This is a genomic window from Empedobacter sp. UBA1574 (genome assembly GCF_002322895.1).
Classification (GTDB): Bacteria; Bacteroidota; Bacteroidia; order Flavobacteriales; family Weeksellaceae; genus Empedobacter; species Empedobacter falsenii_B.
In genome coordinates, this window is the sequence record NZ_DCOI01000022.1 from 5,877 (window position 1) to 63,547 (window position 57,671).

Consider the following 57,671-nt stretch of genomic DNA (forward strand, 5'->3'; position numbering starts at 1 on the left):
TCATGATAACGTTCTAAATACAATTTAATTCGCCAAGTCCCTAATTTATGTTCTTTTCGAAGTTCTAATACTTTATTTACAATTTCTTGCTTGATTTGATTGGGAAATGTACGAGTTATTGTTTTCTTTCTAAGTAAACCTTCTTCTCCGTATTCATCATATGCCTATTTCCATTTATAACTACATTTTGTTATCTGATCAAATAATCGAGAATTAAAAATTCGAGTAAGTATTATTAATTTATTTTACTACTTTTTCTCAAAATCAAGTAGCCTAATACTCCAGCAATTAAAGATGTTAATAAAACGGCTAATTTAGCTTCATCAATTAATATTTCACTATTAAATGATAAATTAGATATAAATATAGACATCGTAAAACCGATACCAGCTAATAATCCTACACCTAAAATATGGTTTAAATTACTCCCTTCTGGTAACTGACCAATGCCAAATCTTGAGCAAATAATGGAACTTAATACAATACCTATTGGTTTACCAACTAATAAACCTAATAAAATACCTAATCCTAAAGGAGAGCTTAATCCTTCAAGCATCTCGTTATAAATAGTTATATTAGTATTAGCAAATGCAAAAATTGGAATAATAATAAAGTTTACAGGCTTTACTAAGGCATGTTCTAATCGTTCTAATGGCGATTCTTGATCAGTATTATTTGTTGGTAAAGTCATTGCTACTAATACACCTGCTATTGTAGCATGTATACCCGAATGATGTACAAAATACCATATAAATATTCCTGGAATCAAATATAAATAAGGATTCTCAACGTTTAATCTATTCATTAACACTAATACTCCTAGGCCTACACCCGCATACATTAAATACACTAAGTCTATACCTGATGAATAAAATAAAGCTATCACTAAAATAGCTATCAGATCATCCACTATAGCTAATGCAGCCAAAAAAATCTTTAAACTTATCGGAATCCTTTTGTCTAACAATGATATAACTGCTAATGCAAATGCAATATCTGTAGCCATAGGAATTCCCCATCCACCTGAAGTATCCAAACCTATATTAAAATATATATATATTAACGCAGGCACTATCGCACCACCCATTGCTGCTAAAATAGGAAGAATAGCTTTTTTAGGTGATGATAGTTCACCTTCTACAATTTCTCTTTTTATTTCTAGACCTACAAGTAAGAAAAAAATAGCCATTAATCCATCATTAATCCACATGCTTGTACTATACTTTAAATGAATCCAACTATTTTCGACTCCAAATTCATAAGATAATACACTTTTTAATGTGTCACTTAAAGATGAATTAGCTATAATTAAAGAAATCAGTACGCATAAAAAAAGGAGGAAACCTCCAAAATTACTCGACTTAATAAATTCTTTGAATATTTTTAAATTGATAGAACTAGCCATAATTTAACTTTTATTATTTTAGAGCAAGATAATAAAAAATATGCAACTTCATAAATTGGCTTTCATTGGGTAAAATATCGTCATCTCATACTAACATTTCTGGCAATAAAAAAGTTATATTCTAAAAACAACTAAACCTTAACATAATTTCTAAAGCAATTCATCAATAAATCCCCATTTTGAGTGGAATTCTAAAAGAATTTTGTATCGAGAAAAAGGTTTTCAAATAATCTGGTTAAAATAAGACTACCTTATATAGAACAATTCTAAAACTCATCAAAAATGAGAGGTTTTTCAAAAAAATGAGTTCTATTTTTAAAAAATGAGTAGAATTAACAAAAATTGGTCTGTTTTTTCTAAAAATAGGTATTGACTTGCTCAATAACTTCTCTGAACTTTGTATAGCATTAACCGTTAACCCTTTACCGTTAACCGTAAAACACAAAAACATGAGAAAATTAATACCTATTATACAAACACTCATCTGCTACCTTTTTATTGTTTTATTTGTCTATGCAGCAGTCAGTAAGCTTATCGATTTTGAGACTTTTCAAACGCAATTGGGACAATCACCCTTATTAGCTAGTTATGCGATTCCTATTTCGTATGGAATTATTGCTATAGAACTTGTAACAGCAATCTTTTTGATGTTTGAACGGTTCCGAGCATTCGCTTTACAGATTTCACTTTTCTTAATGGTGATGTTCACGACCTATATTATCATTATTCTACATTTCACGGCATTTACTCCTTGTTCTTGTGGTGGTGTTTTAGAAAAATTGGGATGGACAGAACATCTCATTTTTAATGGTGTATTTGTAGGATTGGCTTTAATTGGCGTTAGAATAACAAACATCTCTCAAACATGGAGAGGTTATGTAATTCAACAATTCTTTCTTATTTTAATTGGAATTGTTAGTGTAACCATTTTATATGGTTTATCAGAAAAGAAATCTCAGTATAACAATGCGTTTACGCGTAAATACATTCCGCATTTAGCAGAAAAACAAACTACTCTCGATTTAGAATCAACAGGTTATTATATAGCAGGTATTGATAGTTGTTATCTCTATTTAGCCAATACAGAAACACCTTTATTTCTTAAAAGGTATGATTATCTCGCTAATCAAATAAAGGATATAAAACTAGAAATTGATCAATATAAACTGCCTTACAAAAGAGTGATTGCTTATGTACATACACCTTATTTTTATTTAGGAGACGGTTCAGTTGGTATTTTACTTCGGGGTAGAATTGACGATTGGAAAGCAAAAACCATTTCTAAAGGAGATGTATATTATAATCAATTTGTGGTCGCAGATTCTTCTAAGTTTGGGATAGCAACTTATAGTACCAAAGTAAAAGCAAATGTATTGGGATTGTTATCAGCGCATCATCTTCAACTTAACTATGGTAGTCTAGAAAAACAACTTGATGGTACATTTGAGTCGGACGGCACATTACTATGGAATTCCCAATTGAAAAAGTTTATTTACGTCTATTACTACAAAAATCAGTACCTCGAATTTGATGCTGCGTTAGCTGAAATGAAAACAGGGTATACCATTGATACTATTTCTAAAGTTCAGATTGATGTAGCCTATTATAAAAAAACACAACAATATAAACTAGGTCCGCAAACCTTACTTGTAAATAAATTAGCCTCTACTTATGGTAACCAACTCTATATATCGACTGATCGATTAGGTAATTTCGAACAAAAAATAGAAGGAGCAAGCATTATAGATCAATATGATTTGGTGAACAAAAGCTATACTCATAGCTTTTACCTCTACCATTCACCCAAAAAGCAACTTAGAAATTTTAGCATTTACAAAAACAAAATATTTGCGATTGTAGATCATGAACTTTATATCTATAATAAAAGAAAATAAATCGTTGCGCAACGCAGGGGAAGACTGAAAACCTGTACAATAGAGTAAGTCACCACATTAAAATTATATAAAATGAAAACAAATTTTCTAAAAAAAGCGCTACCAATTGGGGTAGGAATGATGGCTGTTGCTTTTGCATTTGCCACTGAAAGTAAAACTTCTCAAAACAATGAAGAAGAAGTATTAATGACAGGATATATTTACAATTCTGCTACAAATCATTGTGATGAAGTAAAGGTTGATTGTAATTTAACGGGGAGCATACCATGTACTATTGGTGAAATTGGAAATGAACAAGATGTTTTTGAGTTGAGAGATTCTTCAGAAACATCTTGTACGATTCCTTTATATCGTCAATAAATATTTAAGTTTAATTTAAATAGGAACGGAGCATCATGCTCCGTTCTTTTATTTTAAATACGTATCAAACCAATTTAAAATTGAGTTAGATAGAAAAAGTTGATTTTGTTTTTTTGTTAAAGTATGTTCTTCATCATCAAACAATAACATTTCTCCTTCTTTTCCTAATCGATTCATAGCCATAAATAAATAAGTACTTTGATTAGCATTAATATTGGTGTCTTTTTTTCCTGTCCAAAGTAATAAAGGTATTTTTAGTTTTTCGATATGATACAGAGGCGAGTTTTTGAAATATTGATCTTTTATCTTGTAAAAACTATCTCCCATACGGAACTGAAAACTTTCTAATCGCCACAATTGATTAGTGGAAAATGAAACACTAATATCATGGTAAAAACTAACTAAATCAGTCACAGCAGCCCCAGCAACGGCGGTTCTAAACAATTTTGACTGTGTAGCAATAAAGGCTGTTTCATATCCACCAAATGAATGTCCAATTAAACCAATTCTTTTTTGATCAATTGTCGACAGTTCTACTGCTTTTTTTACGGCATTTTCTACACTTACCAAAGCAGAACTACCTGGGTTACCAATTTCATACTCTATATCGGGTAACAAAACAAAGTACCCTTTTGTAATGTAATTAAGAATATTAAATCCATCTTTAGCGTATAATGTTGGAATAGTAAACTCATTTACTTTTTTCGATGTGTTTTCGTAAATGTACACAACCATAGGATATGCTTTAGTAGAATCGTACTGAGAAGGGTATAAAAGAGCCCCATTCATCACGTTTCCATTTATAGATGTATAGTTTATATTTTTAGAAAAACCTAAGTCGTATTCGCTTAGCTTAGAGTTACTTTTGTAAACAAGACGCGTTGTATGATTAGTGGAAAGTTCATGAATTGAAGGTGATTCATTGTATTTTGCTTTTCTATAATACAATTTATTTTTGTTGCTATCACTGTAAATTTGATTGATTTCGGCATCCGTACTAAAAGAATGTATCACTTTTCCCTTTTTTAAAATCGCTATTCCATGTGACTGATCATCTTTATGGTGTTTAATAATCAGTGGTTTATTCATGTCAATACTACGATTTGATGAGTTCGTTAAATTAATAGATGCCAAACGATTATACTCTTCTTTTTGTTCTCCAAAGGTGATTTGCTTTACTTCATTTTTATCTATACTAAACTGCCACAAATCATAGGTTGACGTTAGTAGAATAGATTTTCCATCCTCTGACCAATAGGGCTGATCAAAAGGCGGTTTGTCAGAGTCTGCTTTAGTTCTATCATAAAAAAATTGAGAAAGGCTTGTTGTTAGTTTCTTATGCGTTTGTTTTTTTACATCATACAAATTCCAGTTATTATTTTTAAAATAAGCAATGTATTTTCCGTTTGGAGAAACGGAAATAAAATTAGGATTAGTATACAGACTATCAATTATTTTATATGATTTTTTTGATTGATAATCATTTAAATAAACATCTGCAATCTCAAAATATCTATACTGTGGTTCATACTGTTTTCTATCAAATGTCAAAGCAAAAGGGACATGATTTTCAAGAGAAAATTGTTTTCCTTTTATTTCCATAACAGTATTGTGCTCATCTACAGACCAAATTAATCGTTTATACGCATCCTGTATTTTTATTCTTTTATCTTTGAGGTAATCCCACGTATCATTGGTAGACCACTTTTCAATTCCTTTTAAAGAATCTTCGGTACTTTTTTCATTTAGTTGAAATTCAATATACTTTCCATCCGCTAATACACGAACAGATTCATCAAAAAAGTAATGAGAAGGATTTATTTTCAACCAATCTTCTAAATTGATGAAATTCAGCCTTTTTGTTTGGAATGCATAACGAACTATTTTTCTCTTTTCATTTTCATTTTCAAGAAATGAAAAATAATACCCATTTTTACTCCAATTATTTAGAGGAGATCGATCATTAAAAATGAATGTACCTGTATCACTTGATAGCTGATCAATAGCCTCTAATTTTGAGCTATAAAAACCAACTGTTTTTTCATCCTTAGAAAGAATTGCTAATGTAGATGAAGCAGGGCTCCAACTAAAGTTGGAAACATCATGCTTTGTAACAAATTTTTCCGTCTTGGTATCGAATAACGTTAAAATATCATCAGCTGATAAGTAAGCAAGCTGTTGACTGATTGCGTCAAATTCTACTTTTCGAATTGGTTTATTCAATACAAGAACGCTTTTCGAATTTCTTAAATCGATTATTTCAAGTTTGCTTTCACTTAAAAGGATTGCAAAATGTTCGTTATTAGAAAATAAACTCTTTTTTGTATTTTCTCTTTCTATTACATTTGAGGTTGAAGGATGAAATAATCGGACGATATTCTTACCTGAGAAGAACTCAGAGGTTTCAATCCAATTTCCGTTAGCACTAATATTACGAATTGTTGTATTAGTAGACCATATACTGTCTAAATCGTGTGTATATGTTTTCTTATTTATCACTTGACCAAAGACGTTGTAGGTCGAGAGAACAAATCCCAATAGGATGAGGAATATTATTTTACTTATTTTTTCCATTGGTACTAATTCTGTTGTTTGTATGAATGCCTTTTTATGATGTTGTATTTGTAGTACAAACTCTTAATAGCCTTGGTTTTGTGGTAATAGATTTGGATTAATTAAAAGTTCAGCTTCTGGTATAGGTAATAATACATCTGTTGCTTTCCAATTGGGTTTTATGGGACTTAAGACTTGATCTGCCAATTTCCATCGTTTCAAATCAAACCAACGATGGCCATGTTCTGTAAACAATTCATGTTGACGTTCCGTTACAATTGCTTCAAAAATATCTTGAGAAGATGAAGTTGTGATAGGTGTTAATCCAGCTCTTTTTCGAATACTATTTATATCCTCTTTTGCTCCATTCAAATTGCCTAATCTCAATCGTGCTTCAGCTCGAATTAAAACCTGTTCAGCAAGTCTAAAAACAATGGTATATTCTTTACTTGTTGTTGTCGCATACTTTTCTTTGTATTTGAAGGGCATTACCCAATTTTTCCCATTAGTAGTAATTTGTTTTGTCCATTGTTGTTTTCTCAAATCAGTTGGCTCAAAAGATTCAAATAGTTGAGGGGATAAAGATGCATTAGGAGGAGGACCAGCCTCAAAAATGTATATACCACCTTCATTAGAATTTCCACCTTCAGCTTTAGCTTTTAATTGGAATAGTGTAGAACGACTTTCTTTCAAAAACTCTTTATTTAACTCATTCTCTAATTGAAATTTACCTGAATTAATAAGTTCAGACGACTCAATTTCAGCTTTTTCCCATTGCTCTTGGTAGATGTATAGACGTGCTAATAATGCAGTAATGATATATTTGTTCGCCCTAAGATTGCTTGTAACCGATGTAAGCTCACCTAATTGTTGTTTAGATTCAATAAGATCTTCTTCAATTTTAAGAAGTACATTTTGATGACTTGTTTTTGAACTTTTCTGATTAATGGTATAATCTGTTGTGGTAATAAATGGAATATCTCCAAATAAGTTAGTTAAATAAAAGGATGCTAACGAACGGATAAATAGTGCCTCAGCTTTGTATTGTTTCTTTTGCTCTTTTGTCAATCCATTTGATTTTTCTACACCTTCTATTACCGCATTGCATTCGTATATTACTTTATAAGAATTTGTCCAAATCCCTTTTACACCGTCATTTGTTGGGATAATTTGATGTCTGTAAAATAAGTCCGTACCGCTATTAGCAGTAGCATAACTATCCAACTCGTCTGAGTAAATTCCCATGTAAAAACCAGCACTAGATAAATTTCCAGCTATTAAGCTGTTATCACGTAATAATGCATATAAAGTAGTTACAGCGGCTTGTGCCGTTTGGTTTGTTTCAAATACATCTGTTTGGTTCAATTGCCCTTTTGGAGAATCTAATTCCACAAAATTCTCACAACTTATTATCGTATTTCCCATTAGGAAAACGAATAAAGAATAGCTTACTATGTTTTGATATTTTTTCATAATTGTGTCATTAAAAATTAGCTTTAAATCCTATCGAAATTCTTCTCAAAGAAGGTAGATACCCAGTATTTTGTTCCGGATCACCATATTTATACTTACTCCATGTCCATAGGTTTTGACCTTGAGCATAAATCACATATTGATTGGACTGATTTTTACTTAGAGGAAGTTTATAAGACAATGAAACATTTTTCAATCGAATAAAAGACGTATCGGTTACCATTGCATCGCTACTATTGTAATTAGAATAGGCAATACTAGCTGCTTGATTTGCTCCGCTCGAGTAATTTTGTAAATTCCCATTTACCACAGAAAAAGGCTGATTACTCATTGTACCTGGCATAGCATAGCTATAGAATTCATTAAATCCTTTTTTCTTAACGAATTGGAAAAAGAGCTCGACATTAAAGTTTTCATACGAAACAGAATTAGAGAATCCACCATAAAAAGAAGGATCTAATGATACAACTTGTTGTTTATCTTCTATGGCGGTTATCTTACCATCTCCATTATAATCAGTAAACTCATACAAACCAGTAGTTGGATTAATCCCTTGCAGATGATACATTTTCTTAGTGTTCAATGATTTTCCAATCACATACATATTTGCATAGGAGGTGTTTTCTAAACCTTCAAATGCCACCAATCTATTTTTAGGAATAGTAAGATTAAAAGAAGTAGACCAGTTGAATTTAGCAGATTTTATAGGAACAACCTGCAAATCCATTTCCCAACCTTTATTTTCTACAACCGCATTCAAATTCGCTTGTATAGAGGTAAACCCCGTTATAGTGGGCAAGCTATAGCCAACTAATTGGTTACTTGATCGGTTTTGATAATAATTCAGCGTTAGATTAATTCTATTTTTTAGGAATGCTGTTTCTAAGGCAAATTCTAACTTTTTATTTTTCTCCCACGAAAAATCAGGATTATACAAACGTGCTGTTGTCAATAGTATATTTCCATCATATCCATTTTGACTGATGTTATAGGTATTTAGGTATTGATAATCTCCAATTTGATCATTTCCTGTTACCCCATAGCTTCCTCTCAATTTCCCAAAACTTAACCATGATACGTCACGTAGAAAACTTTCTTTCGAAAAAAGCCAAGCAGCACCAACTGCACCAAAATTTGCAAAACGATGATTAGGACCAAATCGGCTCGATCCATCTCGTCGTCCTGTCAAGTTAACGAAGTATTTTTCGTGTAGATTATAATTTACTCTTCCATACAGAGCAGCATATTTATATTGCTCTTCAGTATCCTTGTATATCGTCACGTTTTTAGCCGCGCTTAATACATTCATTAACTGGTTGTCTGTAAAACCATTTGCCATAATCACCAACTTAGTTGTTGTTTGGCTATTTAAAGTCCCACCAACTAATACGCTTAGTTTACTCGAAGCAGTTAAATTAAATTTAGCATCCAATTGGGGTTCTATTAACCACCCTTCATGATGACCAGAATTTTTTGTCATGTTAGATTGTTGACTTGTAGCACCAAAAGAAGGATTGCGAATGGTATGTGGATTAAGTTGACTATCATCTAAATCTGATCGATTGTATCCGACATTAGATCGTAAAACAATATTATCCATCAACAGATAACTTGTATTTAGATTTGTGTTTAGATTACGTGTATTATTGCGGTAACTAGCATTGAGTGCCGCAAGTGGATTTGTCCAAGTATTGTTTTCCCAGTTTAAGCTACCATCTTCATTAAACAACCGCGGAGCATTTGGAACAAGCGTTCTTGCAATTCTTGTCAAATCTTGTGTAGGTAAATAGTTTTTATCCTGTCCATAATTAGTTGTCCATTGCAATTTTAGTTTGTTATTCGCTGTTTTATGGTTTAGTGTCGAAAAAAAGCTGAATTTATTGTAGGCATAATTACCATAGAAAACAGAAGACTCTTTCATTACATTGGCACCTATCATAAAATTAGTTTGCTCATTTCCACCATTTATAGACGTACGAATGTTGTGATTGAAAGCTGTATTCCCAATAAGTAGTTTTTGCCAATCCGTATACCTGGTCTGATCCCATGTTCCATTTATGTCGTAGGCTGTGGTAGGGTATGTCGTTACACCATCGTTTGCAAAGGCTTTTTTCCTTATTTCTAGATATTGTTCTGTATTAAGTAGTTTAGGAAACTTAGTAGGGTTAATAACCGTGGTAGAAGCATCTATAGAAATACTTGTTTTAGTCGCTTTTCCCTTCTTTGTAGTAATCAATAGTACACCATTGGCTCCCCGTGATCCATAAATAGCCGTAGCATCCGCATCTTTCAAAACTTCGATAGATTCGATAGATTGTGGATCGATATAATTTAAAGGATTTATAGACGAATACATGAGTATTCCTCCACTTGTTGCATTATCTCCCATCGAATTGGTATCAAATGGAACACCATCTACTATAAATAGAGGATTATTCCCCGCAGCAATACTATTTTGGCCTCTTACCCGAATTGTATAGCCACCACCAGGCGTTCCAGAAGTTGGTGTAATCTCTAAACCGGGAACACGACCTTGTAAAGCATCTAAAACAGAATTCACGGGTTGATTCTCGATTTCTTTTGCGGTAACACGTGCAATAGACCCCGTACGTTCTTTGTCTTTTACATTGTAGTACCCTGCATTTATCACCACATCTTTTAGCTGAATCCCGTCATCTTCTTTTGTGAAACTTACATTTATCACACTTCTATTCAATACCTCTTCTTCTCGAATAGGGAAATCCAATTGCTCAAAAATTAGTTTAGCATTATCCTGTTGTAAGGTCAACGAGTAATTTCCATTTGCATCGGTAAAAGTGGAATTATCGGTTCCCTCCTCTTTTACCATTACGCCCACTAGCGGGACTTGTAGTTCTTTTACCGTTCCAGTCACGGTTTTTCCTGTTTGTGCCAACAATGGTGTTGCACAAAACAATCCCAATAGCACACTTATTGTATGCCTATTGAGTTTAAAGTAAAATATTTTCATAATTTTACAATAGTTTTTTAAAATTCAACATTAGTTTTAAAAGCCACTCCTTTTCCTGTACATCGCGCCAACTTTGTTTTAGGGAAAGGGGTTTGTTTTTTGCGTTTGACGTGATACGCTTAACGTTTTACATTTTTTTTCTTATTAATATTCAAATCCTTTTTTAACAACGAATTTATAAACCGTCATTGCTGAAAAGTCGAGTGTCAATTCGGCGTAAGGAGCGTTAAAAATGATTTACTGTTCGCATTTCAAATGCGAATGATTTAAAGCATTTAGCGAGTAGCCATTATTGACCGACTTGTAAGCACAGACTTGATTTTTTGATTACTTTTTGATCAAGCAAAAAGTAATATACCGAAGCTTATAAAGCTTCTCCTCTTAATCTCAAATGTTTTTTCATCAAGGTTCCCCGAAGGGTATATGAATTCATTCGAAAACAATAATAACTCATGAATAAAAAATGAATAAATACTGTTTTACACTACTTTTTAAGTTACACCCAAAATTCCCCCTCCAACAAGTTTTAAAAATTACATTAATAAATGAAAAAAATTAACACTAATCATTTTATGAAGATCATTTATACTCTTTGTGGTGTCTTCGGGGGATAGAGTGTGAATCTGTTTACTCTTTCATAATTTTACATAAGTTTTTTAATTCAACATTAGTTTTAAAATCCACTCCTTTCCAGTACATCGCGCCAACTTTGTTTTGGGGAAAGGGGTTTTTGTTTTTACGTTATGCGTTATGCAAAACTATTTTTTCAATACCTAATTCGTTTTCAAGAACGAATGTTAGAGTCGACATACGATTTGCAGACGAGTTTCAATCCATTGAAACAAGCGTAAAAAAGATTAGTGAGCGTATGCGAATCATTTAATCTTTTTAGTGCGTGAGATGGTAATTGAACGTCGAAAATCGCGGTCTTGTAATGCTTTGCATTCATGAATACCTTAAAAATAATAATAAATCATATGAATAACTTTTGATTACTTTTTGATCAAGACTTCCCCAAAGGGTACATGAATTCATATGAAAACAATAATAACCCATGAATAAAAAATGAACATATAATTATTAATCAACTTGTAACAATTTATACCTAAGCTCCACTGGAGCTTCTCCTTTTAATTTCAAATGTTTTTGTGTCAAGACTTCCCCGAAGGGCATATGAATTCATTTAAAAACAATTAAAAAAGTAATGAATAAAAATGAATGTAAAATCCTTTTTATCACATGAGTATTAATCAAAGCTTATCATTTAGCTGTCATTCTGAGCCTGTCTCAGAATCGCATCCAATATATCATTTCGAGATATCGAGAAATCTTTTGTCACTTTTTTTCGTCAAAAAAACTAACGAAAAAAGACTTGTCTTTGATTTTCGACGGTCAAAATAAGTTTCAGCCATTCAATATTTTAAATCATTTGCTACGCAAACAGTAAAATATTTTAACCATTCTCTTCAACTTTTTGACACTCGCCTCCAAATCATATGACATTTTATGATCCTTTTTCAAATACATAATACATTGTACTTTTTACATTTTACTTAATACTTTATACATCACAACTACTACATTTTACACTTCTAAAATCTCAATACTAATATCTAACATCTACTATGTACATCTTACAATTCTAACTGAATCGAATAACCGTCTGTGCATTTCTATTATAAGAAATACATATTTAGAGAGCGTACTTTACTTGATTTGTAGAGGAATAAAACCAAGCATATTATATGAAGTTCGATGCGATTGTGATGGAAGAAAACGACCAAAAACAAGAAAGGCATGGAACTCTTCTTAAAGCTTTTGAGGTACTGGTATACCGAGCAACAATAAGAGAGCCCACGCCTAGGTCGTGAGCAAATTTACTTATTTTCTCGTTGCTACAAAAATTACCAGTTTTCAAAAGCGAGATAAAAGTATTTTTACTTTATATTTTAACTATCTGATAACAAATATAATAATAATATTTTAATTGCGCACTATCGACCGCGTTTTTTTTATTTACTACTATTAATTTGCTATCATGGATAGTTCTAATAGACGTATATGTAAATTCATATATAATAACTGGATAACAAAATCTGAATCACAAAGAAAGTTTGCTGACGAACATAATATTGAAGAAAGCGTTGTCAGAAAAATTAAAAAAGCTTCTCAAGATGATAATTATATTGAATATAATATGCCAATATCAACACTTGAAAGAATTTGTGAGGCACGAGAAATTAAGTTATATGAATTTTTTAAATTAGTCAACATATAAAAGGCTCCTAATGGAGCCCTATCTATTTTATACGTTTATATCTTTTATTTTAATAATTCTTCCTGGATTTCCTACAACTGTGGCTCCATTTGGAACATCTTTTATAATCACTGCTCCTGCACCAATGGTACACCATTTACCAATTTTTATACCTTGAATAATAGAAGCTCCAATACCAATATGTGTCCCTTCTCCAACTATTACATTGCCTGCTAAAGCAACATTGGGTGAAATATGTACAAAATCACCTAACTTACAATCGTGATCTATAGAAGCATTTGTATTTACGATACAGTGTTTACCAATTACAACTTCACTATTAATTGTTGCTCCCATCATCACAACTGTACCCTCCTCAATAACCACTCTTTGGCTAATATTCGCTTTAGGCGATAGTAAAGAAATAAACTGAAGATGATTTTCTTTAATTGCAATTTGTTTTCTTATTTTATTACTCCCAATACTTATCACTGCATTACCGTTTAGATTAGTAGCTGAAATAGCAATTACAGTATAATCTAATACTGAAGTGATACTAGTGTTTGCATCAATAAACCCCGTTATATTAATAGCTAAATCTTCAGCAATTTCAGCAATTACTTTTCCATGTCCGCTTGCTCCGTATAAATACATGTCTTAATTATTTCCGTTAAAAGGTTCTATTGTTACATGCCCATCGGCTGAAATTCCTTCTGATTTGAACACTTTTTTGAACGTTGAAAAGAATACCTTTACATCCATCAAGAAAGATAAATTATCCACATAGTCCACATCTAATTCAAATTTTCTTTTCCATGTAATGGCATTTCTACCATTGACCTGTGCCCAACCTGTAATACCCGGACGCACATTGTGACGACGTTTTTGCGTTTCACTATATAATGGCAAATATTGTGGCAACAATGGTCGAGGACCTATAATCGCCATATCTCCTTTCAAGACATTGATTAACTGCGGGATTTCGTCTAAACTTGTTTTACGAACAAATGCACCAATTGGAGTTAAACGTTCTGCATCAGACAAAAGATTCCCATTAGCATCTTTCTTATCGTTCATCGTTTTGAACTTAATAATCCTAAAGATTCTCTCATTCTTACCAGGTCTAGCCTGAAAGAAAAACGGTTTTCCTTGATTGGCAAAACATAGAGCTATAGCAACTATCAAAAAAATAGGAGATATCATTGTAAATCCTATCAAAGCAATTAGGAAATCAAAAAAACGTTTGAAAAAGTGTTTGTACATTCTAAAATTTCAATAAATTTAACACTGCAAATATCATAAACTTTCTATTATCTCTCATTAAGTGTGTATTATATTTCCATATTATAAAATTTCTTTGGAAATAACTGCCCAAAAAGTTTTTGTAAATGTAATATTCTTCGGAATTTTTATCTAAATATTGAATGTAATTCATCGCCTGATTTTGATAATACCCTCTTAAAACTTCTGATGATTTTTCTTTAATCGTATTCCAAGACAATTTATTTAGATGTCCATGTACATTTTCTTGATGTAAACGATAATGAATAAATGAATTGCCATCAATAAAAACTTTAAAATTTCTCGAACGCGCAAAAAAATACACCAGCCAATCATGGGAAAAACCCTTCCAATTAGAAGCATCTAGATTTAATAAAAAAGATTGCAAATCCTTTGCAAATCCTTTTGTAAAAACATAAGTGCAACCTGCACTACCTCCTTCAAACAAAAAATCAAATTTTTTTTGAGGAAAGTCTTTTTTAAGTTCACTCAAGGAATTATTAGAAGTATCCCATTTTGTAAGATTAGAGCAGTATAATTCAGCCTTATTTTCTATTAGTTGTTTTACAGCGCTACTCATTTTATTAGATAACCAAATATCATCTTGGTCTGAAAAAGCAACAAAGTCAAAATCTTCATTAAAATCTAAATTAATAACCATTTTTAGAAAATTTTTCGCTGCAGAACCTGTTCCTGGAAAATTTTGATTAACAGGAATATGAGGATAAAATTCTTTTATAATATTTACTGTATTATCTTTACTTCCATCATCACTAACAACAGTATCTACTAAAACATCTTTTTGAGCAAGAATAGAGTTAATTTGTTCTTTTATATATTTTTCGCCATTGTAAGTTGCCAGAAGGACTTTTATTTTATTCATTCCAAATAATTATAAAGATTTTAGCATTAGTATTCTCCACTTTAGGACTTGTAGTAGACTAGATCTATTTCCCGTTGTCACATTTCCACCATGCCTTCTATAATAGATAAGATCTTCATTAATAAACCCTACTTTTCCTTTTTGTATATGCTTTAAACCAATGTACCAATCATGCATTGGTAAATCTTGCCTAAAAGGTAATATATTTAAATTATTTTTAAAAGCCATTGTACATCCCAAGAATTTATTCTTAAGCAATAGTTTATAAAATTTTAATTTAGGAATTTGTTGAAAAAAACGTTTACCTATCCTTTGCCCTTTATTATTTATTATCGCTGCATTAGAGAAAATACAGCTGTAGGATTGATTAGCTTCAAAAAAATCTATAATAACTTGCACTTTATCACTTCTCCAAATATCATCTTGATCAGACAAAAAAATAAAATCTCCACTAGCATTTTTTATTGCATTTTCAAAATTTCCAATTACACCTTTAAAGTTCGTATTAGGAATGACTTTTATTCTACTATCATTAAATCCATTTATTATTTCTATCGTTTTATCTGTAGAATTATCATCAGAAATGATAACCTCGTCTCCAATCCTTAATTGGCTCAAAATAGACTCAAGTTGCTCTTTTATATATTTTTGACCATTATAACTAGCTAGACAGACTGATATTTTGTTTTCAATCATTCAAATCAATATTTATATTATCAATAATCTTATTAGAACTCCCTCCTAAATTATTAATTTTCAGATTTTTATTACTAGAAGATTTAAAATTATTATTCTTTATTAAGTTTCGTCCTGTTGTTTTTCCTAAAACTACACTTTCTTTATTAGAATCAACAAATTCTATTGTATTATTTGTAAAAATATTATTATTACTATAATCTTCTAATAATATTACCGAAGTACCTTTTCCATTTTTAATATTATTAGTAGAGAAGTGACTATCCCAAGTCGAGAATAATCTAATGGTTTGTGTATTATTACTACCTGTTGAATTTAGCCATGAATTAGAAACCAAAAGACCTGCTGTATTTTTAATATCTAACGCATATTCTTCACATAAATCAATAATAGAATTATTAATATGTAAACTTAATATTCCTTCATTATTAATTCCTTTTTTTGCTGAAAAAATTCCAACATTAGAAATTATTAATCCTTCAGATTTTTTATCACTTTTTTGTATTTCAATACCAACATCAACTGCACTAATTTGAGAATTCGTTATATAATTATTTACTGATTGACCTGATAAAATTATTCCTTTTAAAACTTTAGGGTTTTGATTATTGTTAATATCTATATCTAAATTACTAATTTTTGTATTCCAAGCATTTACTAATTTAATACCATACTGTACATTTTGCAATAAAACATTTGTGATTGTTGTATTTCTTACATTATTAATTGTTATGCCTGTTTTACCACGACCATATATGAAAAAATTTTCTAAAAAAACTCCTCCAGCATTAACATATATTCCATCATTATTTATTGGCTGCAAAATTGTTGAATACTTACTTTCTCCAACTAATCTTACATCGTGCGTAATTTTTATCTCTTTTCCTAATAAATATATTCCACTTGGAATAAATATTAAGCGTCCAGGATTTTCATCTATTGCTTTTTGAATTGCTGAAGAATTGTCTATAGCTGTTTGCCAATTTTTTGCTGGTTTAGCTCCATATTTTACAATAGAAACACCAAATTGCTCACTTGATTGAGCTAACGAATAAAATGATACAATTAAGAATAGAAAAGTTATAAAATGCTTACTATTTTTTTTCATTTACTTATTTTTAAAAAATTACATAAATTTATGAATATTTTTTTTTTCAAAAATTGTTAATTTATATAAGACAACTGTTGACAACATAATTATTGAAATACCTATAGGGTTATTAATAAATGGGTTTGTTAAAGATTGAAGATATGTAAAACATACACTTAATAAAAATGGTAAAACAAGCTTTTTATAATTTTTACTTTTTATTTTAAAATAATATTTGAAATTAAGGTACAAAAGATACAACCAAAAAGAAATCCCAATAATACCTTGTTTATGAAAAATTTCTAAAAAAGATATTTCCATATGTATTGGCCTAAGCTCAACTCCATGACCAAAACCATGACCAAATAAAAAGCTAAATACTGATATTTCATCAACTACTTGATTAATAGTATTAAAACGTATAATGTCTGAATCTGATTTATCTCCTAAAGTTTCAAACAATATTGGCAATAAATAAATAGCTAAAGAAATACCTATAACACTTATAAAAATTTTCAAAAATATTTTTTTATTGATAAAATATATATAAAAAGCATATACTAAAATTGACATAAGTATAAACCCTCTTGTAAGTGTAAGGCACAAAGCTGAAAAAACTAAAAAACTCAGAATTTGATCAATTTTTTTATTTGAAAGAATTAGAAAAAGAAAACCAACTCCTAAATACAAAAATCCTTTATAAAAAAACATATACTCATTTCTGAACATTACCTCACTATTCTCACTCTGCCCCTCATAAAAAACATCAAAATTTAATATTCCTAAAAAAAGCATCAGTACAATAATAATATAGATTATAGCCATAAATACTGAAAAGTATTTGATAATGTTAATCACTTTATCAATTGTTCTAATACTATCAATAGTTATAATAAAAAAATTTATGATTATAATAAATATTAACGGTTTTATATCCTCAAAAATATTTTCTGGTTCTGAATTACTGAAGAATCCAATACTTAAAGAAAATAAAGTAAGAAGTAAGAAAAAACCTTCTAAAAAAAGTAAATTCTTGTCTAAAATTATTTTTTTTGCATTAAAAAAAGTTAGTATCATTGCAACACCAAAAAGTACCATTTTTAATGATAATGGTCCAAACTCTAACATTCTACCACTACCTCCTATTACAATTTCGATTAATATGAAGTATAAGAACAACCTTAAAAAATTAAAATTTTTATTTATGCTATTTCCCAAAATAAAAAAAAGTTTTTAATGTCAATTTATAATAATTTCTATCATTGAACCTACTTTGTTTAATACTTCTTAATACAAGTCTAGTTTTATAAAAGAAATACTGCATAAAGTTACCTGTTTTAAAAAAAAGATACTCTGCTTTAAGTAATTTAGAATATCTATTTAAAGAAACATTTTTTTCAAAATTCTTTTCAACAGATAAGTTTTGATAAATTTCACTATTTAATACTTCAACTAATTTACCTTTTCGATAAACCTCTCTATAATACCAATGATCTAAAATATCTAAAGGATAACCTAGATTAAAACCTCCAATGGATTCCATAAAATTGCAATTAATAATAGTTCCAGAATTTATACCAGAAATATGACTTTTCTGAATTCCCAAAATTTTATTTCTTATCGGACGAAATCCACCTAAGTACAAAACTGAAGGCGAAATAAAACTTTGTTTGTTATTAAAAGATTTAACTATTGGAGTATAGGTTACAACATCAGAATTGCTATCTGAATTTAGATTCTCAAAATATTCATCTGTAAAAAAAGTATCTTGATCTAATAATAACAACCATTTACATCTCTTTTCAAGTGCTAATTTCAACGCATAATTATAAGCAAATGCTAAACCTGGATTATTTTCATTATGAACATATTCGAATTCTCCTAAATTCTGAAATCCCTCAATATTTTGTTGTGTTTGTGAATTATCATAAATAATACCTTTTAATTTTATTACTTTATTATTTCTAACAATAGATTTATAAGTTTCTGAATCTTTAAGATTTGTATTATAAAGCACTAAAACAACAAACAATTCCTCATGTTTAAACATAATTTAAAATACTTATTTTTTTAATAAAAATCTGATGGGACGCATTAAGAATCTCCCAACTTTAAATTCTAGAGAATTTCTTATATTCTTATATTCAAATGTTAATTTAGGATTAATAAATTCTTTAGAAAATAACTTGAAATTATTTTGCCAAATTTGAAACCTTAAAAGTGTTTCTTTTTTTTCATCGATGTCTCTATTTCTTGATTTTTGTTGAAGCCTATAATAAAATTTAGTTGTTTCTATAATTCGAACATTAGGAAATTTATTAATATATCTAATCCAAAAATCCCAATCTTCAAAGCCGTCTTTCATATTAGTATTAAAACCTCCAACATCCAAAAATTTATCTTTTTCTATTAAACATGTAATTACAAGCTTATTTTCATGTAATAAATCATTTATATTAAAATAATTAGGAAGATACTCACCACTACTTCTTCCAAAAAAAATTACCTTAGTAGCTACAACATCAGTCCAATTATCATAATTATTGAAGGTTTCATTTAAAAAATTATTTTCTAATAAATCATCAGAGTCTAAAAAAAGTAAAAACTTACCATTAGCTTTTTCAACACCAATATTTCTAGCTGTACATACTCCTGAATTATCTATTGAAATTAATTTAAATTGAGGAATATCTTTAATATAATTACTAATAATATTTTTAGACTTATCTATAGACCCATCATCAATTAATATACATTCATAATTTTCATATGATAAATTATGAACACTTTTCAAAGTTTCTAATATATTTTTTTCACTATTATATACTGGAATAATGATAGAAATCAAACTATTATTCATTTTTATTTAAAAATTAAAATGTTCTTTTTTTAAAAGAAAAAATTACATTTATCAAAAAATACACATTATTCTCCACAAAAGTTATTATCAAATGTAGGTTTGGAATATCTAACACAGTTTTAATACATTTTTATGGTTATAATAATGATATAATTATTGACCCATTTGAAACTTTAAATGGTATTGGAAAATTTTTGTTTTTGCACGGAAAAAACTTCAAGAAATTTTTTTCCAAACTTTATATCTGGTTCTAAGTAATTACCTTCTGCCCATTCATTCCAAGATTTAACAAAAATAATTTTATTTTGCTTTTTAGATACATTTGAAAAGACATTATCTAGATGCTTTTTAAAGCTTTCTGGAGTATACTCAGTTAGAATAAGTCCATCTTTTCCACTTCTAGGCGTATGATCCCAACCAGTAATAATACTAGGGATTACTTGTTCTAAATTATCAACATCTTTATTAAAAAAATGTGAAGAAAATCTAGAATATGAAAACCTTAATGGACGTTTAACAATATTTGTTAAACATTTTCTAATTAATTTTTTATAAATATTTTCATATTTAAAATAATCGTTTAATCTTACTGTGTTCACAGCGTCAAATCCTAAAGCTAATATCTTTGATATATCGACATTTATATCATTAGAATGGCCAATAAAATAAAAGTCATTTAAACCATTCTGATAAGCTAAATCTCTCCAAATTTTAATAAAATCACTAATTGAAATATCTGCTAGTGGTCTATAAATTAGAAAAACTAATCTGTCATCAATGCGTAAATATCTCTTATCTTTAAAAGTTGGAAGCATAGTATAAAAATGATTAATAATGTCTTCTTTTCCAGGATATAACTGTTCGATTAAAATATTTCTATTTTTTAACCCATGTGCAAAGCCTTTCCAACTTTCATTTGCCCAACCTAAACAAAACGGAAAATCAGGTTCACCCATAGCCACTACTTCGTTTAAAGGTCGTTCTAATAATCTTTTTCCATTTCCAAACCAGTAGTGCCAATAACAAAAAGCATCTATTCCAAATTCTTTGGCCAAATCAGTCTGTGCTTTTCTTGTTTCTGATACTCTTAAATCATAATATCCTAAATCTTTTGGAACTCTGGGTTGATAATGATTATTAAAATATTTATTTGCCTTACCAACGTTTGTCCATTCGGTAAATCCTTCTCCCCACCATTTATTATTGTCCTCTACAGGATGAAATTGCGGTAAATAGAACGCAATAGTTTTTAAATCTTTCATTTTTTTAATAATAATCTATAATAATGCTTTGTATAATTTAATGTATTTCTCTCTTTAATAAATAGCAAGAATAAATAATACACACTAAAAAAAATAGCACAATATGTTATAAAATAAAATATATTTATCTGGGCTAATTCTATTAATTTAATTTTAAACAAAAAAAAGCCAAATAAACCAACAAGTATATTTGATATTATTATTTTTTTTATATTATTTAAATCAAATGTACTTATTGAACCATGCTTTATTGAAAAATAAAAAATAAAAATAATTCCCAAAAGTTCTGCTAGTACTTGTGCTATTGCTGCACCATTTTGCTTAAATAAATTAATTAAATATAAGTTAATAAACAAACTTGCTATTGCAGAAATTGTAACAGAAATTGTATAATATTTTTCCTTGTTTTGAGGATATAAAACAAGGTATCCAAAAAAATATGCTAAACCTACTAAAATACAAATAGGGGAAAGGAGTTGCATTGTAAATATCGATTCCTTAAAATCATCACCAGCCATAAAATGAATAATTCCTTGTGCCGAAAATATAAAAAAAGGTACAAAAGGTAACGAAATAAGCAATATTAATTCTAATGATTTATTTAAATACTCAAAATATTTGTTTTTATCTGCTTCCCATAAATTTGACAATCTAGGTAATAAAACTGCCCCTATTGTTACAATAAACAATACTACATACCGCAATAATTTATTTGCTACTGAATAATACCCTACATATTTATCACCTTGAAGATATCCTAAAAGAAAAGTATCAATAATTTGATATAGACTAACTGAAATAGATGCTATAAATATTGTTAATGCAGGTTTTAAATGTTTTTTTAAATCTAATTCTAAAAAAGTAGCTTTGTTTATTGTAGCATACTTGCGTAATCTTAAGAGATTAAAAATATTTGAACCCGCCGCATTGAGCACTAAAATAAAAGCATAATACAAATAATCATCTCCAGTTTTAACTAATGAGAAAAGTAAAATTAATGTAATAAATCTAATAACAACAAATCTTATAGTAATGTATAATTGATCTTCTATCCCTTGGTAAAACCACTCAATTCCTATATTTGTTAATAAAATACTAGAACTTAATATAATTACTAAACTCTTATAATCTGTAAATAAATCTGTAAACTTAAAAATACAAAAAATCGTCAAATAAGATAAAAGTGTAGTAATTATTAATATAATTAAAATTTCTACTACATTTTTACCTAAAGCCAAACGGTCATTTCTATACTTAGCGATTTGTCTAACTGCATAAACAGGGATACCTAAGGCAGATATTAATAAAAAATAACTAATTATTGAATTTATATATTCAACCTTTCCTATATTATCTGCCCCTAAGACTTTATTTATATACGGCATTGTCACAACACCAATTAGAGTTGTAGATAAAATACGAATTAGATTTAATAAATAATTTGTTTTTACACTTCTTATTTTCATTTATTCTATCTACAAACTTTCAATAAATACTCTCCATAACCACTTTTACGTAATGGTTCTGCAATTTTGATTAATTTTTCTTTATTAATAAACCCCATACGAAAGGCTACTTCTTCAATCGCTCCAATTTTCATACCTTGACGCTCTTCAATGACTTGAACAAATTGCCCAGCTTGCATCAACGAATTAATTGTCCCCGTATCTAACCAAGCTGTTCCTCGGTTGAAAACACCTACTTTTAATTTACCTTTTTTAAGATATTCTGCATTGATATCCGTAATTTCGAGTTCTCCACGAGAAGATGGTTTTATATTTTTTGCAATTTCAACCACATCATTGTCATAAAAATATAATCCAGGGACGGCATAATTTGATTTAGGCTCAGTAGGTTTTTCTTCGATAGAAACCACTTCATTATTCTCATTAAATTCAACTACTCCGTAACGTTCTGGATCAGAAACTTGGTAGGCAAAAACTACTCCTCCATCAGGATTTGCAGACTCTTGTAATAATTTTGACATTCCTGAAGCATAAAATATATTATCCCCAAGAATTAAAGCAACCTTTTCATCTCCAATAAACTCTTCTCCTAAAATAAACGCTTGCGCTAATCCATCTGGACTTGGTTGTTCTTTGTACGAAAATTTACATCCAATCTGAGACCCATCACCTAACAACTTTTCAAAATGTGGTAAGTCGTGAGGTGTAGAAATAATTAATATCTCATTAATTCCAGCCAACATCAAAGTTGAAAGCGGATAGTAAATCATTGGTTTATCGTATACAGGCATTAACTGCTTACTAACTGCTAATGTTAATGGGTGCAATCTCGTTCCAGATCCTCCCGCTAATATTATTCCTTTCATTTTTATAGTATATAGTTGATTATTTATTTTTAAATGTTTCAAAAGATTGTGCTTCCTGATCTTTTTCAGAAATAATCATTTTATCTGAAGGTACTCCCCAATCAATTCCAATTTCTTGATCTAATGGATAAACCCCATCTTCAGATGCTTTATTATAGCCATTATCACATTTGTAGAAAAATGTAGCTGAATCAGAAATAACAGAAAATCCATGTAAAAATCCTCTTGGAATAAATAACTGTCTTTTATTATCCGCAGATAACTCTACTGCAACTGATTGACCATAAGTTTCAGAACCTGGACGAACATCAACTGCGACGTCAATAACAGCTCCTTCTACAACACGAACCAACTTTGCTTGTGCATGTTCTCCCGCTTGCATATGCAATCCACGAACAACGCCATAAGATGAATTAGATTGATTATCTTGAACAAAAGTTGGTTTATAACCTAAAATTTCTTCCAACTTATTTTCATTATATGACTCAAAAAAATAACCTCTTGAATCTTCAAAAACTGTTGGTTCTAATATAAAACACCCTTTTAATTTTGTCTCTATTGCTTTCATCTTAATTATATTGTTTCTCGTAGTATTTTTGATAATCACCAGACGTTACATTATCTAACCATTCTTGATTTTCTAAAAACCAATCAATTGTTTTTGATAAACCTTGTTCAAAAGTTACAGACGGTTTCCATCCTAATTCTTGATTAATCTTAGTAGCATCAATTGCATAACGTAAATCATGTCCTGGACGATCTTTCACAAATGTGATTAATTGTTCTGAAGTTCCTGCTTCTTTCCCTAATTTTTCATCCATTTGCTTGCACAATTCTTTTACCAAATCGATGTTTTTCCATTCGTTGAAACCTCCTACATTGTAAGAACCTCCATTTTTTCCTTCGTGGAAAACTAAATCAATCGCTTTGGCATGATCGATTACAAATAACCAATCGCGTGTATATTTTCCGTCTCCATAAATTGGTAATGGATTTCCATTCAAAATATTATGAATACACAACGGAATCAATTTTTCTGGAAAATGATTTGGTCCATAATTGTTTGAACAATTCGTCATCACAATTGGTAAACCATATGTATCATGATAAGCTCTTACAAAATGATCCGAAGATGCTTTTGATGCTGAATAGGGCGAATGCGGATCATAAGAAGTTTCTTCTGTAAAAAATCCTTCATCTCCCAAAGCGCCAAAAACCTCATCTGTCGAAACATGGTGAAAACGTTTTCCTTCGAAATTATTGTTCCAAATTGTTTTTGCAGCATTCAACAAATTCACTGTACCAATCACATTTGTCATCACAAAATCTAACGGATTTGTAATCGAACGATCTACGTGAGATTCGGCAGCTAAATGGATTACTCCATCTGGTTGATACTGTTCAAAAATCTCTAAAATATGTTTCGCATCCGTAATATCAGCTTTTACAAATGTATAATTAGGCTGATTTTGAATATCTTTTAAATTTTCTAAATTTCCTGCATACGTCAAGGCATCAAGGTTGATGATTTTCGTTTCAGGATAGTTTAAGACAAATTCTCTTACAACGTGAGAACCGATAAATCCAGCTCCTCCAGTAATTAAAATAGTTTTCATAGTATTTTTATAATCGTTTATCAACTTCTTCTTTAGGCAAAGCCCCTTTTACATCATAAATCACTCCGTTTTCTTTTAAATAATCAGTTAACTGAAGATTTAAAAATTCGTCGTGTGAAACAGTCAAGATAATGGCGTCGAATTGGTGAACTGGTGAATTGGTGAACTGGAAAACCTGATCCAATGTATTACAAAAAGTTATTCCGTATTCATGGTTTACCTCATCTGGGTTAGCCCAAGGGTCTAACGTTGTCACCTCTATTCCATATTCTTCTAAAGCATGAATCACATCAATTGCTTTTGAATTTCGTATATCGGGGCAATTTTCTTTAAAGGTAATTCCTAAATTGAGAATTTTTGCGCCCTTTACTTTGATATCGTTATTTATTAACAATTTAACTACCTGAGAAGCTACAAACGCTCCCATTGAATCGTTTAATCGTCTTGCTGCTAAAATTAATTCAGAATAATAACCAATTTCTTGTGCTTTTTGAGCCAAATAAAATGGATCAACACCGATACAATGTCCGCCAACAAGTCCTGGTTTGAATGGTAAAAAATTCCATTTTGTTCCAGCAGCTTCTAATACGTCATTGGTATCAATATCCATTAGCGAAAAAATCTTCGATAATTCGTTAATAAACGCAATATTGATATCACGTTGCGAATTTTCGATCACTTTTGATGCTTCTGCAACCTTGATTGTAGGTGCTAAATGAGTCCCTGCGACAATTACGGATTGATATAAATCGTCAACAATTTTTCCAATTGCTGGCGTTGAACCTGAAGTTACTTTTAAGATTTTCTCAACCGTATGTTTTTTATCGCCTGGATTAATTCGCTCTGGTGAATATCCCGCATAAAAATCTTGGTTAAACTTCAATCCCGAAAATTGTTCCAATACTGGAATACATTCTTCTTCTGTAACACCTGGATAAACCGTTGATTCGTAAATAACAATATCATTTGTTTTCAACACTTTACCTACCGTTTCCGAAGCTTTTTTCAAAGGAGTCAAGTCTGGTCGATTATTCTTATCTACAGGAGTTGGAACGGTTACAATAAAAATTGTAGCATCTCTAATATCTTCTATATTCGAAGAGCAAAACAACCCGTTTTGAGATTCTTCGACAAGGTCAGAATGTGAATTAAAAGGATTTTGTTTAACTAAAACATTTTGTAAAACATTATTTTCAACTTCTAAAGTTGAATCTACTCCATTATTTAATTCAGTAATACGTTTCTGATTGATATCAAACCCAACAACAGGGTGTTTTGTTGCAAATAATCGAGCCAAAGGTAAACCTACGTAACCTAAACCGATAACTGCTATTTTATGTTGTTGATTCATTTATTATAATATTTTCTGTACCATTGTACAAAGTTATACACTCCTTTGTCAACAGGATAATTAGGATTATAACCAAATTTATCTTTCAAATCTTGGACATCTGCCCATGTTTGATTGACATCTCCTGCTTGCATCGGATACATTTCTAAAATAGCTTTTTCACCTGTCGAATGCTCGACTTCTTTGATAAAATCCATTAATTGAACAGGTTTACTATTCCCAATATTGTATAATTGGTATTTTTCGTTTGTATTTTTATCTTCAAGAATTTTGTCAATTCCTTGAATAATATCATCAATATATGTGAAATCGCGTGATAAATCACCGTGATTAAAAACTTTTAAAGGTTGATGATTCAATATAGCATCTGTAAACAAAAACATTGCCATATCTGGTCGTCCCCAAGGTCCATAAACGGTAAAAAAGCGCAAACCTATCGTTTGGAAATCGTACAAATGGCTATACGCATGCGCCATTAGCTCGTTTGCTTTTTTGGTTGCAGCATATAAACTAATAGGATGATCAACATTTTGATTTGTTGAAAAAGGAACATCTGAAGAGTTTCCGTAAATACTTGAACTACTTGCGTACAGTAATTTTTTGACGTTATAATTTCGGCAACATTCTAAAATATTTAGAAAACCGACCAAATTACTTTGTCCATAGGCATCAGGATTTTCGATACTATACCGAACACCAGCCTGAGCTGCCATATTAACAACCGCATCAAACGAATATGTTTTAAAAAGTTGAGCCAATGACTCTTTATCTTCTAAATTCATTCGATAGAAAATCATCTTTTCTTCGTGTTTAGAAGAAAGAACTTTCTGCCCAAAATTTGAAGCAAATTCTTGATTGATTCCTAATTCTTTTAATCGATCATATTTTAACTGAACAGTGTAATAATCGTTAATGTTATCAATTCCAACAACTTTGATGTTTTTTTCGATTAATTTTTCAGCTAAATGGTAACCTATGAAACCAGCTACACCAGTTATGAATACTGTTTTCATTATTTCTCCTTTTCAGAAGTCGCAACTACTTTTCTTAATCCTGAACTAGAGAAGCGGTGTGTACGCTTGTTGTAGTAAATTTGAATATGATTATCTAAACAATATTGTTTTCCCGTAAAGTCGATATTTCGGTATTCTTCCCCTATAATTCTAACATTTATGGGTAAAGCACTTAACATATCAAACAAATCTTGTTCGGTTTCGTATGGGATTATTTCGTCGACATATCGACAACCTTCTAATTGAATATAGCGCTCTACGATGGATTGCGTAGGACTATTTTTTGAAGGGTCTACACTTGCAGGATCTGTATTAAGCCCTACAATTAAGTAGTCGCATTGTCTTTTAGCTTCTTCGAGCATCATCACATGACCTGCATGAAGCAAGTCAAATATACCGAATGTAATTCCCGTTGTCATTTTATAATACTATTGTTGGAGCGACAAATTTAGGGATTTATATTGAATTAATTATAAGCTTTTATGACATAAAAAAAGCACTCAAATCGAGTGCTAGGTATTTAAATTAATTCAGAATTTCTTTTTTCTAAATGCGTATAAACATTCTTTACTTCCTGCGAATATTCTTTTTGTAGAATTAAATTCGCGGTTGGGGTATTCACAAAAATAGTGTTTTGTAAACCAACAAAAGAAGTATAAACATCTGTCCCAATCACCATGTTTCCATTACGGTCGACATAATGTCCGTTCATCACAAAATAATCATACAAGGATTCGAAAGAACCTAAATCATTCCAAACAAATTTTGCTGGAACTACTTTTATCTTCTTGCTTCGTTCCATTACGGCATAATCGATACTATTTGATGGAATATTCATTGAAAGTTCTTCGTTCAACTCCCCATTGATATTATCTGCCCAAGCAATTTTTGAAGCTTCGTAAATTTCTTTTTCAAATTTCTTTAGTTCTTTCAATAAAACACGTGCTTTGAAACAAAACATTCCACTGTTCCACAAAAAATTCCCTTGCTCGATAAAATCTTGCGCCGTAATATGATTTGGTTTTTCGCGAAACGATAACACAGTGTCTTCTTTGTGCTCAATATAGCCATAACCTGTTTCTGGTCGTGTTGGATGCACACCAAATGTGACGATATAGTCATTTTGTGCTAAATCGATTGCTCTATTCATCGCTTCTTGATAGGCTTCCATATCTTCAATCAAATGATCAGATGGTGTCACAATTAGAATATCATCATCCTCAACTGCTAAAGCTGCAAATGCAATTGCCGCTGCAGTATTACGTGGAACTGCTTCTACAATTTTTGTGTATTCAACATTCATTTTATCAAGCACTTCTTGACTTAAATGGTCATTATCTTTATTCCCAATCACCATTAATTTATCAGCAATTGGACGATTTCTCTGAATCGTTAACTCAAATAAAGATTGCCCATTAAACAGAGGTAAATATTGTTTGGGATGACTTTTTCGTGAAAGTGGCCAAAGTCTACTCCCAACACCACCAGATAAGATCACATTATAAATACACATAAATTCTTCTAATTCGAACTGACGAAGTTAATAAATTATATTTTAACAAATCTTTTAAAATCATTTTTTTCTATAACATACAAAAAAAGCGTTCAAAATTGAACGCTTTAAAGTATTAGTATTGATTTTCTTAAATCATCGAAATACGTAATGTATTAGTAATTCCTTTCTCAAAAGCTGGCATTGCATTCAGATTGATGATATAATCACCATATTCTACATAACCTTCATTTTTCGCTAAGATATTGACCTCTGTAACCGTTTGATCCGTAGATGTATCGCGAGGATCGTAATTAATTGCTTTTACTCCCCATAACAAATTCAACATACGGTTGATTCGTTTACTTGGATTGAAAACCAAAATAAATGAATTTGGACGATGTGATGAAATTTGGAAAGCGGTATAACCAGAATACGTCAACGTTGCAATTGCTTTCGCTCCTGTATCTTCTGCCATTTTAGCTGCATTGTAACAAACCATATCAGTTACGAAACGTTCGTTTTTGATCTTTGGTTTGTGCTCTGGTACATGGACGTGCTCATCATCTTCGACTGTTTGAAGAATCTTCGTCATTTTCTCGATAACTTGTACAGGATATTGCCCTACAGAAGTTTCTCCAGATAACATTACTGCATCCGCACCATCAAAAACTGCATTTGCAACGTCAGAAACTTCCGCACGAGTTGGTGTTAAACTCGAAATCATTGTTTCCATCATTTGTGTTGCAACAATAACTGGCTTACGCGCTAATTTCGCTTTGTCAATTAATTGTTTTTGCGCTTTTGGAACGATTTCAAACGGAACCTCAACACCTAAATCCCCACGAGCAACCATTAATCCATCCGAAAATTCTAAAATATCATCGATATTTTCTAATGCTTCAGGTTTTTCAATTTTAGAGATAATTGGAATTTTTACTGTTCCATGTTCTTTGATAAAATCAGATAAATCTTTTACATCTTGTCCAGAACGAACGAAAGATAGTGCAAACCAATCGACACGATTTTCGATTGCGAATTTTGCATCTTCTTTATCTTTATCTGTTAGAGCAGGTAAAGAAATATTGGTATTTGGTAAGTTAACTCCTTTTTTAGAACGTAGCGGACCTCCTTGAATCGTTTCTGCTTTTACAGTATCTGTTCCGTTTGTCTCGATTACTTTGAAGATTAATTTTCCGTCATCAATCAAAATATTTTCTCCCACTTGCACATCTTGCGCAAACTTTTTGTACGTCATAAAAACTTTTTCTTTCGTTCCTACAACATCCTCGTTTGTAAATGTTAAAATTTCTCCTGGATTGATTACGAAATCTTCGTGTTCCATTTTTCCAATACGCAACTTAGGACCTTGTAAATCCGCTAAAATTGCTGTATTGTAGCCATGATCGTTATTTAATTGATGAATTGTTTCAATCTTACGTTTCACATCCGCATAATCTGCGTGCGAAAAGTTGATACGTAACACATCTGTTCCTTTTCTCATCATTTCTAATAAAATCTCTGGACTATCGGTTGCCGGACCTAAAGTCGCAACAATTTTTGTCTTTTTAAGATATTGTCTATCGTAAATCATAATTTTTCCCTTTTTTTATGCACAATATTTTGTTAGAAAACCAATTGATCTGCATTGCTAATCAAATCGATATCTATTTTTTTGATCGTTTTTATAAAATCTTTTTCTACAAATGGTAGTTGAAGATATTGTAGTTCATCTTCCCAACCAGAGATTTTTACAACATAATTGCAATCCTTGTAATTTGGCACAAGAATAACGCTCCCTTTGAAAAGATTTGATAAATCTACTTCATTTTTTTTAAAATCGTATTGATTTGGCGTATTTTTAATGATATGATAATCTATTTTATTTGCTTCATCTAACCATTGATAGGTTTCGAAAAAATAAGTATGCTCATCTAACCGAATATCCAAATCCTGAATACGCTGAAAACGCGTATCAAAAGTAGAGTTGAGATGGAAAATAAATTGTGTAGAAGTGTTAAAACTAGAATTTACGCCTATGAGATGAAAATCTATCCAATCATCATATAAGAGTAATTCTGCCATGTTTCTAAACTTTTTCTATTTTCTTTTGTAACGAATAGTACGCGCGTTTTGCTGCGCTTTCTTCCGCTTTCTTTTTAGAAGTTCCTCTCCCTTTCGAGATGACTTTATCATTGAGACGGATTACTGACACAAAAACCTGCAAATCTTCTGCGTTTTGCTCCTCAAATGTATTGAATCTTATCGTATTTCTCGTTTTTTGACTCCATTCCAAAATCAACGATTTGTGACTTGTAATCGTGTGCTCCAAACGATCTAAATCCGCATAAGGGTCAATAATTTTGACTTGAATAAATTTTTGTACTGCAGCTATACCTCCATCAACATAAATTGCACCTATCAAAGCTTCCAACATATCACCATTCACGTCTTCACCCAAATTGTTGTGATTGTTCATTGGATCCAAATAATCCAACAAGCCAAGTTGTTTGGAAACAGCATTCAATTGTTTACGCGAAACAATTTTAGAACGCATTTTTGTTAAATAACCTTCTTGTTGATCGGGCGCTTTGTAGTATAAGTGCATTGCTGCAGAAGCACCAAGTAATGCATCTCCTAAAAACTCTAATCTTTCAAAGTTTATACTGTTTCCATTTTCATCTTTTTTCTGTGCAGATCTGTGGGTAAATGCTTCTTTAAAAACCTCAACATTGCGAGGAGTATAACCCAAAATCGACTTCAAAAATTTCAAAAAAGGATCAGATGAATTTGAATCATCACGATGATTTTTAAAAGAAAATAATTTTTTTAAGAAAGACATTACTTATACTTCTTAAATATCACACAAGCATTGTGACCACCGAAACCAAAAGTATTACTCAATGCATAATCTACATTTTTCTCTTTTGCTTTGTTAAATGTATAATCGATTTTAGGATCAAGATTTTCATCATCCGTAAAATGATTAATTGTTGGTGGAACGATACTATTATTGATTGCTCCAATAGCCGAAATCGCTTCAATAATCCCTGCACCACCTAATAAGTGACCAGTCATAGATTTTGTTGAATTGATTTGAATATTATAAGCATGTTCTCCAAACAATTTTTGAATTGCTTTAGATTCTGCAATATCTCCTAATCCAGTCGATGTACCGTGCATATTAATATGATCTACATCTTCTACACTGATATTTGCGTCTAATAAAGCCTCTCTCATCACATTAAGTGCGCCTAATCCTTCTGGATGTGGTGCTGTAATATGGTGAGCATCTGCTGTCATTCCTGTTCCTACTAATTCTGCATAGATTGTAGCTCCACGTGCAATTGCATGTTCGTATTCTTCTAAAATAATACTTCCAGCTCCTTCTCCCATTACAAAACCGTCGCGGTCTTTGTCGAATGGACGAGAAGCAGTTTGTGGATCATCATTTCGTGTAGATAACGCATGTAATGCATTGAAACCTCCAATACTTGCAGCTGTAATTGCAGCTTCTGAACCTCCTGTTACAATTGCTTCTGCTTTTCCAAGTCTTAATAACATATAAGCGTCAATAATTGCATTTGTTGAAGAGGCACATGCCGAAACAGTTGTATAATTAGGTCCCATAAGACCAAATTCCATTGAAATATGACCAGGCGTGATATCTGCAATCATCTTAGGGATAAAGAAAGGATTGAAACGAGGTGTTCCATTTCCTGTAGAGTAATTTGAAACTTCTTCTTCAAACGTTTTAATTCCACCGATACCAGATCCCCATATAACGCCGATACGCTCTTTGTTTACATTTGCATCTTCTAAGATTCCACTGTGTTTTATTGCCTCTCTAGCTGCAATAATTCCCAATTGGGCACAACGGTCAATTTTTCTTGCCTCTTTACGATCAAAATGATCTTCGATATTGAAGTTTTTGATCTCACAAGCAAATTGTGTCTTAAAAAGAGTTGCGTCAAAAAGCGTAATAGGCGCAGCGCCACTTACACCATTCACTAATCCATTCCAGTATTCTTGGTATGTATTTCCGATTGGTGTTAGCGCGCCTAAACCTGTTACTACTACTCTTTTTAATTCCATAAAATAGGAACTATTACTTGTTTAAGTCTTCGATGTATGTTACAGCTTGACCTACAGTAGAAATTTTTTCTGCTTGATCGTCTGGAATTTGGATATCAAATTCTTTTTCGAATTCCATGATTAATTCTACTGTGTCTAATGAATCAGCTCCTAAATCGTTAGTGAAACTTGCTTCTAGCGTAACTTCGCTTTCGTCAACTCCTAATTTATCTACGATAATCGCTTTCACTCTTGATGTAATGTCAGACATAATTTTCTAATTTTAATTGTTGTAAACTAGTGCAAAAATATAAAACTTATATTAAATACAAGCTTTTTTTTATATGCACGCATAAGAACTTGCAAATATATGGCGAATAAATATTCACGAAAACGTTTAAGTGAATGACATAAGTCAAATTTTTCACGCTTCTTTTTATTGTAACTTTGTGCAAAGTTTTTACCTTTAATATTTTAAAATACTATAAAAATCACAAAAATGAGCATAGAATTGGCATCTTACGGAATAAAAAATTCCAAAATTAACTATCAATTATCTCCTGAAGAGCTTACGGAGAAAATGGTAGAGCTAGGACAAGGAGAAATTACATCTTCTGGAGCAGTAAATATGTTGACAGGAGAATTTACAGGACGTTCTCCTAAAGATCGTTTTATTGTAAAAGATGATATTACTGCAGATAACGTTTGGTGGGATGGAAACATCAATATTCCTTTCGATTCTGATAAATTTGACGCTTTGTATGATAAAGTTGTTGAGCATTTAAGCAACCGCGAAATTTATGTACGCGATGCTTTTGCTTGTGCTGACGATGCATACAAAACAAAAATTAGAGCAATTACAGAAACTCCTGCGGCTAATTTATTTATCTATAACATGTTTATTCGTCCAACAGAAGAAGAATTAAAAAACTTTGGTGATGCTGAATGGACAATTATCAATGCGCCAACTTTTGTTGCAGATGCTAATGAAGATGGTACAAGACAACACAATTTCTCTATCTTAAATTTTAAACGTAAAATTGTTTTAAACGGAGGAACTGGTTATACAGGAGAAATGAAAAAGGGTATTTTCTCTGCCTTAAACTTCATCATGCCAGTATTCAGAAATACTTTACCAATGCACTGTTCTGCTAACTCAGGTGAAAACGGAGATACAGCCATGTTCTTTGGTTTATCTGGAACAGGAAAAACAACTTTATCAGCAGATAAAAACAGACGTTTGATTGGTGATGACGAACATGGATGGACAGAAGATAATACTGTTTTCAATTTTGAAGGTGGTTGTTATGCAAAAGTAATTAACTTATCTCCAGAAGGTGAGCCAGAAATTTTTGCTGCAATCAAAGATGGAGCTTTATTAGAAAACTGTAAATTAATTCCAGGAACTAACGAGGTTGATTTTACAGATACATCTATCACAGAAAACACACGTGTTTCTTATCCAATTGATTATATCGAAAATATTGCAGTTCCATCTGTAGGAAAAAATCCTAAAAACATTTTCTTCTTATCGTTTGATGCTTACGGAGTTTTCCCTCCAATTGCAAAATTAAACCCAGATCAAGCAGCTTACTTGTTTATCTCTGGATATACATCTAAAGTGGCTGGTACAGAAGCTGGTGTTACAGAGCCTCAAACTACATTCTCTACATGTTTTGGTGCGCCATTTATGCCGTTACACCCAACTAAATATGCTGAAATGTTGAGCGATAAAGTTGAAAAAACTGGTGTAAATGTTTGGTTAATCAACACAGGTTGGAATGGTAAAAAAGAACGCATGTCTTTAAAAGATACACGTGCAGTTATCAATGCCGCTTTAAATGGAGATTTAGACAACGTAGAATTCAAAAAAGATCCTTATTTTGGGTTTGAAGTTCCAGTTGCAATCGAAGGTGTTGCTTCAGAAAAATTAAGTCCAGCTACTTCTTTTGATTCTACAGCAGCATACGAAGCAAATGCAAAAGAATTAGCCGATAAATTTAAAGCGAACTTCAAGAAATTTGAAGAGTTTGCAACGGCTGATTTATTAGCTGGTGGACCAACGATTTAAGGATAAGATTGAGGTTAAGATTAAGTTTTTAACTCATTTTGAAAATCAGAAATAAATATAAAACCGAGCAAATTGCTCGGTTTTTTTATGTTTTTAAATGTTGAATAAATCTTTACATAGATGCATAGAAATACAATTTTCTATTTGACATCAAAATCAGTAGTTTACTCATAGTTTTTCATCTTTGATGAAAATTACATTTTCAAGTAAAAATCCTTTGTCAACTGAATATAATCTTCTGTGTACTGATGGCGATCGACTTCGATAATTAATTCTTTTTCTTCTACTTCTTTTTCATGAAAACTAAATTCTAATAACACACGTTTTGTTAACGTTGTCGAATTCCCTTTGATATAAACGACACGAGATAGTTTTAAAGCATTTTGAGCAGCTATCGTACAAAAACCATCCATTTGATCGTATGGAATTATAAAACTCGCTAATCCGTCTTTATGTAGTAATTCAGCAGTTTTTTTTATTAATTCTTCGAAAGTCAATGTTTCTTGCTGGCGTGCTTGTTTACGCGCGTCAAAATCAACCGTATCATTCACCACAAAAAAAGGTGGATTACTGACAATCAAATCATATTTTTTATTGGTTGAATAATCTTGAAGCGATGAATTAAAAATGGTTAATCGATCTGAAAAAGGTGCATTATTGAAATTCTCTTTTGCTTGTAAAAAAGCAGCGTTATCAATTTCTATTGCATCAATCATCGAATGAGGAAAACGTTGCGCTAACATCAACGAAATTAATCCAGTTCCTGTACCAATATCTAAAATAGTATTTCCATTTTTTAAAACAGTCCAAGCACCAAGTAAAACACCATCTGTGCCTACTTTCATTGCGGTTTTGTCTTGAAAAATTTCGAATTGTTTGAATCGAAAAGGTTTTCTATTCATTGCAAGGAATCAAAATGTAGAATGTTGTACCAACAGAAATTTCAGTTTCGAAACGAATTGTTCCATCATAATCGTCAATAATTTTTTTCACCATTGGCAAACCAATTCCCATTCCACTATTCTTTGTTGTAAACTTTGGAACAAAAATAGAATCTTGTGATTCGACAGGAATTCCATTCCCGTTATCTTGAATGGTTATATGCAAAAAACCATCCACTAAAAACACATCTACTTTAACTTTCGCTATACGAGATTTCGGAATAGATTGAAACGCATTCTTTGTAATATTGGTGATAATTCGATTCAAATATTGTTTATCAAAAGTCATCATGATGATGTTGGGAGAATAATTAAATTCGATAAACTCCAATGGAAAAACATATAGCGCATTTTTTATGACGTCTACCACATCAATTTTTGCATCTTTACGAGAAGGCATTTTAGCAAAATCTGAAAAAGCTTCAGCAATCGCAGAGATGGTATCAATTTGTTGCAATAAAATATTAGTTGTTCGCATCGTCTTTTCTTCAAGATTTGGATCATTTACATCAAATTTTCGCATATAATTCTGTAGCATTAATCGCATTGGTGTTAATGGATTCTTGACTTCATGCGCAACTTGTTTCGCAAAATCTCGCCATGCTTCTTCTCGTTCTTGCTTAGCCAACAAATCAGATTGTTCTTTTAATCGAAATAGCATATCATTATAGGAGTCGACCAGAACTTTTATTTCATCGTTACCATCGTAACGAATCGGCATATTGTTTACAATAACTTCTGTTTCGCGAATACGATCTGCAAACGACCAAAGTTTATTAAGCGTACGTTTAGTAACAAAATAGACCGCAAATGTTCCAAACAAAAGAATAACTCCAAAAGCTAATCCATAACTACCAATTAAGGTAAACATGTCTTGCTGTAAAAAATCTTGGTTAGATTGATAAGGTAGACAGAGAACAGCAATATTTTCGTTGTAATAATTTTTGATATTACTATAAGACGAATAAACATTATTGTCGTCGGCTGTATCTTTATTCGTTACAATAAAATCATTTGATTTTTGTAGTTGGTCTAATATTTTCTGAGGTAAAACATCATAAGTCGTTGAAACTGGCTGTGTGGTTAAAATTTTATTACCACGCAAATCATAAATTACAATATCGGTTTTATTGATATCACCGATGCGAAGAAAACCATCTTCTAAAATGTCATGAATATTATCTTTGCTTGCTATCCCAGGGTAATTATCCATTTCATAATCTATCGCAGATTCTACCGCTCTAACTTTTCGTTTGAGAATATCTTCGTGATATTGTTTAGTTTGTGCATTGAAATGATTGGCAGTAATCAGCAAGATAGCTCCTGCTGTAAATAACAAAATCGTTACCATATAAATGATAATACGAACGGGTAGCGATAGGTTATTTTTTTTTCTAATCATTTTATTTTTGGAATAATCTTTTGACGTATTTTCCTAAGATATCAAATTCTAAATTCATTGTATCGCCAACTTTCACTTGATTAAGGTTTGTAAACTCCCAAGTATATGGAATAATTGCAACCGAAAACTGCCCTACTTTACTGTCAACAACTGTTAAACTAATTCCGTTAAGACAAATCGAACCTTTTTCTACTGTAACATTTCCAGACGATGCTTCATCATATTCTACTGTAACAAAAAAGCTACCATTTTGGTTTTCTATCGAAACAATTTTTCCGGTTTGATCTACATGACCCTGCACAATGTGACCATCGATACGACCATTGAATTGCAAACATCGTTCTAAATTGATCAAATCACCTTCTTTTAAAGTGTTAAAATTTGTTTTTTGTAAGGTTTCCTCTATGGCAGTAACTTTATAAAGTCCATCTTTGAAATCAACAACCGTTAAACAGACTCCATTATGTGCAACACTTTGATCAATTTTTAATTCATCACAAAAATCAGCTTCAATCCATAAATGTAAATTAGATTGCTCTTTCTCTGCTTTTATAAGCTTTCCTACTCCTTCTACGATTCCTGTAAACATGATGTTATTTTTGGTGAAATTAATAATTAATTTAAACTTATAAAATGAAAAAGGGATGATTTTAAAACATCATCCCTTAAATATATTATCTCTGTAATAATTTTTACTCTACAGTAACAGATTTTGCCAAGTTACGAGGCTGATCTACATTCTTACCTAATTTAACGGCAATCCAGTACGATAATAATTGTAATGGAATAGCTGTTAAGATTGGAGAGAATTCTTCTGCTGTTTCTGGGATTACTACGTAATCATCTGCCATAGCAGTTACTTGCTCATCACCATCATTAACAATTGCAATTACTTTGGCGCTACGTGATTTAATTTCTTGAATATTAGAAACTACTTTCTCGTAATAACCTTTTTTCGTTGCAATAACAATAACAGGCATATTTTCGTCCAATAATGCAATTGGTCCGTGCTTCATTTCTGCCGCTGGATAACCCTCTGCGTGGATATATGAAATCTCTTTTAACTTTAATGCACCTTCTAAAGCTGATGGATAGTTGTATCCACGTCCTAAATAAATTGCATTTCTGTTATCTTTGTATTTATCAGCAATTTGATCAATTACACCTTCACAGTTGTCTAAAATTTGTTGAACTAATTCTGGGATACGTTCTAACTCTCGTGTTAACAATGTAAATTTCTCTGTTGATAATTCACCATTTTGTTTACCTAATTTTAAAGCAATCAACGCTAAAATTGTTAACTGAGCTGTAAATGCTTTTGTTGATGCAACACCAATTTCTGGTCCTGCATGCGTATAAGCACCAGCATCTGTAATACGAGCAATAGAAGAACCTACAACATTGTTAATTCCAAAGATAAATGCTCCATTTTCTTTCGCTAATTTAAGAGCTGCCAATGTATCTGCTGTTTCTCCAGATTGAGAAATTGCAATCACGACATCGTGTTTATTGATGATTGGATTGCGGTAACGGAACTCAGATGCATATTCTACTTCTACAGGAATACGAGCGAAATCTTCGATCATGTATTCTGCAACCAAACCTGCGTGGTAAGAAGTTCCACATGCAACAATGATGATACGTTTTGCATTCAAGAATTTTTCTTGATGATCCCAAATACCAGCCATTTTAATAACACCTTCGTCTACTAATAAACGTCCACGCATTGTATCACGAATAGAACGAGGTTGTTCGTTGATTTCTTTTAACATGAAATGCTCGTAACCACCTTTTTCAATCGCTTCAATATTTAATTGTAACTCTTGAACATCTAAAGAAACTGCTTCATTGTTATGGATTGTACGTACATCAACTTCTTTATCTAAAGTAATTGTGGCCATGTCACCATCTTCCAAATAAACCGCATCTTTTGTAAACTCGATAAACGGAGAAGCATCAGAAGCAACGAAAAATTCGTTATCTCCAATACCAATTGCTAATGGAGAACCTAAACGACCTACAACAATTGTATTTGCTTCTTCTTTGTCTAAAACTGCAATCGCATATGCTCCAATCACTTCATTCAAAGCTAAACGAACTGCGTCAGTTAAGTTTAAATTTTGTTCTTCTTGAAATAATTGAATAAAGTTTACTAAAACTTCTGTATCTGTATCACTATGAAAAACGTACCCTTTGTCTTTTAATAATTGTTTGATTGATTCATAATTTTCGATAATTCCGTTATGAACCAATACCAAACGTCCATTATTAGACATATGAGGATGAGAGTTTACATCATTTGGAACACCATGTGTTGCCCAACGTGTATGCCCAATTCCTAAATGAGGTGTTTTATCTAAATTTGCTGATTTATCTTCTAAATCTGAAACTTTTCCTTTTGTTTTTACCAATTCAAAATCGGTACCAGTAGAAAGAACTAAACCTGCACTATCATATCCACGATATTCTAGTCTTTTTAGTCCATTAATAATAATTGGGTACGCTTCGCGATGTCCAATATATCCTACAATTCCACACATAATATTTTATAGTATTTTAGTTAAATTCGTTAAATATAATACGCCCTATTTTTGAGAGTAATATACCAATAATTTCAGCTTTTTATCCGCTACTTCCGAATTATTTCCATGTAAAACAATTCTGTATGGATTATAAGCTCTATCATTTTGATAAGGATTTGTACTATTAATCGTAGTTGCATCGCTAACAGATGTTATAAAATTACCTATTGTAATAAACATCGTTTGATCTTTAAACTCATTTCCTTTCTCTAACATGCTTTTTAGATGTTTCGTGATATCAATTGTATAATAATCCGTATCTCCTTTTACAATAGGATTAAAGTGAACTGATGTAGGGTATGAATTATAGAATTCTAAAACGTCTGCATACAATTCATTTATAACTTTATCATCTTTTTTGTAGTTATTCCAAGCTACTAAATAAGGCGGTTTTGGAAAACTAGTTGAACCATCAATATAGAATTTTAATTTTGCTCCAAGAATCACAATATTACTTTTTGTCATCTCAGATTTTAATTCATCTAATTGCGTTTGATTGAATTTTAATTTTGCATAATTTCCACTCATTCCGCTTAAATACAATCTCGCGTCACCATTCACTTCATCGGGTTTGATTGTAGAATAAGTAGAACCTACTGCATTATTCACAATTTGAGAAGCAATAATATTGGCATTATTTGCAGTACCAGAATTCCACTGATTTGTCATATCAAAAGCATAAGTAGCACTCAAACGTTCTTTATAATTTGTGTCTGAACTTGTTTTTGCTGTCGGATTTTTATATGAATAATACATCTTCAAGTCAATTTTATTTGGATTAAAATTGACAATAAATCCATTTGATTCTTCAACAGAAAACTCTAAACCTTTGATATTTTCACGAATAAATGTTGCGTAATCAGAAAGTAATCCTGTTTTTGCATTTTTAATAATTTTTTCGTCAAAATAATCTGGATCTAAAGAAACTTTGTAACCAGGAACAACCTCAGAAATATTAGAAGTTCCCGTTTTTTGTTTAACAACTTTTCCTGTTACTGTTTTTCCGATAGTAGCTTTTCCGATTACTCTCGAATTAACAGAAATTGGCGACTCAAGTCCACTTAGTGTTGAAAAATATTTTGTGTCTTTATATAAGACCGTATTAATGTCTTTAATTTTCAACGTCATTGTCAAATCCTTATTCCCATACAAAGAGTCTACTGCATACTTTGTTGTAATTTGAATTGTATCTGTATCATTTGGTTTCTCTCCTGGTTTAGAAAGATTGATCGTATCTTTAGAAATTGGATCTTTAGTTGTACTGTAATAAACTGGAATTACCAAATTCACAGAATCTACTTTAGGTTCAGTTCCAAAATCCTGATCACCAGCATTTGAAGACGAAGGTCTAATTTGTGTATAAAACTTAGAAGACGTAGAACCAAAAATTGGTTCGTTGTACACACCAAAAGCTCCATTTTGAAGTACAAACTTATCTGTACGAAGCGTATCAAAATTGGCATTAAAAGCAATAACATCTAAGGATTTTACATTTCCTTCTGCCTCACCTCCAATCACATTGTTATCTAATCCTAGTGTTTCATTCTCACACGAAACAATTGCTCCCATTCCAATCATCATTGCAACAGACACAGAAAGGACATTCAAAAATTTTTTCATTAATCTAAACAGATTTTAATTAGAGTTCATTACTTCCTCAAGATAAAAGTTATTGTAAACTTCTTTTGCTTGTTCTTTAGAACAATAGTCTAATAGAGGAATATTTTGTTGGTTGATATAGTTTTTCACATCTTCTGGAATCATCTCTTCTCCTTTCGCAACTGCATCTGCATATTGTAAAGAAGCTTGAATCATACCCAAATGTGTAGGTTTTTCTAAATATGTTTGTACATCAGCTTCTACTTTATCAAAAGCTAATTTTTTAACTAATTCGTTATCTAATTCTCCTTCAAATCCGTTGTCAAATAAAGAAACAACAACTTTCGCATCTTGAAAGAAAGGATCGTCAGAATAATATTTTTTTAGATACAATGGTACTAAACTAGACATCCAACCCATTACGTGAACAACATCTGGTTTCCAGTTTAATTTTTTTACTGTCTCTAAAACTCCTTTTGCGAAGAAAATAGAACGTTCGTCGTTATCAGAAAATAGTCCATTATGTTCTCCATAAACTTCTTTACGTTTGAAATATTCTTCGTTATCAATAAAATACACTTGTAGTCTTTCTCCTGGAACAGAAGCGACTTTAATGATTAAGGGTTGATCCAAATCATTAATAATCATGTTCATACCTGAAAGTCGTATTACTTCGTGTAATTGGTGTCTTCTTTCGTTAATTGCTCCAAATCTTGGCATAAAGATTCTTACATCTGCACCACTACTTTGCATGATTTTTGGCAAATCTAATGCTTGTGAAGACATCGGATTTTCAGGAAAGTAAGGTACCATTTCTGTTGTTACATACAATATGCGCTTTCCTTCCATAATTTCTACTCTCTTTTCCTAATGAATAATAAGGCACAAATTTACAAAAAAATGTTGATATATTATTTGCTTATAGTAGCTTTGCGAGATATTAGTTTTTTTTTAACAAATCAGTGTTATGGTTATATTTAACGAAAAGGAAAAATTAACTCCCGCAATCGTCGAGTTAAAAAACCAAAACAAAACCATTGGCTTTATCCCTACAATGGGCGCTTTACACGAAGGTCACATGTCTTTGGTCAAAGCTTCTAAAGCTCAAAACGACTACACAATCGTCAGCATTTTTGTCAATCCGACACAATTTAATAATGCAGAAGATTTAGCAAAATATCCTCGAACTGAGGAAAATGATAAAGAATTGTTAATGAAAAATGGCTGTGATTTTGTCTATATGCCTACTGTTGAAGATTTATATGAAACAAATGAAGGTGCAAAACATTACGATTTTGGTACAATAGACCAAGTGATGGAAGGCACTTCTCGCCCTGGACATTTTGATGGAGTAGCTACAATTGTTTGCAAATTATTCAAAGCAGTTCAACCAACAAGAGCATATTTTGGAGAGAAAGATTTTCAGCAAATTCGTATCATTCAAGAAATGGTAAAACAAGAAAATTTAGATGTCGAAATTGTTCCAATGCCAATTCATAGAGCAGATTCTGGTTTAGCATTTAGTTCAAGAAATGCACGTTTATCAACGCAACAAACTTCGGATGCCCCTCAAATTTATTCAATTTTATCGCAAGCTGTAACGCTAAAAAATGAAGGAAAAGATGTTGCTGAAGTAAAAGCTTTCGTCGAAAATGAATTCAAAAATTCACCTTTCGAATTAGAATATTTTGAAATCACAGATGAAGAAACGTTATTGTCAATCGAACATTTTTCTGATGCAAAACATATTCGTGGATTTGTCGTTGCTTATGCAGGCGATGTACGATTAATCGATAATATTCAGTTTTAATAAAATAGATCAAATCCTTCACTCCAATCGAAAAATATTGGAACGGGTTTTGAAATTTATAAGTTCAGTGTAACTTTGCAAAATTATGATGATAGAAGTATTTCACTCTAAAATACATAGAGTTAAGGTAACAGACGCAAAATTAAACTACATCGGAAGTATTACAATCGATGAAGATTTGATAGATGCTGCAAATATGGTAGTTGGTCAAAAAATTCAAATTGTGGTTCAAGAAAACGGAGAACGTTTTGAAACTTACATTATTAAAGGAAAACGTGGAAGCGGAGAAATTTGTTTGAATGGACCAGCAGCACGTAAAGTACAAGTAGGTGATACTGTCATTTTAATCACGTATGCGATGATGGAATTTGAGGAAGCCAAAACCTACGAACCAACAATTGTTTTCCCTAACGAGAACAATCGTTTAGATTAAGAAATTAATTTTCAATAATTTATATGAAGAGTAAGATCAAACAATCGCTCTTCTTAATCATTGCTTCATTGTTAGCCGTTTTTTTTGTCGTGGTAACAGTGAAGCAAATTGATTTCGAACGAGTTGCAAAAGTTTTAAAACAAACCAATTATTTTTGGATTTTTGCATCTATGGCAATCAGTATTCTCACGTATTGGATACGCGCCGCTCGTTGGAATCTTCTTCTAAAGCCGATGGGCTACAACACACAAACCTCATCTGGTTTTTGGGCTATTGCATTTGCATATTTTATGAATTTGACCATTCCTCGAAGTGGCGAAGTGGCTCGTGCAACAAGTTTCTATAAAATGGAAAAAGTGCCGTTTGAGAAATCTTTCGGAACAGTAGTTTTAGAACGTGTAATTGACGTTTTATTTTTGGGATTATTTTTCGGTTTAACACTTATTTTCAATTACGAAACATTCATCAAATTTGTTGAATTGGGCAACAAAGAAAAAGCGCACCAACCAACAACAGAACCTTCTTTCTTAAAATATTACATCGCAATTGGAGTTCTTGTTTTAGGAATAGGATTAGTTGCTATTTTCTGGAAAAAAATTAGTCAATTAAAGTTTTTTGAAAAGATTAAAACCTTTCTATTTGGACTTTGGGAAGGCATAAAATCAATCTCAAAATTAGAAAAAAGAGGTTTATTTATTTTTTATTCTTTCACACTTTGGATTTGTTATTTTTTAATGACTTTCCTTGTTTTCTTCGCTTTTCCTGACACCAAAAATTTTGGAATACCAGAAGGTTTATTTCTTTTGATTGCGGGATCTTTGGGAATGATTTTACCTGTTTCGGGCGGTTTGGCTTATCCGTATATTATGTCGATTGCATTTTCGGCCGTTTATCTTGCAAAAGGAGGAGATCAGCACGAAGGACGAGCAATTGGAGATTATTTTGGATTAATCCTTTATATAGCTCAAGTAGTATCGATGATTAGTTTTGGATTGATTGCTATTTACAAAATCGCACGAATTCGACGAGATTCTACACAATAGATTTGCATAAAAATGTTGGACGAAAGAGATTATTTTTCACGTTTTGTAAATGCTTTATTAGAAAGCATAGAACGTTATTTACATAATCCAAAAAGTATTTCCGAAGAAGAAATTCAATTCGATTTGACTAAAATATCTGCGTATTTTGAAAAAGAACATCAAATTAATCTTCTTTCAAATCCTAATCTCATAGATAAAGAATTTTCTGTTGAAGAATTGGAGTTATTGATTTCTTTTTATTATTTACAAAATATTCATTTTCAATTGGAATCAAAAGAAATTACATTAAAATTGATTCAACAATACAATCATCAATCTCAAGTTTTTAGTTTGAAAATAAATGAAATTCAAGCTTATTTTGAAAAGTTATAATCCAAACTTTCTATTCCAAAGTTTTACCATTTTATTGATTTCCCAAGGATTTATTTTATAAAATATTTTCATCACTACAAAGAAAATAATATTGACTAACAGCACAAAAAGTAATTCCATAGCGAATAAGTTTTATTAAATATACATTTTATTTCTTTATCATTTCCAAACATTTAGGCGCTTGTTCCTCTAAAATTTCTGTGATTTTATCGTATTTATTTTCTTTTACGAGTTTCTCTAATTCAAAATTCGCATAACAATATCGTACATAATCTGTGACTTTACTTTCTGGAATATTCAATGTTTCGATGAAATAATTTGAGGTAAAATAATTCTCTAAATCTTTGATTTTATCCACCTTTTTGAAATATTTATCTACTTTTTTAGCTTCTTTCTTTTGTCCTGAAATCATAGCTATCCAATTAGAAGGATCTAATAATCCATTGTTATTCAACATCGAAGAAGCATAAGGATCAATTTTTCTAAAGCGCAAATTTGGATCAAAACCCAAGTTCAAATTATCATACAATTCATCTACTTTTCCGTGTTCTAACTTGATGTTATTCTTAAAATTTTTGTCTAAGGTATTAATTCGCGCTTCGGCAAGTTCAATCGTTTCAATATTCAAGTGAATAGTTAGCATTCCTTTGGTAAAAATATCCGAAGTAATTTTGATTTTCCGTTCGATATAAAAATCATGTGTAATCATCAATTCATCTCCAACAGACGCTTTAATCGAAAACATTCCATTTTCGTTTGTCAAAACTCTAGCGTTAGTCATTTCGTTCATAATCAAAATATGATCCACAGCATCTTGCCCAACAACGCCATCGTCAATCACCACTTTTCCAGTAATCAAAGTTGTTTGCGCAAAAGAAAAAGTGCTTACCAAACCAAAAATTATAACGTATAAAATTTTATTCATTCTTTTGGATTTTTGACAAATAAATCGGTGCTTGTTCCTCTAGAATCTGAGTAATTTTGTCGTAATTATTTGCTTCGACCAATTTATCTAATTCAAAATTAATATAACAATACTTTACATATTCACTGACTTTATTTTTTGGAATATTCAACGTTTCGATGAAATAATTTGGTGTAAAATAATTCTCCAAATCTTTGATTCTATCTTCTTTTTTGAAATATTCATACTGTTTTTTTTCTCGTTTCCGTTGACCTGAAATTGCAGTAATCCATGCCACAGGATTCAATAATCCAAAACCTCCAATATTTGAAGTAGCATTAGGATCGATTTTTCTGAAACGCAAATTAGGATCAATTCCCAAATTCAACTGTTTGTACATTTCATCAACTTGGTCATATTTGAGCTTGATATTGTTCTTAAAATTTTTGTCTAATGTATTAATTCGCGCTTCAGCAAGTTCAATCGTTTCAATATTCAAGTGAATCGTCAACATTCCTTTTGCTAAAATATCCGAAGTAATTTTGATTTTTCGTTCGATATAAAAATCGTGCGTAAAAATCAATTCATCTCCAACAGAAACCTTAATCGAAAACATTCCACTCGTATTTGTATAGGCTTTCGCATTCGTCGATTCGTTTGTCACCAAAATATTGTCCACCGCATCTTGCCCCGCAATTCCGTCATCAATCACTACTTTTCCAGTAATCAAAGTCGTCTGCGCAAATGTAAAAACGCTCAACAAATTCAATAATATAATGTATTTTATTCTACTCATTTTTCTTCATTTTTGCTAAATAAATCGGCGCTTGTTCTTCAATTACAAAAAGAATTTCATCAAAATTATTATCTCGTAACAATTTCGGAAAATCAAAATTTGAATAACAATAATCCAAAAACTCGTTTATTTTTCCTTCTGGAATTTTCAAATCATTCACAAAATAATAAGTCGTAAAAAATTTATGCAACGCCGACAATTGATCTTCTTTCACAACTTTTATCGGAACTGGATTTTTCATTCGCTTTTTTGGGCTTTTAAACACATTTAACAACCCAATTAAATTAACTCCTCCAACTTGTTTAATCGTTCTATTCACTCTTTCCTCATCATGTTTAAGATTCAGTTCCGCTTTAAATTCTAGAGAAGTAAAACCCGCTTCATCATTCAATTTTTCTTGGAATGACTTTTCTTTTCCCAAATTTTTGAGCGAATTTTTATCCAATTTTGAAATATTTGCTTCTTTCAATTCAATCACTTCAATATTTACATGAATCGTTACAAAACCTTTCGTTATCATGCTTTCCGAAACTTTCAATCTTCTTTCTTCTATTCCCGTATGTTTGATTAGCAATTCATCATTCAAATTCACATTTATCGAAAACAATCCAACATTATTGGCTTTTGTTCGGGCTTTTGTTGTTAAATTTTCGATCGAAGTTCCTTCCAAATCAATCATTTCTTCTGCATCATCCACAATAATTTTTCCCGTAATTAAAGTGCTTTGCGCTTGAAGATAACTTGATGAAATGATTAATAAAAAGAATAAAATTCTACTCATGTTCGATTGGTTTTTGATTGATGATTGAAAGATAATTTGGTGCTTGTTCTTTTAAAATTTGCTTTATTCTATTGAAATTTTTCTTACGAATTAACTTGTCAAAATTATTTGAATAATAACATGTTCCAATAAAATCTATAATTTGACTTCTCGAAAGTTTTAAATCTTTGATGAAAAAAGTTTCACCAATAACACTTTTCAAATCAATAATTTTCTCATAAGTAGAAATCCTTTTTTTATCTAAAATTCCTTTTCCATTTGGTGTTTTAAATAATTTCACGATTTCCAATAAATTACCTGCATATGGGTTGTCTTTTCGATGAAATGCCGCCCAATTATGTCTCTCAACAACAGCTTTTTGAAACTCCTTATCATTAACACCAGTCGCATCAACAATTTCTTTGGAAGCAGATTTATTTTTTCCCAATTTGTTAAGCTTGTCTATATTTAATTTCGAGATATTCGCTTCTTTCAATTCAATCACTTCAATATTTACATGAATCGTCACAAAACCTTTCGTAATCATTCTTTCCGAAACTTTCAATCTTCTTTCTTCAATTCCCGTATGTTTGATTAACAATTCATCATTCAAATTCACATTTATCGAAAATAAGCCAACATTATTCGCTTTTGTTTTGGCTTTTGTCGTTAAATTTTCAATCAAAGTTCCTTCCAAATCAATCACTTCTTCTGCATCATCCACAATAATTTTTCCTGTAATTAAAGTGCTTTGTGCTTGAAGATAACTTGATGAAATGATTAATAAAAAGAATAAAATTTTACTCATGTTCGATTGGTTTTTGATTGATGATTGAAAGATAATTTGGTGCTTGCTCCTCGAAAATCAAACTAATTTGATCATAATTATTTGCTTTTAAAAATGGTTCTAACTTAAACTCAACAAAGCAATAATGAATAAAATCAAGAATATTTCCTTTCGGAATTTTCAAATCATGCTCAAAATAATATTCGGTAAAATAATCTTTGAGCTGAATGATTTTATCGTATTTATCAAGATTTTTCTTTTCCAGAAAATGTTTATACGTCTGCACTTCTTTATCCGAATACTGCTCTATCAAACCCATCACATTTTCATAACGAATAGGAACTTTTAATTGTCGAAGATATTTCGAAGCAAAATAGGCTTTCACCATATCATTTTTAAACTCCTCATTAATGCCTAAACTTTTGTTGATTTTTTCACTTTGCGTTTCGTCTTTGCTAATATTTTCTTTCCAATCCTTTTTTAGTGGTATTATTTTTGTTTCAGAAAGTTCTATCACTTCAACATTTAGATGAACTTCTATAAAACCTTTTCTAATCATTGATTCGGAGACTTTAAGCTGACGTTCTTCGATTCCAATTTGTTTAAAAAGTAAAATATCATTTGACTGAACTCGAATCGAAAAAAGACCTTTTTCATTTGATTTTGTTCGTGCGTTTGATGTTAAATTTTCGATTACAAAATCATCAAGATTAACGATTTCATCCGCATTATCTACTATAATTTTCCCCGAAATTAAAGTAGATTGTGCATAGGCAGAAATACAAAAAATATAAAAAAAGCTAAGAAGTAAAGTTCTTTTCATTGGCATTTTAAAACATGATTAAAAATAATCGAGAAAATGATTGAAAATCAATATTTAACTCAACTTTATCTAAAGTTGATAATTTGTTAAAAAAGTAAATTATTGTTAACGTTTTTTGGTTATTGTATTAAAATTTTTCACACTTACAACTCCATATCTTGTCGCGATAAAACATTATTTTTGTCTAAATTTGAAACTATGGCTAAAACAAAAACTACATATTTCTGCCAAAACTGTGGCACGCAAACCTCGCAATGGATGGGACAATGCAAAAGTTGTGGCGAATGGAATACCATTGTTGAAGAAATTGTGGACAAAGGTGACGAAAAAAAATCGTGGAAAGATAAATCGGATAAAAAAGAGAAAACTTTTGCACTAAATATCCGAGAAATAAATCCATTAGGAGAAATAAGAATTTCGACTAAAAACCAAGAATTAGACCGAGTTTTAGGAGGCGGAATTGTTCCTGGATCGGTGATTTTGGTTGGTGGAGAACCTGGTGTTGGAAAATCGACATTGATGTTGCAAGTTGCCTTAAAGTTAGATACGATTAAAATCTTATATGTATCTGGAGAAGAATCTGTTTCGCAAGTAAAACTTCGTGCCGAACGAATTGGAATTGAATCAGATCAATGTTTTATTTTACCTGAAACCAATACGCAAAAAATATTTGCGCACGCCAAAGAAATTCAACCTCAACTAATTGTGGTCGATTCTGTGCAAACACTTCAAACCACTTATGTAGAGTCGTCTCCAGGAAGTATTTCGCAAATTCGAGAAACAACTTTTGAGCTAATTCAATACGCAAAAGAAACCAACACACCGATTATTTTAATTGGTCATATTACGAAAGAAGGTGTAATTGCTGGACCAAAAATTTTGGAACATATGGTAGATGTTGTATTACAATTTGAAGGCGATCGCAACCATATTTACCGAATTTTACGCGCAAATAAAAACCGTTTTGGCTCAACTGCCGAAATTGGAATTTACGAAATGCAAGGCGCTGGTTTACGTGAAGTGACAAATCCATCCGAAGTGTTAATCACGAAGAAAGATGAATTATTGAGTGGAAATGCAATTGCAGCAACTTTGGAAGGTGTTCGCCCAATGTTGATTGAAATTCAAGCTTTGGTTTCTACTGCAGTTTATGGAACTCCGCAACGTACGGCGACTGGTTTTGATGCCAAACGATTGAATATGTTGTTGGCAGTTTTAGAAAAACGTGCTGGGTTCAGACTGAATATGAAAGATGTTTTCTTGAATATTACAGGCGGAATTCGAGTGGATGATCCTGCAATTGATTTAGCTGTTATTGCAGCAATTCTTTCATCAAGCGAAGATTCTGCTGTTCCAGATAATTGCTGTTTTGCGGGAGAAGTTGGTTTGAGTGGAGAAATTAGAGCTGTAAATCGTGTTGAACAACGCATTACCGAAGCTGAAAAATTAGGTTTTGATGCAATTTTTGTTTCAAAATACAATAAATTAAAAGATACAGATTTTGGAATTCGAATCGTTAGAATCTCAAAAGTTGAAGATTTATATCGTATGTTATTTCAATAGAATATTAAATATTTTATAAACACTTGATTTATACATTATTTTTTCTATTTTTATTCGAAACTAAAAAACATTATTATGGATTATTCTAACCAATCTACTCAAGATTTTAATCAACCTCAACAATCTTCTTTTGAAGAAATCAAACCGAAACCAGAAAACAACCTTGTTTTAGCTATTATTGCAACTGTTTTAGGTCTTTGCTCACCATGTTGTATCGGATTGATTTTAGGAGGTGTTGCTATCATTTTTGCAAATCAAGTAAATACGAAATACGATGTTGGCGATTATACAGGAGCTGAACAAGCTGCAAAAAATTCTAAAATATTAAGTTATGTTGCTGTTGGTTTAGTCGCATTAAATTTAATTTATGTTATTTTCGTATTTATAACACAAGGTAGTGAAGCTATTCTAGAGCAATATCAAGGTGTTTTAGACAGATAATATTAGTATTTACAAGTAAATATGATAAAACGGATTTTGGTTTATGGACTAGCAACGCTTTTGACTATTTTGGTAATTGTCTATTTTTATAGTTATTACAGCAACCAAAGTCCGTTTTCTATCAAATGTATATTTCATAATGTAACAGGTTTATGGTGTCCTGGCTGTGGTGGTCAACGCGCTTTTTCCTTACTTGTTCACGGACATTTTTTTCAATCGTTACGCTACAATCTTATTTTGCCTTTTTCACTTTATATTTGTGTACAATTCTATTATGCTATTGTTGGAAATATTTTTTTAGGCAAACCAATGTCAGGCAAATTACATCTCCCTGCAAGTTTTGCGCGAAATTTCTTAATCTTACTTTTGATTTATTCTATTTTAAGAAATATTCCTATTTCTCCATTTATATATTTGGCACCAGAAAGTTAGAATCAAAAAAATCAGAGAACTATTCCTCTGATTTCTTATTTGTTGTTCGTGGATTTTGACGCTCCTCGCCTTCTTTCAATTCTCCTCGACGTATTCTATTTTTGTCCGAATCTTTATCATCATTTGGTAAAGAAACGGGTTGATTTGCCTCTCCTAAAACCCAAGTTTCAGTTGCATCCCACATCGCTCTAATTTTGATTGGCTCTGGATACAAATAAATTGGTTCGGGCTGTTTACCTGATAAATAATCGCCTGTATCCCATTTTCCATTTTCGTTTTCATCAACCAATAAACGGAACAAATATTCTCCTGGTTCAATAAAGTTGAATTCGAAATAGTTTTTATTTGCTGGATTATATAATTCTTCAATCACTGTAAAATCTTTATCAGTCTTTAAAAACTGTAAAATAAATGGTTTGGATGGTGTATTTTGAAGCGTTAATTTCAAATGTCCGAAATCGCCTCGTGTTCCCATTTTTATAGGATATGCAAGTGTATCATTCTTCTCTCCCAACACATCTGTCAATGCATTTGGATAGAGATTTACTTCAAATTTTTCGTCTAAATTTTTCTCAAAAGCAAAATTCAAGTTCTGTGCATTCACTGTATCGATCGAAACTTTGAATGGAATGGAAAGCGTATCCTTAAACACATAAATTTTAGATAAATCCAATGATTTTATTGGTGCATTTGCCTGAATTTTAAACGGTTTATTTGGTGCTAATTTTTGATCATTTATTGCTTTAAATTCTAATTTTCGTTCAGTATTCGATTTTGAGTATAATGCACTTACTTCATCAATTTGATCTTTATGTTGAACCTTGAAGTTCAATTTTGCACTTCTTCCTACAATTGTATCCACTTTTGGATTGAACCAAAAATTAATCGAATCTTGTCTTGGAAACTTCTGAATATAAGCCGTTTTAAATTCTTTCCCAACCGGCGTTATCGTAACATCATCCGTTGCTCCTGTCGTTTTAAAAACAATTAAACCTTCTTGTTTAAAACTCGCTTCAGGTTTACGATAAGCTGGTTTTTGATTGAATAAATTCAAGTTGATTTGTTGATTCGAATTCAGCTCAATTGGTTCGTTATGAAAAGCCAAACGCTCTTTCCCATAATCGTACATCACATTTTCTACCTTATCCTCAAAAGCAATCAATTTATATTTGCCCGAAGCCAAATAATTTAATTGATATTCTCCTTTATCATTGGCTCTCGCAATATAATATGGTTTCTTTTGCAGAATAATGCTGTCTTTGTAAGCACTGTCTACTTTATATAGCCCAACCAATATCTTCTCTGGTAACTTGAAATCATAAGACGCATTTACTCGACCTGTCACCTTCAACGAATCAATAAAACTACCTGTCGAAAAAACATATTGAAAGTTTGACAACTTATTATTTTCGTTAAAATCTTGAATCGCATCACCAAAATTGAAACTATACGTCGTGTTTGGTAACAATGGTTCTTGAAATTTAATCGAAATATTTTTCTTAGCTAAAGCTTGCGGCGTCACAATTGGCGGAATTTGAAACGATGGCGAAACAACCACATTTTTGCTGTACTCTTTTAGAAGAATGTACTCATCAAAGTTGATTGTCGCCTCTTGCAAATTGACATCTACATTCGTTGCCAACGTATCTGGATCAGCTTTTAGGAAAACTGGCGGAGTTTCATCTTTAGGTCCTCCCGTTGGTGAACCTTGTCTTGCACAAGAAATAACCGTCAAAATGGTTAATATCAAAAGCGAAAAACGTGTCGTCTTATTCATGGGCGCAAGTTAAGAAAAAGCTTGTTATTAAGCACAAGCAATGGTAATTACACTTATCTTAAAATTTTCTGAAAGATTAAACTTTTTTATTGCTGATGCAATCGTTGCGCCAGTTGTTAACACATCATCAATCAAAATATAATGTCCAGGTTTAAGATTTGGATTGATTTCAAACGCATCTTTCAAGTTATCCAATCGGTGTTTTTTGTCTTCATTTACTTGAGATGAATTGTATTTAGTTCGGATTAATCCATCCGAAAAATAATTTATCTGGTTGATTTCTGCCAACGTTCGTGCAAAATTTTCTACTTGATTGTAGCCTCTTGTTTTCAATCGTTTTGAATGCAATGGAATCGGAATAATTCCGTCATAATGACTCAAATCAAACTTAATCATCTGCGCTAAATCAATTCCAATTTCTGGGCGATTTCTATATTTCATTTCATGTAAAATAGCTTGCGTGGTGTTATGATGTTTAAATTCTAACAAAGAAAAAGCGTTTTCAACTTCGCAAAAATTTCTCAATTTATCATAAGCTCGATTATTTTGATCGAAATTAAAATGTGTGAAAACGAGTTTTGTTGAACACGAAACACACAGAAATTGCGAAGGTTGAATGACGTCTTGGCAATCCAAACAACGCATCGGAAAAAATAAATCAACCAAAGAATTTACGATTGTTTTGATTTCCATTACCTTTGCAAATTAAAGTTTAGTACTAAATTTAATGAAAATCATTCGACTTACAAAAGCTTTTACGTTCGAAACTGCACATGCATTGCATGGTTATGACGGAAAGTGTAAAAATATACATGGGCATTCGTACAAATTATTTGTAACTGTGAAAGGAACACCTTCTGAAGACACAACCGATGTGAAACTTGGAATGGTGATGGATTTTGGGGATTTGAAAAAAATTGTGAACAAAGAAATTGTTGATCTTTTTGATCACGCTATTTTATTGAACGAAAATTCACCTCACAAAATATTAGGTGAAAAATTATTAGCAGAAGGACACAATGTTGTTTTTACAGATTATCAACCGTCTGCTGAAAACATGATTTTGTGGATTGTGGATAAAATCAAACCTCTTTTACCAGCGAATATCGATTTGGTTGCTTTGAAATTACACGAAACTGAAAATTCTTATGCAGAATGGTTAGCGGAGGACAACCAATAAACATTCAGTTAGAACCTGGTAAAAAAGCCTATTTTTCTTCGGATCATCATTTTGGTGCTCCGAATGAAAAAGATAGTTTGGTGCGCGAAAAATTGTTTGTAAAATGGCTTGACGAAATAAAAGACGATTGTGGTGTTTTGTTTTTGATTGGCGATTTATTCGATTTTTGGTTCGAATATAAACATGTTGTTCCAAAAGGATTTGTGCGTGTTTTAGGAAAATTAGCCGAAATTTCTGATCGCGGAATTCCAATTTATTTCTTTGTTGGAAACCATGATTTATGGATGAAAGATTATTTGGAAGAACAAATAAACGCAATTGTTTTTCGAGATAAGCAGGATTTTATCATCAATGGAAAAGAATTTTTTATTGTACATGGAGATGGAAAAGGACCTGGTGATAAAGGCTACAAACGCATGAAAAAGGTTTTTACAAACAAAGTTTGTCAATTCCTTTTTTATCTACTTCATCCCGATTTGGCAATGTGGTTGGGAATTACAGCTTCGCGAAAAAATAAAATGATTTCAGGAGACGAAGATGTTAATTTCTTAGGCGTTGACAACGAATGGTTAATCATGTATAGCCGCAAGCAATTGCATCGAAAATACTTCGATTATCTAGTTTACGGACATCGACATTTACCAATGGAAATTGCTATAGGCAAAGCACGTCACATCAATCTTGGCGATTGGATTAACTACTTTACTTATGGTGTTTTTGATGGAAAAGAATTCGAATTAAAAACTTACCTCCGTAATCAAGGAGAAGAATCTCGGGATTCTATCATAAAAATTATAAATTAGCAAGCAAATCATAAAAACCCAAAGAAATGCCTCTTTTAGCCATTCTATTTTGGGTTTGCTTTCGCTAAAATATCTTGTTAACATTAACATAATGCTAAAACCTAAGAAGGCAAGATAAGCATCGTTATTTCCTCCGTAAAGAATATACGTAATCAGCATTGTTCCAAACATAAAATGCATCAACAAAAAGATACGTTTCTTTTGTGCTGTCAATTTATTCACATTCTTGAAATGATTGATAATTGAATAAATTAGAATAATTGCAATTGGAACTAAAAACAATTGTTTCCATTCGAAATGTACCATTGTAAACATTAATTGTTCTTTATAAAAATCGAACATAAAGTAATAATCGAGCAGAAAACTAACTTGAGCAACGATTAATATTGGCAAAAGAAATCCTAAAAAACCAAGAATAGGAATTTTTGGCTCTACCACTCTTAAAGTCAAGAAGTAAGTAAAAACTACAATTCCTAAAAAAATAAGTGGTGGACTTAATAAAATTGCAAAACTTATAAAAACGCCAATATCAAAAGCGTTATATGTATCATTTTTTTCGGACTCAAAATAGAGTAATTTAATCGTAACATAAGTAACAAGTAACAAACTACCAGCAATGCGATAATCGGATAAACCAGTTACAAAAGGCATTATCCATAAAATATAAATGAAAGTCGGATAAGAAGATCTGCTAATTAAATCATTTGTATTATCAGTATATCCAACTAAAGCTATAGTTAAAAACGTTAGGATTACGCCTAATTTTTCTAAATTACTCAGATCAATACTGTTAAAATTAGTAACTCCAAGTAACGTAAACAACACAATGATAAAAATCTGTATAAAAAAATTCCTTTTGTCAAGTAGATTAACCAACATTTTATTAACTTTGATGCAAATTAAGCAATAAACTAGAATATGGGAGTTATAACTGATTTATTTTTTGCGATTGGTGATATTTTCAAATGGACTTTTGAAAACTTATTATCTCCAATTGGTGTTATCTTTGGATGGTTATTTACATTCATCGGATGCGCATTGATGGGATGGTGGTTATATAAAATCGCTAGCTTTGGAACCGAAAATGAAAAAAGATACGAAAGATAATTTATCTTATATTGTATAAAATATATTTTCGAATTAATTCGAGAAACCTCTTATAAATTTTATAAGAGGTTTTTTTATCTTTTATATAGCATTTTTATCTCCTTTTATTATTAAACCTATCGTTTGATAAATAATCTGTAAATCTAAAAGAAGTGACCAATTACGTACGTAAAAGATATCCGTTCGTATACGATCTTCCATATCTTTATCACAATCTATAGCTCCACGATAACCTTTTACTTGTGCTAAACCTGTAATACCTGGTTTGACATAATTTCTAAGATTATATTTTCTTATAATTTCACTGTAATGTATATCTTGTGATATCATGTGTGGCCGTGGACCTACAATAGACATATCTCCGTTCAGTACATTAAAAAATTGCGGCAATTCATCTAAACTTGCTTTACGAAGAAACTTTCCAATTTTTGTAATTCTATTATCGTTAACTACTGTAGCTTTAATGGAATTTGTTCCATCATTACGCATTGTTCTAAATTTATAGCAGTCAAACTCTACTCCATTGATTCCTCTTCTCTTTTGTTTAAAAAATATTGGCCCTTTCGAATCTAACCTAATTAAAATTGCAATTATCGGAAACAACCAACTCATTATAAAAATTAAAACAAAACAAGAAATGATAACATCAAATAAGGATTTGATCAATTTATTTTCCGCTTTTTCTAGAGGAAATTTTTTAAATCTAAAAATTGGTAAAGTATCAATGTATACAACATCTAAACTTATTAATTCCGTGTTCAACGAATAAGGTATATAGCTTACTTTTATATGATGATCTTCGCAAAAGTTAACAATACTTTGTTCTTGTAATGATATAGGTAATCCTAATTGAGATATAAATATTTCTTTAACTTTATTTGATAATAAAACTGTTTCTAATGAATCATTATCAATAATATTATTTGTTTTGATAATTCTATAGCCATAATGTTTTCTATTCTCTATAATCGATTTAAAACGTGGAGTATTACTATTCTCTCCCAAAACAATAACATTCTTCACATCATTCCCTCTTTGAAAATTGTATCTACTCATAAAAAACACTAGTAATCGTGTAAAGATTAGATAAACAAATAAAATGGTAACAAAATAAACAATTAATTGATTCGCTAATAGCTCCTCTTTTTTTATTCCAGAAATTG

General features: G+C 31.1%; 55 protein-coding genes (1 of these 55 only partly in view). 13 read left to right on the top strand and 42 right to left on the bottom strand.

The window, feature by feature from the left end; translation table 11 throughout:
• Positions 1 to 235: 235 nt before the first annotated feature.
• Positions 236 to 1,405 carry a Na+/H+ antiporter NhaA gene (gene nhaA / locus B3578_RS05895; protein WP_038337095.1) on the bottom strand — a complete coding sequence of 390 codons (1,170 nt, stop codon included), beginning with the start codon at positions 1,403 to 1,405 and terminating at the stop codon, positions 236 to 238.
• Between the two features lie 449 nt (positions 1,406 to 1,854).
• Here nhaA and B3578_RS05900 point away from each other — a divergent pair, with 449 nt between their 5' ends.
• Both B3578_RS05900 and B3578_RS05905 read left to right on the top strand, forming a co-directional pair.
• Positions 1,855 to 3,300, top strand: coding sequence for a DoxX family protein (locus B3578_RS05900; RefSeq protein ID WP_349676196.1), 1,446 nt, complete (start codon positions 1,855 to 1,857; stop codon positions 3,298 to 3,300).
• A 72-nt stretch (positions 3,301 to 3,372) separates the two neighbouring features.
• Positions 3,373 to 3,660 (top strand): DUF6520 family protein, encoded by a 288-nt coding sequence (locus tag B3578_RS05905; protein WP_038337094.1) that lies wholly within the window; start codon positions 3,373 to 3,375, stop codon positions 3,658 to 3,660.
• 48 nt (positions 3,661 to 3,708) lie between these two features.
• Here the strand turns inward: B3578_RS05905 and B3578_RS05910 are convergent, their stop codons facing one another.
• The 25 genes from B3578_RS05910 to B3578_RS06030 all read right to left on the bottom strand — a co-directional run bounded on the left by B3578_RS05910 (position 3,709) and on the right by B3578_RS06030 (position 33,153).
• Positions 3,709 to 6,234 (bottom strand): prolyl oligopeptidase family serine peptidase, encoded by a 2,526-nt coding sequence (locus tag B3578_RS05910; RefSeq protein ID WP_291047288.1) that lies wholly within the window; start codon positions 6,232 to 6,234, stop codon positions 3,709 to 3,711.
• A gap of 63 nt (positions 6,235 to 6,297) precedes the next feature.
• Positions 6,298 to 7,686 (bottom strand): RagB/SusD family nutrient uptake outer membrane protein, encoded by a 1,389-nt coding sequence (locus tag B3578_RS05915; RefSeq protein ID WP_291047289.1) that lies wholly within the window; start codon positions 7,684 to 7,686, stop codon positions 6,298 to 6,300.
• A gap of 10 nt (positions 7,687 to 7,696) precedes the next feature.
• Positions 7,697 to 10,627 (bottom strand): SusC/RagA family TonB-linked outer membrane protein, encoded by a 2,931-nt coding sequence (locus B3578_RS05920; protein WP_291047290.1) that lies wholly within the window; start codon positions 10,625 to 10,627, stop codon positions 7,697 to 7,699.
• A gap of 2,353 nt (positions 10,628 to 12,980) precedes the next feature.
• The gene (locus B3578_RS05925; RefSeq protein WP_291047291.1) at positions 12,981 to 13,586 is read right to left on the bottom strand and encodes an acetyltransferase; all 606 of its coding nucleotides are present in this window, start codon (positions 13,584 to 13,586) and stop codon (positions 12,981 to 12,983) included.
• 3 nt (positions 13,587 to 13,589) lie between these two features.
• Positions 13,590 to 14,195: a sugar transferase gene (locus B3578_RS05930; protein ID WP_291047293.1), complete on the bottom strand. Its 606-nt coding sequence runs from the start codon at positions 14,193 to 14,195 to the stop codon at positions 13,590 to 13,592.
• Position 14,196: 1 nt separating this feature from the next.
• Positions 14,197 to 15,096 carry a glycosyltransferase gene (locus tag B3578_RS05935; protein ID WP_291047295.1) on the bottom strand — a complete coding sequence of 300 codons (900 nt, stop codon included), beginning with the start codon at positions 15,094 to 15,096 and terminating at the stop codon, positions 14,197 to 14,199.
• Between the two features lie 9 nt (positions 15,097 to 15,105).
• A complete protein-coding gene (locus B3578_RS05940; protein WP_291047296.1) occupies positions 15,106 to 15,792 on the bottom strand; it encodes a glycosyltransferase family 2 protein in 687 nt (228 codons plus the stop codon).
• The gene (locus tag B3578_RS05945) at positions 15,785 to 16,900 is read right to left on the bottom strand and encodes a glycosyl hydrolase family 28-related protein (protein WP_291047298.1); all 1,116 of its coding nucleotides are present in this window, start codon (positions 16,898 to 16,900) and stop codon (positions 15,785 to 15,787) included. Before B3578_RS05945 ends, B3578_RS05940 begins: the two co-directional genes overlap by 8 nt.
• An 18-nt stretch (positions 16,901 to 16,918) precedes the next feature.
• Entirely contained in the window at positions 16,919 to 18,100 is a 1,182-nt protein-coding gene (locus B3578_RS05950; RefSeq protein WP_291047300.1) for a hypothetical protein, read from the bottom strand.
• Positions 18,090 to 18,914, bottom strand: coding sequence for a glycosyltransferase (locus B3578_RS05955; protein ID WP_291047302.1), 825 nt, complete (start codon positions 18,912 to 18,914; stop codon positions 18,090 to 18,092). The genes B3578_RS05950 and B3578_RS05955 overlap by 11 nt, the downstream gene beginning before the upstream one ends.
• A gap of 30 nt (positions 18,915 to 18,944) precedes the next feature.
• Positions 18,945 to 19,742 (bottom strand): glycosyltransferase family 2 protein, encoded by a 798-nt coding sequence (locus B3578_RS05960; RefSeq protein WP_291047304.1) that lies wholly within the window; start codon positions 19,740 to 19,742, stop codon positions 18,945 to 18,947.
• 173 nt (positions 19,743 to 19,915) lie between these two features.
• Positions 19,916 to 21,004: a glycoside hydrolase family 99-like domain-containing protein gene (locus B3578_RS05965; RefSeq protein ID WP_291047306.1), complete on the bottom strand. Its 1,089-nt coding sequence runs from the start codon at positions 21,002 to 21,004 to the stop codon at positions 19,916 to 19,918.
• A complete protein-coding gene (locus tag B3578_RS05970) occupies positions 21,001 to 22,470 on the bottom strand; it encodes a flippase (RefSeq protein ID WP_291047308.1) in 1,470 nt (489 codons plus the stop codon). The genes B3578_RS05965 and B3578_RS05970 overlap by 4 nt, the downstream gene beginning before the upstream one ends.
• A 5-nt stretch (positions 22,471 to 22,475) precedes the next feature.
• The gene (gene rfbA, locus B3578_RS05975; RefSeq protein ID WP_291047310.1) at positions 22,476 to 23,336 is read right to left on the bottom strand and encodes a glucose-1-phosphate thymidylyltransferase RfbA; all 861 of its coding nucleotides are present in this window, start codon (positions 23,334 to 23,336) and stop codon (positions 22,476 to 22,478) included.
• Between the two features lie 19 nt (positions 23,337 to 23,355).
• Positions 23,356 to 23,904, bottom strand: a complete 549-nt coding sequence (rfbC, locus tag B3578_RS05980; RefSeq protein ID WP_291047312.1) for a dTDP-4-dehydrorhamnose 3,5-epimerase — start codon at positions 23,902 to 23,904, stop codon at positions 23,356 to 23,358.
• 1 nt (position 23,905) lies between these two features.
• The gene (rfbB, locus tag B3578_RS05985) at positions 23,906 to 24,952 is read right to left on the bottom strand and encodes a dTDP-glucose 4,6-dehydratase (RefSeq protein ID WP_291047314.1); all 1,047 of its coding nucleotides are present in this window, start codon (positions 24,950 to 24,952) and stop codon (positions 23,906 to 23,908) included.
• 7 nt (positions 24,953 to 24,959) lie between these two features.
• Entirely contained in the window at positions 24,960 to 26,303 is a 1,344-nt protein-coding gene (locus tag B3578_RS05990; RefSeq protein ID WP_291047316.1) for a nucleotide sugar dehydrogenase, read from the bottom strand.
• Positions 26,300 to 27,316, bottom strand: coding sequence for an NAD-dependent epimerase/dehydratase family protein (locus B3578_RS05995; RefSeq protein WP_291047318.1), 1,017 nt, complete (start codon positions 27,314 to 27,316; stop codon positions 26,300 to 26,302). The genes B3578_RS05990 and B3578_RS05995 overlap by 4 nt, the downstream gene beginning before the upstream one ends.
• On the bottom strand, positions 27,316 to 27,735 hold the full coding sequence (locus B3578_RS06000; RefSeq protein ID WP_188319460.1) for an adenylyltransferase/cytidyltransferase family protein: 420 nt from the start codon (positions 27,733 to 27,735) through the stop codon (positions 27,316 to 27,318). Before B3578_RS06000 ends, B3578_RS05995 begins: the two co-directional genes overlap by 1 nt.
• Before the next feature lie 101 nt (positions 27,736 to 27,836).
• Positions 27,837 to 28,829, bottom strand: coding sequence for a mannose-1-phosphate guanylyltransferase (locus tag B3578_RS06005; protein ID WP_291047322.1), 993 nt, complete (start codon positions 28,827 to 28,829; stop codon positions 27,837 to 27,839).
• Between the two features lie 130 nt (positions 28,830 to 28,959).
• Positions 28,960 to 30,402: a pyruvate kinase gene (pyk, locus tag B3578_RS06010; RefSeq protein WP_291047323.1), complete on the bottom strand. Its 1,443-nt coding sequence runs from the start codon at positions 30,400 to 30,402 to the stop codon at positions 28,960 to 28,962.
• A gap of 32 nt (positions 30,403 to 30,434) precedes the next feature.
• Positions 30,435 to 30,893, bottom strand: coding sequence for an IPExxxVDY family protein (locus B3578_RS06015; RefSeq protein ID WP_114998513.1), 459 nt, complete (start codon positions 30,891 to 30,893; stop codon positions 30,435 to 30,437).
• A gap of 4 nt (positions 30,894 to 30,897) precedes the next feature.
• Positions 30,898 to 31,650, bottom strand: a complete 753-nt coding sequence (gene rnc / locus B3578_RS06020; protein WP_125349148.1) for a ribonuclease III — start codon at positions 31,648 to 31,650, stop codon at positions 30,898 to 30,900.
• Positions 31,650 to 32,903: a beta-ketoacyl-ACP synthase II gene (gene fabF, locus B3578_RS06025; RefSeq protein ID WP_291047324.1), complete on the bottom strand. Its 1,254-nt coding sequence runs from the start codon at positions 32,901 to 32,903 to the stop codon at positions 31,650 to 31,652. Before fabF ends, rnc begins: the two co-directional genes overlap by 1 nt.
• 13 nt (positions 32,904 to 32,916) lie before the next feature.
• Positions 32,917 to 33,153 (bottom strand): acyl carrier protein, encoded by a 237-nt coding sequence (locus B3578_RS06030; RefSeq protein WP_038336002.1) that lies wholly within the window; start codon positions 33,151 to 33,153, stop codon positions 32,917 to 32,919.
• Between the two features lie 228 nt (positions 33,154 to 33,381).
• On the opposite strand from B3578_RS06030, the gene pckA reads away from it, so the two are divergent.
• Positions 33,382 to 34,953, top strand: coding sequence for a phosphoenolpyruvate carboxykinase (ATP) (gene pckA / locus B3578_RS06035; RefSeq protein WP_291047326.1), 1,572 nt, complete (start codon positions 33,382 to 33,384; stop codon positions 34,951 to 34,953).
• Between the two features lie 194 nt (positions 34,954 to 35,147).
• Here pckA and B3578_RS06040 read toward each other — a convergent pair whose 3' ends face one another.
• The 6 genes from B3578_RS06040 to B3578_RS06065 form a co-directional block, all read right to left on the bottom strand.
• Complete coding sequence (locus B3578_RS06040) at positions 35,148 to 35,798, bottom strand: tRNA1(Val) (adenine(37)-N6)-methyltransferase (RefSeq protein WP_291047328.1); 651 nt, start codon at positions 35,796 to 35,798, stop codon at positions 35,148 to 35,150.
• A gap of 49 nt (positions 35,799 to 35,847) precedes the next feature.
• The gene (locus tag B3578_RS06045) at positions 35,848 to 37,296 is read right to left on the bottom strand and encodes an ATP-binding protein (RefSeq protein WP_291047330.1); all 1,449 of its coding nucleotides are present in this window, start codon (positions 37,294 to 37,296) and stop codon (positions 35,848 to 35,850) included.
• A 1-nt stretch (position 37,297) separates the two neighbouring features.
• Positions 37,298 to 37,885, bottom strand: a complete 588-nt coding sequence (locus B3578_RS06050) for a riboflavin synthase (RefSeq protein WP_221854045.1) — start codon at positions 37,883 to 37,885, stop codon at positions 37,298 to 37,300.
• A 103-nt stretch (positions 37,886 to 37,988) separates the two neighbouring features.
• Positions 37,989 to 39,836, bottom strand: a complete 1,848-nt coding sequence (gene glmS / locus B3578_RS06055) for a glutamine--fructose-6-phosphate transaminase (isomerizing) (protein ID WP_291047333.1) — start codon at positions 39,834 to 39,836, stop codon at positions 37,989 to 37,991.
• A 45-nt stretch (positions 39,837 to 39,881) separates the two neighbouring features.
• The gene (locus B3578_RS06060) at positions 39,882 to 41,498 is read right to left on the bottom strand and encodes a DUF4270 family protein (protein WP_291047335.1); all 1,617 of its coding nucleotides are present in this window, start codon (positions 41,496 to 41,498) and stop codon (positions 39,882 to 39,884) included.
• A 15-nt stretch (positions 41,499 to 41,513) separates the two neighbouring features.
• The gene (locus B3578_RS06065) at positions 41,514 to 42,326 is read right to left on the bottom strand and encodes a glycogen/starch synthase (protein WP_291047337.1); all 813 of its coding nucleotides are present in this window, start codon (positions 42,324 to 42,326) and stop codon (positions 41,514 to 41,516) included.
• A gap of 118 nt (positions 42,327 to 42,444) precedes the next feature.
• Here B3578_RS06065 and panC point away from each other — a divergent pair, with 118 nt between their 5' ends.
• The 4 genes from panC (at position 42,445) to B3578_RS06085 (ending at position 45,135) form a co-directional block, all read left to right on the top strand.
• Positions 42,445 to 43,287 carry a pantoate--beta-alanine ligase gene (panC, locus tag B3578_RS06070; RefSeq protein WP_291047339.1) on the top strand — a complete coding sequence of 281 codons (843 nt, stop codon included), beginning with the start codon at positions 42,445 to 42,447 and terminating at the stop codon, positions 43,285 to 43,287.
• Between the two features lie 85 nt (positions 43,288 to 43,372).
• A complete protein-coding gene (gene panD / locus B3578_RS06075) occupies positions 43,373 to 43,720 on the top strand; it encodes an aspartate 1-decarboxylase (RefSeq protein WP_180905565.1) in 348 nt (115 codons plus the stop codon).
• A gap of 23 nt (positions 43,721 to 43,743) precedes the next feature.
• Complete coding sequence (locus B3578_RS06080) at positions 43,744 to 44,763, top strand: lysylphosphatidylglycerol synthase transmembrane domain-containing protein (RefSeq protein ID WP_291047342.1); 1,020 nt, start codon at positions 43,744 to 43,746, stop codon at positions 44,761 to 44,763.
• A 12-nt stretch (positions 44,764 to 44,775) separates the two neighbouring features.
• Complete coding sequence (locus tag B3578_RS06085) at positions 44,776 to 45,135, top strand: hypothetical protein (RefSeq protein WP_291047344.1); 360 nt, start codon at positions 44,776 to 44,778, stop codon at positions 45,133 to 45,135.
• Here B3578_RS06085 and B3578_RS06090 read toward each other — a convergent pair.
• From B3578_RS06090 to B3578_RS06115, 6 genes are read right to left on the bottom strand one after another with little or no spacing between them, the layout of a single operon-like run.
• Entirely contained in the window at positions 45,130 to 45,255 is a 126-nt protein-coding gene (locus tag B3578_RS06090; RefSeq protein WP_286496002.1) for a hypothetical protein, read from the bottom strand. The genes B3578_RS06085 and B3578_RS06090 overlap by 6 nt on opposite strands.
• Positions 45,256 to 45,283: 28 nt before the next feature.
• A complete protein-coding gene (locus tag B3578_RS06095) occupies positions 45,284 to 46,060 on the bottom strand; it encodes a hypothetical protein (RefSeq protein WP_291047347.1) in 777 nt (258 codons plus the stop codon).
• Entirely contained in the window at positions 46,053 to 46,835 is a 783-nt protein-coding gene (locus B3578_RS06100) for a hypothetical protein (protein ID WP_291047349.1), read from the bottom strand. The genes B3578_RS06095 and B3578_RS06100 overlap by 8 nt, the downstream gene beginning before the upstream one ends.
• Entirely contained in the window at positions 46,828 to 47,616 is a 789-nt protein-coding gene (locus B3578_RS06105; protein ID WP_291047351.1) for a hypothetical protein, read from the bottom strand. Before B3578_RS06105 ends, B3578_RS06100 begins: the two co-directional genes overlap by 8 nt.
• Positions 47,609 to 48,403: a hypothetical protein gene (locus B3578_RS06110; RefSeq protein ID WP_291047353.1), complete on the bottom strand. Its 795-nt coding sequence runs from the start codon at positions 48,401 to 48,403 to the stop codon at positions 47,609 to 47,611. Before B3578_RS06110 ends, B3578_RS06105 begins: the two co-directional genes overlap by 8 nt.
• Positions 48,396 to 49,205, bottom strand: a complete 810-nt coding sequence (locus tag B3578_RS06115; RefSeq protein WP_291047355.1) for a hypothetical protein — start codon at positions 49,203 to 49,205, stop codon at positions 48,396 to 48,398. Before B3578_RS06115 ends, B3578_RS06110 begins: the two co-directional genes overlap by 8 nt.
• 198 nt (positions 49,206 to 49,403) lie before the next feature.
• Between B3578_RS06115 and radA the strand changes: the two genes are divergently transcribed.
• The 3 genes from radA (at position 49,404) to B3578_RS06130 (ending at position 51,641) form a co-directional block, all read left to right on the top strand.
• On the top strand, positions 49,404 to 50,768 hold the full coding sequence (radA, locus tag B3578_RS06120) for a DNA repair protein RadA (RefSeq protein ID WP_291047357.1): 1,365 nt from the start codon (positions 49,404 to 49,406) through the stop codon (positions 50,766 to 50,768).
• Positions 50,769 to 50,843: 75 nt separating this feature from the next.
• On the top strand, positions 50,844 to 51,209 hold the full coding sequence (locus B3578_RS06125) for a CD225/dispanin family protein (RefSeq protein ID WP_291047359.1): 366 nt from the start codon (positions 50,844 to 50,846) through the stop codon (positions 51,207 to 51,209).
• A 21-nt stretch (positions 51,210 to 51,230) separates the two neighbouring features.
• The gene (locus B3578_RS06130; RefSeq protein WP_291047361.1) at positions 51,231 to 51,641 is read left to right on the top strand and encodes a DUF2752 domain-containing protein; all 411 of its coding nucleotides are present in this window, start codon (positions 51,231 to 51,233) and stop codon (positions 51,639 to 51,641) included.
• Between the two features lie 19 nt (positions 51,642 to 51,660).
• On the opposite strand, the gene B3578_RS06135 is transcribed toward B3578_RS06130, so the two are convergent.
• Both B3578_RS06135 and B3578_RS06140 read right to left on the bottom strand, forming a co-directional pair.
• On the bottom strand, positions 51,661 to 53,418 hold the full coding sequence (locus B3578_RS06135) for an Ig-like domain-containing protein (RefSeq protein ID WP_291047363.1): 1,758 nt from the start codon (positions 53,416 to 53,418) through the stop codon (positions 51,661 to 51,663).
• Between the two features lie 27 nt (positions 53,419 to 53,445).
• Positions 53,446 to 54,111 carry a ComF family protein gene (locus B3578_RS06140; protein WP_125349131.1) on the bottom strand — a complete coding sequence of 222 codons (666 nt, stop codon included), beginning with the start codon at positions 54,109 to 54,111 and terminating at the stop codon, positions 53,446 to 53,448.
• A 34-nt stretch (positions 54,112 to 54,145) separates the two neighbouring features.
• On the opposite strand from B3578_RS06140, the gene queD reads away from it, so the two are divergent.
• Together queD and B3578_RS06150 are read left to right on the top strand one after the other, a co-directional pair.
• Positions 54,146 to 54,598, top strand: coding sequence for a 6-carboxytetrahydropterin synthase QueD (gene queD / locus B3578_RS06145; RefSeq protein WP_221854031.1), 453 nt, complete (start codon positions 54,146 to 54,148; stop codon positions 54,596 to 54,598).
• Positions 54,574 to 55,401 carry a UDP-2,3-diacylglucosamine diphosphatase gene (locus B3578_RS06150; RefSeq protein WP_221854030.1) on the top strand — a complete coding sequence of 276 codons (828 nt, stop codon included), beginning with the start codon at positions 54,574 to 54,576 and terminating at the stop codon, positions 55,399 to 55,401. The genes queD and B3578_RS06150 overlap by 25 nt, the downstream gene beginning before the upstream one ends.
• Here B3578_RS06150 and B3578_RS06155 read toward each other — a convergent pair.
• Positions 55,336 to 56,280 carry a DUF6427 family protein gene (locus B3578_RS06155; RefSeq protein ID WP_286495685.1) on the bottom strand — a complete coding sequence of 315 codons (945 nt, stop codon included), beginning with the start codon at positions 56,278 to 56,280 and terminating at the stop codon, positions 55,336 to 55,338. The genes B3578_RS06150 and B3578_RS06155 overlap by 66 nt on opposite strands.
• Positions 56,281 to 56,319: 39 nt before the next feature.
• Between B3578_RS06155 and B3578_RS06160 the strand changes: the two genes are divergently transcribed.
• Positions 56,320 to 56,508, top strand: coding sequence for a hypothetical protein (locus B3578_RS06160; protein WP_125349128.1), 189 nt, complete (start codon positions 56,320 to 56,322; stop codon positions 56,506 to 56,508).
• Between the two features lie 81 nt (positions 56,509 to 56,589).
• Here the strand turns inward: B3578_RS06160 and B3578_RS06165 are convergent, their stop codons facing one another.
• A protein-coding gene (locus B3578_RS06165) for an exopolysaccharide biosynthesis polyprenyl glycosylphosphotransferase (RefSeq protein ID WP_286495684.1) crosses the window boundary here: on the bottom strand, positions 56,590 to 57,671 show its 3' portion. 313 nt of this gene lie beyond the right edge of the window; the window shows 1,082 of its 1,395 coding nt (coding positions 314-1,395); its start codon lies beyond the right edge, outside the window; its stop codon occupies positions 56,590 to 56,592.

Coding starts and splice junctions, on each gene's coding strand:
- B3578_RS06030 (WP_038336002.1), bottom strand. CDS start 33,153: ATGTCTGACATTACATCAAGAGTGAAAGCGATTATCGTAGATAAATTA.
- B3578_RS05940 (WP_291047296.1), bottom strand. CDS start 15,792: ATGATTGAAAACAAAATATCAGTCTGTCTAGCTAGTTATAATGGTCAA.
- B3578_RS06115 (WP_291047355.1), bottom strand. CDS start 49,205: ATGAAAAGAACTTTACTTCTTAGCTTTTTTTATATTTTTTGTATTTCT.
- B3578_RS06105 (WP_291047351.1), bottom strand. CDS start 47,616: ATGAGTAGAATTTTATTCTTTTTATTAATCATTTCATCAAGTTATCTT.
- B3578_RS05935 (WP_291047295.1), bottom strand. CDS start 15,096: ATGAATAAAATAAAAGTCCTTCTGGCAACTTACAATGGCGAAAAATAT.
- B3578_RS05925 (WP_291047291.1), bottom strand. CDS start 13,586: ATGTATTTATACGGAGCAAGCGGACATGGAAAAGTAATTGCTGAAATT.
- queD (WP_221854031.1), top strand. CDS start 54,146: ATGAAAATCATTCGACTTACAAAAGCTTTTACGTTCGAAACTGCACAT.
- B3578_RS06130 (WP_291047361.1), top strand. CDS start 51,231: ATGATAAAACGGATTTTGGTTTATGGACTAGCAACGCTTTTGACTATT.
- B3578_RS06135 (WP_291047363.1), bottom strand. CDS start 53,418: ATGAATAAGACGACACGTTTTTCGCTTTTGATATTAACCATTTTGACG.
- B3578_RS05990 (WP_291047316.1), bottom strand. CDS start 26,303: ATGAATCAACAACATAAAATAGCAGTTATCGGTTTAGGTTACGTAGGT.
- B3578_RS06065 (WP_291047337.1), bottom strand. CDS start 42,326: ATGGAAGGAAAGCGCATATTGTATGTAACAACAGAAATGGTACCTTAC.
- B3578_RS05930 (WP_291047293.1), bottom strand. CDS start 14,195: ATGTACAAACACTTTTTCAAACGTTTTTTTGATTTCCTAATTGCTTTG.
- B3578_RS06155 (WP_286495685.1), bottom strand. CDS start 56,280: ATGTTGGTTAATCTACTTGACAAAAGGAATTTTTTTATACAGATTTTT.
- rfbA (WP_291047310.1), bottom strand. CDS start 23,336: ATGAAAGGAATAATATTAGCGGGAGGATCTGGAACGAGATTGCACCCA.
- B3578_RS06045 (WP_291047330.1), bottom strand. CDS start 37,296: ATGATTAGAAAAAAAAATAACCTATCGCTACCCGTTCGTATTATCATT.
- B3578_RS06160 (WP_125349128.1), top strand. CDS start 56,320: ATGGGAGTTATAACTGATTTATTTTTTGCGATTGGTGATATTTTCAAA.
- B3578_RS06140 (WP_125349131.1), bottom strand. CDS start 54,111: ATGGAAATCAAAACAATCGTAAATTCTTTGGTTGATTTATTTTTTCCG.
- B3578_RS06005 (WP_291047322.1), bottom strand. CDS start 28,829: ATGTGTATTTATAATGTGATCTTATCTGGTGGTGTTGGGAGTAGACTT.
- nhaA (WP_038337095.1), bottom strand. CDS start 1,405: ATGGCTAGTTCTATCAATTTAAAAATATTCAAAGAATTTATTAAGTCG.
- B3578_RS05965 (WP_291047306.1), bottom strand. CDS start 21,004: ATGAAAGATTTAAAAACTATTGCGTTCTATTTACCGCAATTTCATCCT.
- B3578_RS06110 (WP_291047353.1), bottom strand. CDS start 48,403: ATGAGTAAAATTTTATTCTTTTTATTAATCATTTCATCAAGTTATCTT.
- B3578_RS06090 (WP_286496002.1), bottom strand. CDS start 45,255: ATGGAATTACTTTTTGTGCTGTTAGTCAATATTATTTTCTTTGTAGTG.
- B3578_RS06000 (WP_188319460.1), bottom strand. CDS start 27,735: ATGACAACGGGAATTACATTCGGTATATTTGACTTGCTTCATGCAGGT.
- B3578_RS05900 (WP_349676196.1), top strand. CDS start 1,855: ATGAGAAAATTAATACCTATTATACAAACACTCATCTGCTACCTTTTT.
- B3578_RS06050 (WP_221854045.1), bottom strand. CDS start 37,885: ATGTTTACAGGAATCGTAGAAGGAGTAGGAAAGCTTATAAAAGCAGAG.
- B3578_RS06015 (WP_114998513.1), bottom strand. CDS start 30,893: ATGGCAGAATTACTCTTATATGATGATTGGATAGATTTTCATCTCATA.
- rfbC (WP_291047312.1), bottom strand. CDS start 23,904: ATGAAAGCAATAGAGACAAAATTAAAAGGGTGTTTTATATTAGAACCA.
- panD (WP_180905565.1), top strand. CDS start 43,373: ATGATGATAGAAGTATTTCACTCTAAAATACATAGAGTTAAGGTAACA.
- B3578_RS05995 (WP_291047318.1), bottom strand. CDS start 27,316: ATGAAAACAGTATTCATAACTGGTGTAGCTGGTTTCATAGGTTACCAT.
- pyk (WP_291047323.1), bottom strand. CDS start 30,402: ATGATTTACGATAGACAATATCTTAAAAAGACAAAAATTGTTGCGACT.
- B3578_RS05960 (WP_291047304.1), bottom strand. CDS start 19,742: ATGAATAATAGTTTGATTTCTATCATTATTCCAGTATATAATAGTGAA.
- B3578_RS06060 (WP_291047335.1), bottom strand. CDS start 41,498: ATGAAAAAATTTTTGAATGTCCTTTCTGTGTCTGTTGCAATGATGATT.
- B3578_RS05910 (WP_291047288.1), bottom strand. CDS start 6,234: ATGGAAAAAATAAGTAAAATAATATTCCTCATCCTATTGGGATTTGTT.
- rfbB (WP_291047314.1), bottom strand. CDS start 24,952: ATGAAAACTATTTTAATTACTGGAGGAGCTGGATTTATCGGTTCTCAC.
- rnc (WP_125349148.1), bottom strand. CDS start 31,650: ATGTCTTTCTTAAAAAAATTATTTTCTTTTAAAAATCATCGTGATGAT.
- B3578_RS05945 (WP_291047298.1), bottom strand. CDS start 16,900: ATGAAAAAAAATAGTAAGCATTTTATAACTTTTCTATTCTTAATTGTA.
- B3578_RS06150 (WP_221854030.1), top strand. CDS start 54,574: ATGGTTAGCGGAGGACAACCAATAAACATTCAGTTAGAACCTGGTAAA.
- B3578_RS06095 (WP_291047347.1), bottom strand. CDS start 46,060: ATGAATAAAATTTTATACGTTATAATTTTTGGTTTGGTAAGCACTTTT.
- B3578_RS06085 (WP_291047344.1), top strand. CDS start 44,776: ATGTTGGACGAAAGAGATTATTTTTCACGTTTTGTAAATGCTTTATTA.
- B3578_RS06040 (WP_291047328.1), bottom strand. CDS start 35,798: ATGAAAGTAGGCACAGATGGTGTTTTACTTGGTGCTTGGACTGTTTTA.
- fabF (WP_291047324.1), bottom strand. CDS start 32,903: ATGGAATTAAAAAGAGTAGTAGTAACAGGTTTAGGCGCGCTAACACCA.
- B3578_RS06125 (WP_291047359.1), top strand. CDS start 50,844: ATGGATTATTCTAACCAATCTACTCAAGATTTTAATCAACCTCAACAA.
- B3578_RS05915 (WP_291047289.1), bottom strand. CDS start 7,686: ATGAAAAAATATCAAAACATAGTAAGCTATTCTTTATTCGTTTTCCTA.
- B3578_RS06080 (WP_291047342.1), top strand. CDS start 43,744: ATGAAGAGTAAGATCAAACAATCGCTCTTCTTAATCATTGCTTCATTG.
- pckA (WP_291047326.1), top strand. CDS start 33,382: ATGAGCATAGAATTGGCATCTTACGGAATAAAAAATTCCAAAATTAAC.
- B3578_RS05905 (WP_038337094.1), top strand. CDS start 3,373: ATGAAAACAAATTTTCTAAAAAAAGCGCTACCAATTGGGGTAGGAATG.
- panC (WP_291047339.1), top strand. CDS start 42,445: ATGGTTATATTTAACGAAAAGGAAAAATTAACTCCCGCAATCGTCGAG.
- B3578_RS05970 (WP_291047308.1), bottom strand. CDS start 22,470: ATGAAAATAAGAAGTGTAAAAACAAATTATTTATTAAATCTAATTCGT.
- radA (WP_291047357.1), top strand. CDS start 49,404: ATGGCTAAAACAAAAACTACATATTTCTGCCAAAACTGTGGCACGCAA.
- glmS (WP_291047333.1), bottom strand. CDS start 39,836: ATGTGTGGAATTGTAGGATATATTGGACATCGCGAAGCGTACCCAATT.
- B3578_RS06100 (WP_291047349.1), bottom strand. CDS start 46,835: ATGAGTAGAATAAAATACATTATATTATTGAATTTGTTGAGCGTTTTT.